50 protein-coding genes, 6 tRNA genes, 1 rRNA gene and 1 pseudogene are annotated in these 57,671 nt (G+C 34.2%); 32 read left to right on the forward strand and 26 right to left on the reverse strand.

Features of this window, described 5'->3' with window-relative positions; translation table 11 throughout:
* From BLP60_RS08035 to BLP60_RS08055, 5 genes are all read right to left on the reverse strand, one after another.
* Positions 1-840, reverse strand: an 840-nt coding sequence (locus tag BLP60_RS08035) for a hypothetical protein (RefSeq protein ID WP_200779124.1), incomplete at its 3' end; no start/stop codon positions are given.
* Positions 841-1,151: 311 nt separating this feature from the next.
* On the reverse strand, positions 1,152-1,925 hold the full coding sequence (locus BLP60_RS08040) for a sugar phosphate isomerase/epimerase family protein (protein WP_092065832.1): 774 nt from the start codon (positions 1,923-1,925) through the stop codon (positions 1,152-1,154).
* 44 nt (positions 1,926-1,969) lie between these two features.
* Positions 1,970-2,635 carry a CBS and ACT domain-containing protein gene (locus tag BLP60_RS08045; RefSeq protein ID WP_092065834.1) on the reverse strand — a complete coding sequence of 222 codons (666 nt, stop codon included), beginning with the start codon at positions 2,633-2,635 and terminating at the stop codon, positions 1,970-1,972.
* Positions 2,636-2,819: 184 nt separating this feature from the next.
* Positions 2,820-4,394 (reverse strand): sodium/solute symporter, encoded by a 1,575-nt coding sequence (locus tag BLP60_RS08050; RefSeq protein WP_092065836.1) that lies wholly within the window; start codon positions 4,392-4,394, stop codon positions 2,820-2,822.
* 2 nt (positions 4,395-4,396) lie between these two features.
* Positions 4,397-4,657 carry a DUF485 domain-containing protein gene (locus tag BLP60_RS08055; RefSeq protein WP_092065838.1) on the reverse strand — a complete coding sequence of 87 codons (261 nt, stop codon included), beginning with the start codon at positions 4,655-4,657 and terminating at the stop codon, positions 4,397-4,399.
* A 185-nt stretch (positions 4,658-4,842) separates the two neighbouring features.
* Between BLP60_RS08055 and BLP60_RS08060 the strand changes: the two genes are divergently transcribed.
* Positions 4,843-5,859 carry a DUF294 nucleotidyltransferase-like domain-containing protein gene (locus BLP60_RS08060; protein ID WP_092065840.1) on the forward strand — a complete coding sequence of 339 codons (1,017 nt, stop codon included), beginning with the start codon at positions 4,843-4,845 and terminating at the stop codon, positions 5,857-5,859.
* Between the two features lie 4 nt (positions 5,860-5,863).
* Here the strand turns inward: BLP60_RS08060 and BLP60_RS08065 are convergent, their stop codons facing one another.
* The 5 genes from BLP60_RS08065 to BLP60_RS08085 all read right to left on the reverse strand — a co-directional run bounded on the left by BLP60_RS08065 (position 5,864) and on the right by BLP60_RS08085 (position 11,521).
* Positions 5,864-7,069 carry a peptidase U32 family protein gene (locus BLP60_RS08065; RefSeq protein WP_092065842.1) on the reverse strand — a complete coding sequence of 402 codons (1,206 nt, stop codon included), beginning with the start codon at positions 7,067-7,069 and terminating at the stop codon, positions 5,864-5,866.
* Positions 7,070-7,073: 4 nt separating this feature from the next.
* On the reverse strand, positions 7,074-7,928 hold the full coding sequence (locus BLP60_RS08070; RefSeq protein WP_092065844.1) for a PHP domain-containing protein: 855 nt from the start codon (positions 7,926-7,928) through the stop codon (positions 7,074-7,076).
* A complete protein-coding gene (gene infA, locus BLP60_RS08075; RefSeq protein WP_092065846.1) occupies positions 7,929-8,147 on the reverse strand; it encodes a translation initiation factor IF-1 in 219 nt (72 codons plus the stop codon).
* A gap of 153 nt (positions 8,148-8,300) precedes the next feature.
* Positions 8,301-11,015 (reverse strand): hybrid sensor histidine kinase/response regulator, encoded by a 2,715-nt coding sequence (locus BLP60_RS08080; RefSeq protein ID WP_159427714.1) that lies wholly within the window; start codon positions 11,013-11,015, stop codon positions 8,301-8,303.
* Between the two features lie 179 nt (positions 11,016-11,194).
* On the reverse strand, positions 11,195-11,521 hold the full coding sequence (locus BLP60_RS08085) for an Hpt domain-containing protein (RefSeq protein WP_092065850.1): 327 nt from the start codon (positions 11,519-11,521) through the stop codon (positions 11,195-11,197).
* A 180-nt stretch (positions 11,522-11,701) separates the two neighbouring features.
* Between BLP60_RS08085 and BLP60_RS08090 the strand changes: the two genes are divergently transcribed.
* Both BLP60_RS08090 and BLP60_RS08095 read left to right on the forward strand, forming a co-directional pair.
* Positions 11,702-11,777, forward strand: a tRNA-His gene (locus tag BLP60_RS08090).
* A 139-nt stretch (positions 11,778-11,916) separates the two neighbouring features.
* The gene (locus BLP60_RS08095; RefSeq protein WP_092065852.1) at positions 11,917-12,396 is read left to right on the forward strand and encodes a MarR family winged helix-turn-helix transcriptional regulator; all 480 of its coding nucleotides are present in this window, start codon (positions 11,917-11,919) and stop codon (positions 12,394-12,396) included.
* 36 nt (positions 12,397-12,432) lie between these two features.
* Here BLP60_RS08095 and BLP60_RS08100 read toward each other — a convergent pair.
* A tRNA-Leu gene (locus BLP60_RS08100) sits at positions 12,433-12,519 on the reverse strand.
* A gap of 115 nt (positions 12,520-12,634) precedes the next feature.
* Positions 12,635-12,710: transfer RNA gene (locus BLP60_RS08105), tRNA-Ala, on the reverse strand.
* Between the two features lie 219 nt (positions 12,711-12,929).
* Here BLP60_RS08105 and BLP60_RS08110 point away from each other — a divergent pair.
* Positions 12,930-15,809 carry an insulinase family protein gene (locus BLP60_RS08110; RefSeq protein WP_092065854.1) on the forward strand — a complete coding sequence of 960 codons (2,880 nt, stop codon included), beginning with the start codon at positions 12,930-12,932 and terminating at the stop codon, positions 15,807-15,809.
* A gap of 79 nt (positions 15,810-15,888) precedes the next feature.
* Here BLP60_RS08110 and BLP60_RS08115 read toward each other — a convergent pair whose 3' ends face one another.
* Complete coding sequence (locus BLP60_RS08115) at positions 15,889-17,193, reverse strand: M23 family metallopeptidase (protein WP_092065856.1); 1,305 nt, start codon at positions 17,191-17,193, stop codon at positions 15,889-15,891.
* Between the two features lie 292 nt (positions 17,194-17,485).
* Between BLP60_RS08115 and hysB the strand changes: the two genes are divergently transcribed.
* From hysB to BLP60_RS08140, 5 genes are all read left to right on the forward strand, one after another.
* Entirely contained in the window at positions 17,486-18,403 is a 918-nt protein-coding gene (gene hysB, locus BLP60_RS08120; protein ID WP_092065858.1) for a NiFeSe hydrogenase small subunit, read from the forward strand.
* Positions 18,404-18,422: 19 nt separating this feature from the next.
* Positions 18,423-19,940 carry a NiFeSe hydrogenase large subunit HysA gene (gene hysA, locus BLP60_RS08125; RefSeq protein WP_092065860.1) on the forward strand — a complete coding sequence of 506 codons (1,518 nt, stop codon included), beginning with the start codon at positions 18,423-18,425 and terminating at the stop codon, positions 19,938-19,940.
* A 182-nt stretch (positions 19,941-20,122) separates the two neighbouring features.
* Positions 20,123-20,593, forward strand: a complete 471-nt coding sequence (gene hysD / locus BLP60_RS08130; protein WP_092065862.1) for a NiFeSe hydrogenase maturation protease — start codon at positions 20,123-20,125, stop codon at positions 20,591-20,593.
* A gap of 2 nt (positions 20,594-20,595) precedes the next feature.
* On the forward strand, positions 20,596-21,141 hold the full coding sequence (locus BLP60_RS08135) for a glycine cleavage system transcriptional repressor (RefSeq protein WP_159427715.1): 546 nt from the start codon (positions 20,596-20,598) through the stop codon (positions 21,139-21,141).
* A gap of 17 nt (positions 21,142-21,158) precedes the next feature.
* Entirely contained in the window at positions 21,159-22,529 is a 1,371-nt protein-coding gene (locus BLP60_RS08140; RefSeq protein ID WP_092065866.1) for a PFL family protein, read from the forward strand.
* 101 nt (positions 22,530-22,630) lie between these two features.
* Here BLP60_RS08140 and BLP60_RS08145 read toward each other — a convergent pair whose 3' ends face one another.
* The 3 genes from BLP60_RS08145 to BLP60_RS08155 are packed head-to-tail and all read right to left on the reverse strand — an operon-like array spanning position 22,631 to position 25,257.
* A complete protein-coding gene (locus tag BLP60_RS08145; protein WP_092065868.1) occupies positions 22,631-23,020 on the reverse strand; it encodes a cereblon family protein in 390 nt (129 codons plus the stop codon).
* 22 nt (positions 23,021-23,042) lie between these two features.
* Positions 23,043-24,809 carry an aldehyde ferredoxin oxidoreductase N-terminal domain-containing protein gene (locus BLP60_RS08150; RefSeq protein ID WP_092065870.1) on the reverse strand — a complete coding sequence of 589 codons (1,767 nt, stop codon included), beginning with the start codon at positions 24,807-24,809 and terminating at the stop codon, positions 23,043-23,045.
* 22 nt (positions 24,810-24,831) lie between these two features.
* Complete coding sequence (locus tag BLP60_RS08155; RefSeq protein ID WP_092065872.1) at positions 24,832-25,257, reverse strand: 4Fe-4S dicluster domain-containing protein; 426 nt, start codon at positions 25,255-25,257, stop codon at positions 24,832-24,834.
* Between the two features lie 221 nt (positions 25,258-25,478).
* Here BLP60_RS08155 and BLP60_RS08160 point away from each other — a divergent pair, with 221 nt between their 5' ends.
* The 6 genes and pseudogenes from BLP60_RS08160 to BLP60_RS08185 all read left to right on the forward strand — a co-directional run.
* Entirely contained in the window at positions 25,479-26,651 is a 1,173-nt protein-coding gene (locus BLP60_RS08160) for a pyridoxal phosphate-dependent aminotransferase (RefSeq protein ID WP_092065874.1), read from the forward strand.
* 49 nt (positions 26,652-26,700) lie between these two features.
* Positions 26,701-28,008: a phosphoglucose isomerase-related protein gene (locus BLP60_RS08165; RefSeq protein ID WP_092065876.1), complete on the forward strand. Its 1,308-nt coding sequence runs from the start codon at positions 26,701-26,703 to the stop codon at positions 28,006-28,008.
* A gap of 111 nt (positions 28,009-28,119) precedes the next feature.
* The gene (locus BLP60_RS08170) at positions 28,120-29,529 is read left to right on the forward strand and encodes a sensor histidine kinase (protein WP_092065878.1); all 1,410 of its coding nucleotides are present in this window, start codon (positions 28,120-28,122) and stop codon (positions 29,527-29,529) included.
* Positions 29,530-29,596: 67 nt separating this feature from the next.
* Entirely contained in the window at positions 29,597-30,967 is a 1,371-nt protein-coding gene (locus tag BLP60_RS08175; protein WP_092065880.1) for a sigma-54-dependent transcriptional regulator, read from the forward strand.
* A 13-nt stretch (positions 30,968-30,980) separates the two neighbouring features.
* A complete protein-coding gene (locus tag BLP60_RS08180) occupies positions 30,981-33,812 on the forward strand; it encodes a DEAD/DEAH box helicase (protein ID WP_234970977.1) in 2,832 nt (943 codons plus the stop codon).
* A gap of 151 nt (positions 33,813-33,963) precedes the next feature.
* A pseudogene (locus tag BLP60_RS08185) lies at positions 33,964-35,148 on the forward strand (ribonuclease J); the annotation flags it as partial.
* Positions 35,149-35,182: 34 nt separating this feature from the next.
* Here the strand turns inward: BLP60_RS08185 and BLP60_RS08190 are convergent.
* The 10 genes from BLP60_RS08190 to BLP60_RS08235 are packed head-to-tail and all read right to left on the reverse strand — an operon-like array spanning position 35,183 to position 42,979.
* On the reverse strand, positions 35,183-35,521 hold the full coding sequence (locus tag BLP60_RS08190) for a nucleotidyltransferase domain-containing protein (protein ID WP_092065886.1): 339 nt from the start codon (positions 35,519-35,521) through the stop codon (positions 35,183-35,185).
* Entirely contained in the window at positions 35,497-35,886 is a 390-nt protein-coding gene (locus BLP60_RS08195) for a HEPN domain-containing protein (RefSeq protein ID WP_092065888.1), read from the reverse strand. Before BLP60_RS08195 ends, BLP60_RS08190 begins: the two co-directional genes overlap by 25 nt.
* Before the next feature lie 15 nt (positions 35,887-35,901).
* Positions 35,902-36,351, reverse strand: a complete 450-nt coding sequence (locus BLP60_RS08200) for a single-stranded DNA-binding protein (protein WP_092065890.1) — start codon at positions 36,349-36,351, stop codon at positions 35,902-35,904.
* Between the two features lie 18 nt (positions 36,352-36,369).
* Positions 36,370-36,723: a hypothetical protein gene (locus tag BLP60_RS08205; protein ID WP_092065892.1), complete on the reverse strand. Its 354-nt coding sequence runs from the start codon at positions 36,721-36,723 to the stop codon at positions 36,370-36,372.
* A complete protein-coding gene (locus BLP60_RS08210; RefSeq protein WP_092065894.1) occupies positions 36,716-37,378 on the reverse strand; it encodes a biotin/lipoyl attachment domain-containing protein in 663 nt (220 codons plus the stop codon). Before BLP60_RS08210 ends, BLP60_RS08205 begins: the two co-directional genes overlap by 8 nt.
* 58 nt (positions 37,379-37,436) lie before the next feature.
* Positions 37,437-39,677, reverse strand: a complete 2,241-nt coding sequence (locus BLP60_RS08215) for a carboxyl transferase domain-containing protein (protein ID WP_092065896.1) — start codon at positions 39,675-39,677, stop codon at positions 37,437-37,439.
* Positions 39,678-39,689: 12 nt separating this feature from the next.
* On the reverse strand, positions 39,690-41,096 hold the full coding sequence (locus BLP60_RS08220) for an ATP-binding protein (RefSeq protein ID WP_092065898.1): 1,407 nt from the start codon (positions 41,094-41,096) through the stop codon (positions 39,690-39,692).
* Positions 41,083-41,490, reverse strand: coding sequence for a PilZ domain-containing protein (locus BLP60_RS08225; RefSeq protein WP_092065900.1), 408 nt, complete (start codon positions 41,488-41,490; stop codon positions 41,083-41,085). The genes BLP60_RS08220 and BLP60_RS08225 overlap by 14 nt, the downstream gene beginning before the upstream one ends.
* A gap of 15 nt (positions 41,491-41,505) precedes the next feature.
* On the reverse strand, positions 41,506-42,234 hold the full coding sequence (locus BLP60_RS08230; RefSeq protein WP_092065902.1) for an OmpA/MotB family protein: 729 nt from the start codon (positions 42,232-42,234) through the stop codon (positions 41,506-41,508).
* Complete coding sequence (locus BLP60_RS08235; RefSeq protein ID WP_092065904.1) at positions 42,221-42,979, reverse strand: motility protein A; 759 nt, start codon at positions 42,977-42,979, stop codon at positions 42,221-42,223. The genes BLP60_RS08230 and BLP60_RS08235 overlap by 14 nt, the downstream gene beginning before the upstream one ends.
* A 72-nt stretch (positions 42,980-43,051) precedes the next feature.
* Here BLP60_RS08235 and BLP60_RS08240 point away from each other — a divergent pair, with 72 nt between their 5' ends.
* The 17 genes from BLP60_RS08240 (at position 43,052) to BLP60_RS08315 (ending at position 57,603) form a co-directional block, all read left to right on the forward strand.
* Positions 43,052-43,873, forward strand: coding sequence for a purine-nucleoside phosphorylase (locus BLP60_RS08240; protein WP_092065906.1), 822 nt, complete (start codon positions 43,052-43,054; stop codon positions 43,871-43,873).
* A gap of 27 nt (positions 43,874-43,900) precedes the next feature.
* Complete coding sequence (locus tag BLP60_RS08245) at positions 43,901-45,514, forward strand: response regulator (protein ID WP_092065908.1); 1,614 nt, start codon at positions 43,901-43,903, stop codon at positions 45,512-45,514.
* A 2-nt stretch (positions 45,515-45,516) separates the two neighbouring features.
* Entirely contained in the window at positions 45,517-47,139 is a 1,623-nt protein-coding gene (locus BLP60_RS08250) for an NAD+ synthase (protein WP_092065910.1), read from the forward strand.
* Positions 47,140-47,216: 77 nt separating this feature from the next.
* A tRNA-Asn gene (locus tag BLP60_RS08255) sits at positions 47,217-47,292 on the forward strand.
* 252 nt (positions 47,293-47,544) lie between these two features.
* Positions 47,545-48,177: an MBL fold metallo-hydrolase gene (locus BLP60_RS08260; protein WP_092065928.1), complete on the forward strand. Its 633-nt coding sequence runs from the start codon at positions 47,545-47,547 to the stop codon at positions 48,175-48,177.
* Positions 48,178-48,180: 3 nt separating this feature from the next.
* Entirely contained in the window at positions 48,181-49,209 is a 1,029-nt protein-coding gene (locus BLP60_RS08265; protein WP_092065912.1) for a glycosyltransferase, read from the forward strand.
* A gap of 67 nt (positions 49,210-49,276) precedes the next feature.
* Positions 49,277-49,450 (forward strand): hypothetical protein, encoded by a 174-nt coding sequence (locus BLP60_RS10610; protein ID WP_159427716.1) that lies wholly within the window; start codon positions 49,277-49,279, stop codon positions 49,448-49,450.
* Positions 49,419-49,982 carry a flavodoxin family protein gene (locus BLP60_RS08270; RefSeq protein ID WP_092065914.1) on the forward strand — a complete coding sequence of 188 codons (564 nt, stop codon included), beginning with the start codon at positions 49,419-49,421 and terminating at the stop codon, positions 49,980-49,982. Before BLP60_RS10610 ends, BLP60_RS08270 begins: the two co-directional genes overlap by 32 nt.
* Positions 49,921-50,658 (forward strand): ComFC family protein, encoded by a 738-nt coding sequence (locus BLP60_RS08275; protein ID WP_143338927.1) that lies wholly within the window; start codon positions 49,921-49,923, stop codon positions 50,656-50,658. The genes BLP60_RS08270 and BLP60_RS08275 overlap by 62 nt, the downstream gene beginning before the upstream one ends.
* Before the next feature lie 99 nt (positions 50,659-50,757).
* A complete protein-coding gene (rplU, locus tag BLP60_RS08280; protein ID WP_092065918.1) occupies positions 50,758-51,069 on the forward strand; it encodes a 50S ribosomal protein L21 in 312 nt (103 codons plus the stop codon).
* A gap of 9 nt (positions 51,070-51,078) precedes the next feature.
* On the forward strand, positions 51,079-51,342 hold the full coding sequence (gene rpmA / locus BLP60_RS08285) for a 50S ribosomal protein L27 (protein ID WP_092065920.1): 264 nt from the start codon (positions 51,079-51,081) through the stop codon (positions 51,340-51,342).
* An 81-nt stretch (positions 51,343-51,423) separates the two neighbouring features.
* Positions 51,424-53,262: a translational GTPase TypA gene (typA, locus tag BLP60_RS08290; protein WP_092065922.1), complete on the forward strand. Its 1,839-nt coding sequence runs from the start codon at positions 51,424-51,426 to the stop codon at positions 53,260-53,262.
* Positions 53,263-53,279: 17 nt separating this feature from the next.
* On the forward strand, positions 53,280-54,272 hold the full coding sequence (obgE, locus tag BLP60_RS08295; protein ID WP_092065924.1) for a GTPase ObgE: 993 nt from the start codon (positions 53,280-53,282) through the stop codon (positions 54,270-54,272).
* Between the two features lie 58 nt (positions 54,273-54,330).
* Entirely contained in the window at positions 54,331-55,482 is a 1,152-nt protein-coding gene (gene proB / locus BLP60_RS08300) for a glutamate 5-kinase (protein WP_092065926.1), read from the forward strand.
* Positions 55,483-55,764: 282 nt separating this feature from the next.
* Positions 55,765-57,330: ribosomal RNA gene (locus tag BLP60_RS08305) — 16S ribosomal RNA — on the forward strand.
* A 97-nt stretch (positions 57,331-57,427) separates the two neighbouring features.
* Positions 57,428-57,506: transfer RNA gene (locus BLP60_RS08310), tRNA-Ile, on the forward strand.
* 21 nt (positions 57,507-57,527) lie between these two features.
* Positions 57,528-57,603: transfer RNA gene (locus BLP60_RS08315), tRNA-Ala, on the forward strand.
* The last annotated feature ends 68 nt before the right edge of the window (positions 57,604-57,671 follow it).

Raw genomic sequence — 57,671 nt, forward strand, 5'->3', positions numbered from 1 at the left:
AGCTTCAGTTCCATCATTATTATTGTTAGCTATGACATAAATGGTGCCTGAGTTAGAGATGTTGTTGTAGTCATAGGCATAAATGCCATAAGCTTCTCCATCATCATTATCATTAGCAGTAGCATTGATAGAACCCGAATTGGTGATGATGTTGGATGCATTGGCAGAAATGCCATAGGCCCTTCCCTCGTTATGATTATTATTGGCATTAGCATCAATAGAACCAGAGTTAGAGATGTTGTTGGAGTCATTTGCATAAATGCCATAAGCGTATCCATTGTCATTACTATTGGCTATAACAGAAATAGAGTCCGAATTAGAGATGGTGTTGTAGTTATTTGCATAAATGCCATAAACTTCTCCATTGCCAATATTAGTATCAGTCATAATACTAATATCCCCAGAGTTGATAATGGTGTTATAATCAGAAGCATGAATACCATAGATCTCTGTAGAAGCGGCGCTATTACTAATAGAAGAAATATTTCCAGCATTATTGATTGTATTATTGTTCTGTACATAAATGCCATATAGGGTTGCAGCGCCAAGCATATTATATGAGAAGATAACATTTCCACCAGTCCGAATGGTTATAGTGTTAGTGTTGTTTCCTGCGATAGCCATATCATAAATGCCTGTATCCAAACCAATACTTGCTCCAGATTCAATAGTAAAAGAATCGTTGTCATTTAAAAAATTAGGTGCTCCTGTTATATCCTTGGCATTGGTTTGGTCAGAGGTTTGGCCAGATTGTAAAATATAATCTGCAGCATAGGCAAAGTTAATAAGAAAACTGAAAAAAATTGTTAGAAACATAAATAGAAAAAAGTATTTTTTCACTTTGTCCTCCTATACAATTTTTGCCCAAACTTTTTGGCAAGATGAGATGTATTTATATTTTTGTAATTTTCTTAAGATAAGAACCTTACAAAAATATTTTTAAGTTTTTTAAATTTTTTAAAGAAAACAACATATTATGTATAGGCGATGTATTGTTTTCTTTAAAAAATTGTTTTGCCTATAAATGTTTAATTTTTATTTGTCAATGGATGTTAAAATATTTAAAATAGATTTTTTTCATTATTGAAATTGATTTGGAGGTAAAAATTTGCAGTATAAAAATGAAATAAGGCGTTTTAGACAAAAAAATATTATGATGAAGAATAAAGGAAGGTGTTTAAAAAGAGTTTTAATTTTGTGACAATGTCTTTTCTTGTTTGAGGCAGACTTGTTGGTCCTACCTCTAACGTAAATAATCCTTTGAATGAAGATTTTTTTAAGTTATCACTAAATTCTTTTAAAGGGAGTTCTCCTTCTCCTGGGAATAGATGTTCTCTAAAACCTTTAATATCAGAAAAGTGAATGTTATTTACTATGTCCCACTCAATTACATCAAAAACTTTAAGAATATTCCCTCCGCTTATTCCCAAATGACAGACATCTAAAGTAAATTTTATGTTTTTGTCCTGACATTGTTTTATGTAGGTAATAAGTATTTTCTTAGTAATAAGATTATATTCTGGACAAGGCATGTTTTCTAAAGAGAGAGGAACATGGCTGTTTAGGTCTTTTGGGAGATTTTTACTTTTGGTAAACCACCAGAAATGTCCCATTTGCCCTAGTCGGAAAATAGGAGGGTGAAAGGTAATATTTTTTACTTGTGTAAGTTTAGCAGCGATATCAATAGTTTTTTCCCATGCTTTTAAATGTCCACCCCATAGACTGTGATTCCTAAAAGGAGCATGTAAACTCAAAATGGGTAATATTTTGTCTAGAGATATTAATAAATCTAATTGATTTATTAATTTAGGCTCATTTAAAATTAGCTCTATGCCTAAAAATCCAGATTCTTTTGCTAAGAAAAATATTTCTTCTAAGGGTAAATGAAAAAGACAACCTGTGGAGAGAATAGGAGTAAAGTGCATAAAATTTTATGAGAGGCCGGGTTATCCCGACCTCATTTTAAGCTTTAAGCTAAATGATCTCTTATCCAGTAAAGTAGACCAAACTTGGACTCTAAATTTTGTTTAAGCTGATTTTCTTCAGCTTTATCCATGTTGTGGATTCTAATATAAACCTGTCTCTTGCCTTGTTCTGGCTTTTCATAAGAACTTAAGGTACTAATAATCCTTGCATTATGTTGCTTGAGAACGTCTAAAACTTCTTTGAGCGTGCCTGGTTTGTTTGCAAGAGTAAATCCCATTTGAATTCCGCCAAGATATACACCTGTAATATCAATTAAGACTTTAAAAATATCAGTATCTGTGATGATCCCCACTACTTGTTCATTTTCATCCACAACAGGCATTCCTTCTATTTTTTTCTTTAACATAGTAATAGCCGCTTTTTCTACAGTGTCGTTTACATTAATAGTGGTGGGATTAGGAGTCATAATGTCTTTAACTTTGATTTCTGAGAGTAAATAATATAGTTCGTGGACATCTAGGGTTGTGGCTTTGGAAGGAGAAGCCTCTTTTATATCTCTATCTGTGATAATTCCTATAAGTTTCCCAGAATCATCTACTACAGGTAACCTTCTAATGTCCTTTTCTTTTAATATTTTTGACGCCTTGAGCATAGATGTGTCGGGAGTAACTGTAATTACATCTTTAGTCATCCAGTCTTTAATTAACATTGCAATCCTCCTTAAAATTTCTTCTAAACTTAAAATAATTAGTGAAAACTTTAAACATTATCTAGCTCTATGGCAATCCTTTATTTGAGTATGTTTGGAAAAATGCTTTTTACTAAATAAAAAAAGTGTCTGAAATGATTATTGATAGCAATGAAACATCATTTCAGACACTTTTGGGAAAAAATTAGTTATGCTCTGCACCGTGTAAGACTGTCATCACTTTATCAACATCATGGGGTATTGCAGCGTCGCCTTTTTGGGCATATTCTAGTTTTGAAAAGATAATGATAGCAGCAAAAGTAAAAATCATTACAAAGCCCCCAGGGTTTTTGAATTGAAGAGCTATCGGAAGATAGTTTTTGCCAAGAATCATTATAAATGAACCTAATATGCCTGTAAGTAATCCTGCAATAGCTCCATTTTTGGTCATTTTAGGCCACCAAATTCCCATTACTAAAACAGGGAAAAAAGTAGAGGCAGCAATAGCAAAGGCAAGTCCTACCAGTACAGCTATTTGCAAATTTTCTGCAGCAAAACCCAAAGGTATGCCCAATAATCCTACTATTATTGAGGAAATACGAGCAATTTTTACCCTGCTTCTTTCAGGCATGTTAGGGTTAAATATATTTACTACTAAGTCGTGTCCAATAGCTCCTGCGCAAGCAATTATAAGTCCTGCTACAGTAGAAAGAATAGCGGCAAAAGCTCCTGCTACTACGATTCCTAATAATATTTGCCCTCCAAAATAAGAGCCTGCAACAGGAACAGCTAAGTTTTTACCATTTTTGGCTAACCACATAGTCAAATGAGAAGGTAAGCCTAATTTTTCAGATTGCATAAAAATGTATCTAATTACATGTCCTACATACGGGGATAAGATATAAAAAGTCCCAATAAGGATGAGAACATAGATAACCGTTCTTCTCGCTGCTTTGCCATCAGGTGCAGTATAGAATCTTACCAAAATATGAGGTAAGCCAGCAGTTCCGAACATAAGAGCTAAAAGTAGAGAAAAAGTATCTTTTAAGTTGGTTAACCAATAACCAGGAGCAGTATAAGACGACCCAACAAATGCCTTTCCTGTTATAGGTTCTGTAGTGTTTAAGGAATGGAGGAAATTTATCACATCTGTATAAGTATAACCTTTTAAAACAAAGGGAATAAAAGCCAATAAAAACATAGCTCCAAATAATATCCAGAATTGTACTAACTGATTAATAGTTGTTCCTTTCATTCCCCCAACAGAAACATAGGTAGTTATTATTAAGGCTATCACAATGATAGCTGTTTTATATTCCATATTTAATAATAAACCCATTACCTTTCCTGCTCCTAACATTTGAGGAGCCATATAGAATAAGGAGATAAAAAGAACTCCAATGACACCAAGTACTCTAGCTGTTTTAGAATGAAAGCGCTCTGATACAAAATCAGGAACTGTATATTTACCAAATTTTCTTAAAGGTGAAGCTAAGAATAAAAGAAGAGCAATATAACCTACAAAGAAGCCAAAGGCAAAAATAATACCATCGAATCCTTTTAAAAAGGCGATACCAGCTACACCTAAAAAGGAAGCAGCACTTAAATAATCACTAGATATTGCAGATGCATTAATAAAGCTATTTACTTTTCGTCCCGCGAGGTAATAATCTGCAGATGTTTTTTGGATTCTAAATATCCAGGTAGTTATTACTGTAAAAGTAAGCATAATTCCTATTAAAAAAAGAGCAGTTATAGGAACTTGATATCCCATTTCCATAATTATCCTCCAATTTTTTTAATTTCATCTTCCATTTGATTGGCTTTTCTTACATAGTATCCAAATATTATCCAAGTTATAGGATATATAAGAACTGCAACTAAAAAGTAATGCAAAGGCAAAGAAAATATTTTTTGTTTTACTATCCAATCTTTCCCAAGATATACTACAAGATACATTAAAATAATAAACAAAATATAAGGGACTCCAAATTTTAATGCAAAGCGGAGTTGTTTTTTCCTAATTTTTTCTGTGGCGTTCATTTTTTTTCCTCCTTAAATAAGTTTTATAAAATAAGTTAACCCTTCCTCATGACAACTTAATATAGAAGAAAACAATATATTGTCTATTTGCTTTCGGTAAGTGGAAGAAAAAACATAGGTTGACCATTTAGGTATGATATGTTCCACTTAAGACTAAATTTTGTCCGTTTGACTGTGAGTTCAAAATGAATTTGAAGAAAAATTTTTTTCAAGATTTAATTAAGCAAGGAAAGTTAAAAGAAATCCGCGAAATACGTTTGGCTGTGGTAAAAAAAATGTTAGATGAAGGAGAAGATGCTGATAAGATTAGTTGTCGTATTTCCCAGTTTAATGAACAATTGATTCAATGTGTATGTTCTTATTTTGCAAATAGTAATTCCTGGCTTTCAACATGCACTTTTTTAGAGTTTGGGTCAGGTGCTAGAGGAGAACAAGTTTTAAGTTCTGATCAAGATAATGGACTTTTGCTAGCAGATCACCTGAGGATAGATGTTCATGAATTAGATGAAGTAACTCAAAGAATAGTGATGACCTTAGATGGAGCTGGGATATATCTTTGTCCTGGTAAGGTGATGCTTTCTGAAGCCAAGTGGAGAGGTACCTGGCAAGAATGGAGAGAAAAAATTATTTTTTGGTTAGAAAATCCCAAGGAAAGAGGATCCTGGCAATCTGGATTAATTTTAGATTTTAAACCATTATGGGGGAAAAAGAATAAAGCTCAGGAGCTGAGGCTAGAAGTTTTGGATACTGTAAAGAAACATCCAGTAATTTTTAGAATGTTGGTAGAAGAAATTTTGCAATATAGAGTTCCTTTAAGTTTTTGGGGGGGATTTATTTTAGAAAAGAAAAATAATTTTTCAGGGATAAATGTTAAAAAGAGTGTATTAGCCCATATTGTTAATGCTGCAAGATTATTGTCCTTAAAATATAGTTTTTTAGAAACAAATACCTTAAAAAGGATAGAGTGGTTAATTAATCAGGGACATATAACTGAAGATATGGGCAACCATTTGATAGCATTATGGAAATGGATGCAGCTTGTTCGTTTAAAAAATAGCTATTTTGAAACTGACCAAGGTTTAGTTAATTATCTAAATCCCTATCTTTTACCAAAAGAAGAAAAAAAACTTTTAAAAAAAAGATTCTCTGTTCTTCAAAAATTTTTAGACTTGGTTTTAACAAGTACAAGCTATGGATTATAAAAAGTTACTCTTGTATTATTAGATAAGGCTTTACCTGAGGTAGGTTTAGACGAAGATAATAGTCAAGCCCAGGATGAGCAATTTTTACTTTTTCGCCAACTTTATTTTCCAACATATATTCTGTTGAGGGTAGGTATATATTTTGTAGCCCTGGAAGTTTTATTTTTATTTTTTTATTTGTTTCCCAACGGTGTTTAACCTTTATTTTCCATTTATCAAAACTTTTTTGTTGTTCTATCCAGGCTAGTGTTTTTTTAGGTTTGGAATAAGGAGTATAAAGGATTTTAGGTTTTCCTAGAAAAAATCCAGTTCCCACTGGACGAGTAAAAGTATTTTGAAGTTCCTTTAGATAAAAATTGTAGTCAAATTTATGAGCTAAAAGGTTGTCAAGTGCTGTTCTATAGACATTTACCACAATGGCTAGATAAGAGATTGTTTTATTTCTTCCTTCTATTTTTAAGGATGCAATATTATTTTTTACAAACCACGCTAGGTATTTAAGAAGACATAAGTCTTCACTTGCTAAAATTTTACTATATTCGTTTGTTTCAAATACTTCAAAAATATTTTCTTTCCGAGTTTGTTCTTTTAGAAAATATTGGTATTCAAATCTACAAGGATGTGTACAAAGTCCTAAGTTGGCAGAGCGTTGATTTAAATAAGAGCTTAAGAAACAACGCCCAGAGATAGCCATACACATAGCTCCATGAACAAAGACTTCTATTTCTAAAGAGTTTTTTATTTTGTTTTGAATTTCTTTAATTTGTTTAAAATTAAGTTCTCTTGCCAAGTTTATTCTTTTAATACCTTGCTTTTGCCAAAATAGAGCACTTAAACTGTTAGATGTATTGGCCTGTGTGCTCAGATGGATAGGTATGTTAGTTGCGTACTTTTGGGCTAAACTAATAACTCCTGGGTCTGCAATAATAAGGGCATCTGGCTTAACTTGGGCTAAAGCTTCTAAATATCTTTGTATTTGAGATAAGTGTTTTTCTTGGGCAAGAATGTTGAGACAAAAATATACTTTTGTTTTGTGTTGATGAGCAAATTTTATAATTTTAGGAAGTTCTTGAAGACTAAACCCTTTGGTTTTTGCCCTCAAACTCAGTTCACTGCCTCCAAGGTAAACTGCATCTGCTCCATAAGTAATAGCTGTAAAAAATTTTTCTTTGTCTCCTGCAGGACAAAGTAGTTCTGGAAACTTTTTCATAAATTTAGACTTCTAGTCCAAGGCGTTGGCGATAGTTTTTTAGCTTTTCTAAGAGAGAGTAAGGTATATCTAAGTTCCCTCTGCCTATTCCCAATTTAATATGAGGTTTGTTTGCTCCATGAAAATCAGAGCCTCCACTTATAAGCAAGCCTAATTTATGGGCTAAATTTCGGTAAAATGCTATTTGTTCTGGCGAATGTTCAGAGTAATAGACTTCTATGCCTTCTAATCCAATGCTTTTTAAATAGCTTATTGCTTCTGTTACTTCTTTTTCTGCTAGACCAAGAGAAAATGGATGGGCTAAAATAATTGTTGCTTGCTCTTCTTTTAAAATAGAAATGGCTTTTTGAGGACTAAATTTTTCTTTTGGCACAAAAGCTTTTCCTTTAGGGCCTAAGAAATTGTTAAATGCTTCTTGTATAGAACCTGCTATCTTTTTTTCCACTAATACTTGAGCAATATGAGGCCGACCAATAGTTCCCTTTGCTTTGGCTTTAACCTCAGCGTAATTGATTTTTATCCCTATTTTATTTAATCGTTCTATGATTTTTTGGTTTCTTTCTTGTCTTTTGTTTCTTAAAAATTCTAAGGCAGAATTTAAAATAGGAGCTTTTGGATCTATCCATAGTCCTAAAATATGAGTGATGCCTTTAAATTGGACACTTAGCTCACACCCACAAATTACTTCTATTCCATATTTTTTGCCAGCTTTAAGTGCTTCTGACAGTCCCTTGGTGGTGTCATGGTCAGTTAGGGCAATGGCTTTTAAACCAATAGTTTTGGCTAATTTTATGAGTTCTGTAGGGGATAAGGTGCCATCTGAGGCAGTAGAGTGAGTGTGTAAATCTATTTCTGGCATTTATTTAAACCTGTAAGTAATTCTTCCTCTAGTTAAATCATAAGGAGATAATTCTACTTTTACCCTATCTCCTGGGAGAATGCGGATGTAATATTTTCTCATTTTGCCTGAAATATGGCTTAATACCACATGTCCATTATCCAATTTTACTCTAAACATTGCATTAGGTAGGGCTTCTTCTACTATGCCTTCTACTTCAATGGCTTCTTCTTTGGCCATAAAAACCTCCTCTTTTAGGGTTTAATTATGAGATGTTAGGTAAGGTTTAAGATAGTGTCAAGAAAGTAAAACAGAGGAATGTGGAGTTGTTTAGATTATATTTGTTGGTTTTTGTAAATTTAGAAAAGATAGACTTAGTTATATTCCTTCAAATTATAACTGACAAATTGTAAGCAATAATTTGTCTAAGCTATATGGCTTACCTAAAAACATTTCTGCCCCAAATAATTTTGGATTTTTGGCAATTTGATGGTTTAAATAACCACTGGTTACAATGATTTTACTTTTTATTTTTTGAGTACGTAATTTTTCTAAAACTTCCTCTCCACTCATCTTAGGTAGACCTAGATCTAAGATAATTAAATCAGGTTGTTTTTTTTGTGCTTGGATGAGCGCTTCTTCTCCATCTTTAGCTGTGAATATTATATATCCTGCTTCTTTTAAAAATGTAGCCATGCTTTCTAAAATAATTGATTCATCGTCTACCACTAAAATGCTTTTTATATTTTTGTTTTTGGGCATGCTTTTTTGGGAGATACAACCTTGACTATTTGGCTTGGCTTGTAGAGGAAAAGTTAAGATAACAGATGTGCCTTCATTTAGCTTAGATTTGATTTTTATTTGTCCTGTATGTTGTTTAACTATTCCATAAACAGAGGCTAAGCCTAGACCAGAGCCTTTGCCGATTTCTTTAGTAGTAAAAAAAGGATCAAAAATTTTATCTTGAAGTTCTTCTGGGATTCCAGGACCATTATCTATTATCTCTAAGTAAATTAGATCTTCTTTAGTAAAAAGGGATATTGTGATTTTACCTTTATTACCCAACGCATCTTGACTGTTCTTTAAAAGATTTAGCACTGCATGTTCAAGAAGTCCTGGATCTCCTAAGATATAAACATCTTGTTCTAGAGTTGACTCTAATTCTATTGTTTGGGGAATTATTTGTTCAAACATATTTATAGTATCTTTTAGTAATGTAGTAAGATTAAAAATTTCGAATTCATGTTTTTCTTCTTGGGCAAAAGATAGAAGCTGTTTTACTAGTGCTTGTCCTCTTAAGCATGTATCTAAAATAGTTTTTATTTGTTGTTTTTGATGATTTGAATTAGAACTAAATGTTCTTAAAGAGCTAGTTATAATTTGGAGGAGGTTGTTGAAATTATGTGCTATACCTGTAGTAAAAGTTGCAATGGATTCTAGCTTTTGTTTTTCAAAAACTCTTTTTTGTAAATCGTTTTTTGATTCTTCTGCTTTTTTTAATTGAGATATATCGACGTGTGTCCCTGCTAATTTAACAGCATTGCCTTCTTGATCTCTTTCTATTACAAGACCTCTTGTTAGTATCCACTTCCATTTTCCCTCTTTAGTGCGTAGACGGACTTCTGTTTCTGTGCAAGGACGTTTTCCTTCAAGATGTTGTTGATCGTTTTTTATCACTCTATCCCTATCTTCAGGATGTAAAATACTAAAAAAAGCGTCGGTAAGGCTTTCAAGTTCTTTTTTGGTGTAACCCAGCATTTTGGCGTAATGGTTATTTATGGTAAGCTTATTGGTATGAAGATCTCTTTCCCAAAGACCTATTTGTCCTCCAAAGATAGCAGTAGAAAGGCGTCGTTTACTAATTCTAAGAGCTTCAAAGGTCTGTTTTCTTTCAATTGCTAAGGCAATATGGTGGGATATTGCTTTTAAAAGTTTAAATTCTCTAACAGTAAAATGATAAGCATCATGGTAATCCTGAACAGCAAGAACACCTAAAATTTTGTCCTCAACCATTAAAGGAAAACCCATCCATACTTTAGAGGGAGTGCCTATTATAGAAAGCTTGTTTTTGCTCTTTAATCTTAGTTTGGCAATTTCTCTTAAGAACAAAGGACGCTTTTTTTTAATAATATGTACAGACAAAGATTTTATCCTAGGATGACTAATATTTTTTATCTCATCAAATACTGGATCAAATTCATCTTTAAAATAAGGAAAGGTCAGGGAATCTCTTTTTTTATCAATAATCCCAATAAAAAAGTTTGGGGCTATGATATGCTCATCTATAACTTTATGGATAAGCTCATAGAATTCTTCAAGAGTTTTGCTTTGGTGGAGAGAAAGAGAAACTTTATATAAAATATCTGCTAAGGTTTCTTTAAATTTTTGTTCAGTTATATCCTGTCTTAAAATTAGAATAGTATTTTTTTCCTCTTTCAACCATATTTCTTTTACCCACCTCCATTCTTTGTTGACGTGAACTTGGTAAGATAATTCTTTACTTTTTGCAGGGCTACATAAAAAGATGTCAATATTATGTTTTACTTCTTTGTAATGGAGAGGACGAATAAGATTTAAAAAGTTTTTAAAATGAATGTGTGAACTATTTAAAGAAAATTTTTTTTGCCATGAAACGTCAAAAAATATTTTATTTGTATTTAAATATAATCTCGCGCTATATATCTTACATAAATCTAATATAGAATGGAGGGTAAAGTTTTTTTGCTTTAACTCTTCTATTAGCTCTACTTTTTCCTTTACTTGTTTTTTTATAATGCTATGTTCTTGTAAATGTCCAAAGTTGAGGCTAACAATTTTTGAGATATTCTCAAGCAAAGTTAGATTTATATGTTGAGCTATATCTGTGTTTTTATAGAATAGATTTATGACTCCTAACGGATAGTAATATACTAAAGGAATAGAAATTATATAAGTTATATTTTCTAGCGAGAGGTATTTTATTGTTGGGATATATAAGTCTTGTAATTCTCTGATGTAAGCTTTTTGAATTTTTTGTGATCGTAGAGCCCTTCCACTAAGACTCCCATCTACAGGAAGACATTTTACAATTTTGGGGGGAGGATTTTTGAATCCGATATAGTAATCCATTAAGAGATTTTTTTTGTCCGTGGATAGAAGAAAAAAAGATGCACAATTAGCGTGAAATATATTTATAAGGCAGTTCAAAGAATATTTTGAAAACTCTCTTATTGTATTTATTTGTGTTAAATTATTTAAGAAAGTATCTAAAAAAGTGTTGCTTATCATTTATTGGATTTTCAATATAATTAGTTTTTGCTTTGAAATATTGATTTGAATTTTTTTTCTATTTCAAGAAGCTTATTATCTATTTCTTCTAAATTTAGATTGTCAAATTTTTTATGTAAGTCTGCGAACATATTTCCTAAATCTTCTATTCTAAGGTTAAGGCTTGTTCCTTTTAATTTATGGATAAGCTCTTTTACTTGAGGTAAATTTTGCTCTTTTAATTTTTGTCTTATTTTTTTTAATTCTTTTTCTGTATTTTCTTTATATAACTGTAAAAAATTATCGACCTTGTCTTTACTGATTTTTAATTCTGCTAAAATTTTTTCTCTAATTTCTTGTAAGTTCATGTTTTACTCCTTTAAAATTATATTTGTTGAATTGATATTGCTAAAATAAAAAAAAATCAAGTAATAGATAGAAATAAAGGGGAAACTTAGAAAGCCTAAATTTTGGGCAAAATAAATTTTTAAGATTTTTCTTGACCTCTAAACAGAGCTTTTTTAAAAGAAATACTTCTTTAAGGCATGGTGAGTGTAGCTCAGGTGGTAGAGCCCCTGGTTGTGGCCCAGGTGGTCGCAGGTTCAAGTCCTGTCACTCACCCCAAAAGAATAAAAAAGGATGTGGTCTGACCACATCCTTTTTTTTGTTTAGAAAATATTTTTTTGTAATTTTAATCTTAAGATAGCTAGGTTCTATTTTAAAAAAAGGTTGACTTTTGGAGCAAAAATAGTTGAGAGGAGATATGGATTCTTGTAAAGATAGGGTGTTAGCTTCTCAAGCTAAGCAACTTAAAGCCTTATTAGAGGCTATTTCTAATTGTTGCCAAAAGCGTCAGGACTATGAGGTCAATAAGTTTTCTTTGCCTTTTGCCGAAGCAAAGTGTTTGTTGGTTTTAAGTAAAAGTTCTAGTCCATCTTTAAAAAATATTGCTAAAAAATTAGATGTAACCAAAAGTAGAGTAACTAGGTTGATTCAACTTTTGGAAGATAAAGGTTTGGTTAAAACTAAGCCCAATCCTAAAGATTCACGGAATAAAATTTGTTCTCTTACATCAAAAGGAAAAAGCAAAATAAGGGAAATAGAAAATTTTAGAAATATGTTGCATTGTAAAGTGTTGAAAAAGCTTAAACCAGAAGAGCGAATTGTAGTTTTGTCTTCATTAGACTTGCTGCAAAGGGCAATGGAAGAGAGTAGAAAAGAGGTAGAGAAAAATAGAAAATAAAAAAAGCCGCTTTAAGCGGCTTTTTTTATTTTCTATTGGTGCCGGGGGCGAGACTCGAACTCGCACGGGCAAAAGCCCACTGGATTTTGAGTCCAGCGCGTCTACCAATTTCACCACCCCGGCAGGTGGAAGAAACTTCATAATCTTTTTGACTTTAAAAAGTCAAGTAAAAAACAAATTAAAAGAAGTATATTTAAACTAAAAACGGGATTGCTTTACGCAATCCCGTTTATTTGCTTGGTGGAGCTGAGGGGACTTGAACCCCTGACCCCTTGAATGCCATTCAAGTGCTCTCCCAACTGAGCTACAGCCCCACAGAAGTAGCAATATCTAATAGGCAAATGTGTTAGAGCTGTCAATATTTTATTTGGTTTTTAGAAAGACTTTGTTTATTTTTTAATTTTTTTGTTTAAGGCGTTTTTTACAATTAAAAATAAATAGTAAATTTTTAAAACCAAGGCAAATAAAGGTTGCTCTTGTAAAAAGAGCAGGATAAAATTTTTTAATAATAGCGACATTAAGGAGATATTAAAATGAATAAATGTGGATTTCAATTGGTTGGGCAAAAAAAACTAGATGATATTGGAGTTATGGCTAATTTGTATAGGCATCAAAAAACAGGAGCTAGGGTTTTATCTTTACATACAGAAGATAAAAATAAAGTGTTTGGGATTACTTTTCGCACTCCACCACAAAATAGTACAGGTGTTGCTCATATATTAGAGCATTCAGTATTGTGTGGTTCAAAGAAATATCCATTAAAAGAGCCTTTTGTTGAACTTTTAAAAAGTTCTTTACAAACTTTTTTAAATGCAATGACTTATCCTGACAAGACTTGTTATCCTGTTGCTAGTACTAATGAAAAGGATTTTTATAATCTTATTGATGTATATTTAGATGCAGTCTTTTACCCTCTTTTGCATCCTTATACTTTTTATCAAGAAGGCTGGCATTATGAATTAGAAAATCCTGAAGGAGAACTTTCTATAAAAGGTGTTGTGTATAATGAAATGAAGGGTGCTTATTCTTCTCCTGACAGTGTTTTATTTGAATTATCTCAGCAAAGTTTATTTCCGAATCATGTATATGGCTTTGATTCAGGCGGACATCCAAAGGAAATTGTAAAATTAACCTATGAAGAATTTTTGTCTTTTCATAAGAATTACTATCATCCTGCTAATAGTTGGATTTATTTTTATGGAAATGATCCAGAAGAAAAGAGATTACAATGTATAGCCAAATATCTTGATAAATTTAGTTCGTTAAAAATTAATTCTAATATTCCTTTACAGCCTAATTTAAATTTGAACTTTAAAGTTATAAAACAATTTTATAGCGCATCATCTTCTGATGATAAGAGCATGTTTACTTTAAACTGGTTGTTTGCAAATGATTTTAGTCCAGAAGAAAAGATTGCTCTTTTTGTTTTAGAGGAATTTCTAATAGGTCTACCAGGGTCGCCTCTTAGAAAAAAATTGATTGAGTCAGGTTTAGGAGAAGATTTGGCAGGGGTTGGTCTTGAGAGTGAACTGCGACAAGCCTATTTTTCTATTGGTTTAAAAGGTATTAAAGAAGAAGATATTTCTAAAGCAGAAGAGATTATTTTATCAACTTTAAAAGATTTAAGCTATTCGATAGATAAAAATCTTTTGGAAGCAGCATTAAATTCTGTGGAGTTTAAATTCAGGGAAAACAATACAGGAGCTTATCCTCAAGGTCTTTCTATTATGTTAAAAAGCCTTACTTTTTGGCTTTATGATAAAGATCCTTTGGCTTTATTTGAGTATGATAAAATATTTCAAAATATTCGTAAAAAACTAAAAGAAGATTATTTTGAGAAATTAATAAATGCACTTTTTTTCCAAAATAGCCATACTACTAAAGTGATTTTAATCCCAAAATTAGGTCTTTTTGAACAACAGAATTTAGAGGAAAAAGAGGAGTTAAGAAAGTTAAAAAATAATTTTACAAAGGAGAAAATTTTAGAAATTGTAAATCTTACTAAGGCATTGCAGTCGTTTCAACAAAGACAAGATGATCCTCAAGATTTGGCTAAAATCCCTACTCTTAAACTTAAGGATTTGGATTCAAATGTAGAAAAGATTCCTTGTGTTTTAAAACAGTTAAATTGCACATCTTGTTTTACTCATCATTTAAATACAGGAAAAATTGTTTATCTAGATTTAGGATTTAATTTACAAGGTCTTAGAGATCGAGAGCTTATATTAGCAGGTATGCTAGGTAAGTTATTGTTAGAAATGGGAACTAAAAAGAGAGATTATGTGGATTTAAATACAGATATTTCTCGTTATACAGGAGGTATTTATCCGCTAGTGTTAGTGGATAAACACATTAATGGTAAACCTTTAGCATATTTTTGGCTGCGGACAAAGGTCTTAGAATCAAATTTAGATAAATTAAGAGACATTTTAACAGAGATTTTAACTGAATATGATTTTGGCTCATCTAAAAGATTAGAAGAAATTTTGCGTGAACAAAAATCTGGTTTTGAGCAAAGCTTTATTCCTTCAGGGCATAGTTTTGTTTTAAGACGTCTTAAAAGTTGTTTTAATTTGAGTGGTGTGATTGAAGAATACTTAAATGGGATAGAACATTATTTTGGAATAAAACATATTTTAACAGAGTTGAAAAATTGTCCTGAAAAAATCTTAGAAGATTTAAAAAAAATAGCTCAAAAAGTTATTTGTACTAATAGATTAGCTGTAAATTTAACTGTAGAAACACAATATGAAGCGCGTGCTTTTGATATAGTTAAACAAATAACCAAAGATTTAAATGTAGGGAATATAACTAAATGGCCTAATTTTAGTTTATTGGAGAATAATCAAGGACTTCAAGTTTCAGCTCAAGTAAATTATGTAGGAAAAGGATATAAACTTGACACAGAATTTTTAGGGAGTTCTTTGGTTATCTCTAGATTGTTGCGTACAGGTTATTTATGGGAAAAGGTAAGGGTTATTGGCGGAGCATATGGAGCTTTTTGTGTTATGGATATTTTTCAGGGTGAGGTATATTTTTGTTCATATAGGGATCCAAACCATATTGCTACTTTAAATATATTTGATAATGTTTCTCAGGAATTAAAATCTCTTGTTTTAACTAATAGTGAATTAGAAAAGCTTATCATTGCTACCATAGGAGAACTGGAAAAACATAAACTACCTGACGCTAAAGGCTTTGAATCTATGCTCTGGGAACTCAAAGGATTGGATATAAAAAGGCGCCAGAAGATAAAAGATCAGATTTTTAATACTTCTTTAAAAGATATTAAGTCCTTTGCTCAAAAATTTGATTTTTTAAAAAATCAGAAAATTGTAGTTTTAGGAGGAGAAAATACCTTGCTTAAATTAAAAGAAGCTTCTTTTATAGAAGAAATTATAAAACTAAATTAGTTTTGTTTAAATTTTAGCCCCCTTAAAAAAGGGGGCTTTAAGTTTATAGTCTATAAGTACAAGAGCTGAGTAAACTTAGCTAAGGGAGACGGTCATAGATATTATTTTTTAGCCAATGTAGATCCAACCATTCCACAGGGTTTACAGGTATTCCAGAAACTAAAACTGCAAAGTGGAGGTGATCTCCTCCAGCAAGCCCCGTGGCTCCTGTACGACCGATAATACTTCCTTTTTTTACTATTTGGCCTACATTTACTTTGATTTCACTTAGATGAGCATACAAGGTTTGAAGACCAAGCCCATGATCCAAAATCACTACTTTTCCATAGATTCCCATTTCATCAGCAAATACTACTTTCCCCGTATTAGAGGCAGGAACCTTGGCTCTTGCAATAGAAGCTAAATCAAGCCCTAAATGAGTTTGACGATCAATTTTTTTCCCTTGATAAAAATAATCTCTTATTTCTCCAAAAGAAGCTTTTCTTGCTGCATTTGGCAATCTTTTAAACTTACCTTTAAAGAGAGCATAAGTAGAAGTGTTTAAACCAATTTTTTTTAGTTCTTCTCGGTTAGCTTGGCGTAAGATTCGGTTTACTTTTAAAAATAGCTGCAAGTTGTCTTTTATTTCAGGGAAGTAGTGCTGAAAATAAGGTATCTTTTTACTTAAAAAATTGTTAGAAATATTAATCTTATCATGGGGAAATTTTTTAGGATTTAAATGATAATAGAATTCTACTTTTGCAATATTTCCTGCAATGTCCTCTGCCAATAAAACTGGGGTGTGATTTTTATTTAAGTTGTAAGGCCAGGCAAAAAGACAATAATATCTATTTTGCTTTTTGTTGTAATAAGCTGGGAAGAAATAATTATTTAATTTTACACCTGCATTTTTTATTGGCTCATTTGCTTTAAAAACTATAAGACCACTTCCGCCTTGGTTTAGATAGTGTGTTCTTGAAAGAAGAGATAATTGTGGGGGAACAGGATCATAAATAAATTCTTTTTTTATAAGAGCAATATTTCCCTGACCAAAATTTTTCAAAGAGGAATCTTGGGCTTCTATAAATAGAATAAATTTCCCTGGACGTAACTTTGTTGTAGGTAGCTTAAATTTTATTTCCGAGTAATTAAGTTTATTGAACTTTTTGTGGAGTAAAGGAATTTCGTTTTTATTTTGTTTTATAAAAATATTTACAGATTTTAAACCTTGTTTTTTGTCTGAGACTTGTAGATTAAACTGGGTTGTTGGATTTATATATTTTATACTCGGTTGAAGAACAATAGAGGGGGGTTCTCCTTCAAAATAGGTAAAGTAAAACAATGCTCCACTAGAAATTAAGAATATAGCTATGATAAAAAAAAGAGTTTTTTTAATATTAAACATTTTAACTCCTTAAAATAAAATTTGGATTAAAAGGTCAATTTACTAAGGCCATTTGAGCTTTGTTAATCTTTAATAGTTAATTGACTTTATGTTAGGCTAAAACTTTTGGCAACTTTTTTAATGAATATTTTTTTGCAAAAAGATAGCAAAAGATAAAACTTAAAAAATAAAATTATTCGTTTAAAAAATTTTTATTGCTACTTATTAAAAAATTTGATTAAAATATTATAAAATAATGTAAATTTTAAATGGTTGGTCATGTGAGTGTCAGCCAAAACCAGAGGAGGAGGGTATGAGTTTAAAAAGGCGTGACTTTGTTAAGCTCTGTGCTGGTACAGTGGCTGGCCTTGGAATCTCTCAGGTGTTTAACCCAAGTTTGGTAATGGCTTTGGAAAAGGCAGCCAAGAAAACACCTGTGATTTGGATTCAAGGTCAGGGCTGTACAGGATGTTCTGTGTCTCTTCTTAATACTGTTCATCCCAGTATTAAAGAAGTTTTGTTAAAGATCATTAGCTTGGAATACCATCCAACTGTGATGGCAGCTGAGGGTGAATTGGCTTTAGAGCATATGTATGAAATTGCCAATAAATACAAGGGCAAATTTTTCTTAGTAGTAGAGGGAGCTATTCCTAAAGCTGCTGATGGAAAGTATTGTATTGTAGGTGAGATGGGTGGTAAAGAGATTACTATGTTAGAGCTTACTGAAGAACTAGGTAAGAAGGCTGCTGCTACTGTTGCAGTGGGAGCTTGTGCTTGTTTTAGTGCAGGTATTCCTGGTGCAGAGGGCAATCTTACTGAGGCTTCTTCAGTAAAGACTATTTTTGATGAGGCAGGCATTAAAACTCCTGTAATTAATATTCCTGGCTGTCCTCCCCATCCTGATTGGATGGTAGGTACTATTGCTCATGTTTTACTCTATGGTATTCCTGAGTTAGATGACAATGCTCGTCCTAAATTGTTTTATGGTCTTAATATTCACGAAAATTGTCCTTATCGAAGTTATTATGAAAGTGGGACAATGGCTCCGGTGTTTACTAAAAAAGAGGGCTGTCGTTATGATTTAGGATGTAAAGGACCTGTTGCTAATGCTGATTGTTGGAAGCGTCATTGGAACAATGGTGTAAACTGGTGTATTGAAAATGCTCTCTGTATCGGTTGTGTAGAACCAGGATTTCCTGATGATATGTCCCCATTTTATGAATCCATGTAAAGGATGAGGAGGTAAAATTATGGCTGGATGTAAACCAAAACAAGCACCTGCAGCCGCTGTGGCTCCAGGTAAAAAAATAAAGGTGGCTGTTGATCCTGTCACCAGGATCGAGGGGCACTTGAAGGTAGAGGTAGAAGTAAAAGATGGCAAAGTAGTAGATGCCCATTGTTTTGGGGGCATGTTTCGTGGTTTTGAGAACATTTTGGTTGGTCGTGATCCTAGAGATGCTTCTCAGTTAACCCAAAGAATTTGTGGTGTATGTCCTACTGCTCATGCAACTGCTTCTGTTAGAGCTTTAGACGATGCGTTTAATGTAAAGTTGACCACTAATGGTAGAATTGCCCGTAATTTGATTTTAGGTGCCAACTATTTACAATCTCATATTTTACACTTTTATCATTTAGCAGCTTTAGATTATGTAAAAGGGCCTGATGTTGCTCCATTTATTCCTAGATATAGTAATCCTGATTTACGTCTTGATCCCAAGACTAATCAGGTTGGAGTTGATCAGTATTTAAAAGCTCTTGAGATTAGAAGAATTTGCCATGAAATGGTAGCCTTGCTTGGAGGTAAAATGCCTCATGTGCAAGGTATGGTTGTTGGTGGAACAACAGAAATTCCAACAGCAGATAAGATAGTTGGTTATTTGTGGCGGTTTAAAAAAGTTAAAGAATTTATTGAAAACGAATACTTGCCTTTAATTTATCAGTTGGCAGGAGCTTATCCTGACTTATTAGAAACAGGTAAGGGCTGGAAAAATGTAATTTCTTACGGTGTATTTCCTCTTAATGATGAAGAGACAGAGTTCTTACTTAAGCCAGGCGTATTTACTGATGGTAAAGATTATAGCCTGGATACTAAGAAGATTAAAGAATATGTTCGCTATTCTTGGTTTGATGATGCAGATACTGGACTTCATCCAAGTCAAGGTAGGACTAATCCAAAACCAGGGAAAAAAGGTGCTTACTCTTTTATTAAAGCTCCTCGTTATAATAATAAGCCCCATGAGGCAGGTCCTCTTGCTAGAATGTGGGTTACCAATCCAGAACTTAGTCCAGTAGCACAAAAAGCTGGATTTAAGAGAATGAGAGATTTGGGAGAAAAAGCATTTTCAATCTTGGGACGTCATGTGGCCAGGGCAGAAGAGGCCTATCGTGTAGCAAAGGCCATTGAAAAATGGCTTACTGAAATAAAGCCTGGAGCAGAGACTTATGTTAAGGCCCCTGTTCCAAAAGAAGGAGAAGGCTTAGGTCTTACCGAAGCTCCTCGTGGTAGCTTGTTGCATTATGTAAAAATTAAAGATTCTGTTATTGAAAATTATCAGGTCGTTGCTGCTACTATTTGGAATGCATCTCCTAGAGATGATATGGGACAAAGAGGTCCTATTGAACAGGCTTTAATTGGTGTGCCTGTACCTGATCCTAAGAATCCAGTAAATGTAGGACGTCTTATTCGTTCTTTTGACCCGTGACTAGGCTGTGCCGTGCACGTTGTGCACGCAGAAACTGGCGAAGAACATGTTGTTAATGTTGAATAACGTTGCCAGTATTTTCTTTTAATTGACCATTTTAAGAAGGGCCGATATATTCGGCCCTTCTTTTTTGGGATAAATTAAATTTGTTTTGAGTATGTAAGTGGTTATTTTTTTAAAAGCGACTAGCTTGAGTGCACAAATAAGTATCTTAATTTTTTGGACATTGTTTATTTGGAGATAATACTATGCAAAAGCGACTTTTGGTGTTGGGAATAGGAAATATTCTTTTAAAGGATGAAGGAGTTGGAGTATTTGCTGTTAAAGAACTGTTAAAGGAATCTTGGCCCAGCAATGTGGATATTATTGATGGGGGAACTTTTACCCAAGATTTATTTCATCTCTTTGAACAATATGATCACATCTTGGTTTTAGATTGTGTCAAAGGAGGAAAAGCTCCAGGAACTATTTATAAGTTAGGAAGAGATGACCTACTTTATAATGAAAAACAGTCTATTTCTTTGCATGATATAGACTTGCTTGATTCTCTTCAAATGGTAGAGTTAATGGGTAAAAAACCTAGTTTAACTGTTTTAGGAGTAGAACCTTACGAACTCTGTTGGCATTTGGGTTTGAGTCCAGAGTTAGAATCTGTGTTCCCAAAATTTTTAGAAGTTGTAAGAACAGAAATTAATACTATTTTAAAGGAGTGGACATAAGAGTGAAGGCCGTTCTTTCTGTTTTAGGACAAGATAGACCAGGAATTGTAGCAAAAATATCTTCTTTATTGGCAGCCCTTGAATGTAATATCGAAGATATTAGCCAGACTATTTTACAAGGTGAATTTGCAGCTATTTTTATTTTTTCTTTACAAGATATAAAATGGGATAACATTGTAAATATTCTTAAAAAAGAACTTAGCCAAGATGGGCTTACTGTTAAAATTAAAGAGTTAGCAAAACCTTGTTTTTGGACAAATAAAAAAACAGAGCAATTTATTATTACTGCAATAGGTTCGGATAGAGTCGGACAAATTGCTAAATTAACGCAAATAATAGCAGATTTTAATTGTAATATTTTTAATTTGAAAGCTAGTTATAAAAGCGATACCTATCCTGATAAAATAGTGATGTTTTATGAAATAGAAATTCCTGAAAATATCAGTTTAAAAAAACTAAAAGAAAGTCTGATAGAAGCAGGAAAATCATTAGGTTTGGAAATAATTTTACAGCATAAAAATATTTTTGAAAATATTCATCGTATTTAGTATTTTAGGGGAGATTTATGTTTTCTGAAAAAGAAGTATTATCTACTTTTGAAATGGTAAAAAATGAACATCTGGATGTTCGTACTGTGACATTAGGTGTTTCTATTTTTGATTGTGCAAGCTCAAGTTTAAGTACTTTTCAAGAAAAACTAAAAAAAAAGATAATAGGATATGCTCGCAACTTAGTGGATATATGTGATCAAGTTGGTGAGAAATATGGCATTTCTGTAGTTAATAAAAGAATTGCTATTAGTCCTATAGCGGTGGCTGGGGCAGGTTTTTCTCCTCAGCAAATGGTTAAAATTGCTTTGACCTTAGATGAGATTGCCCAAACAGTAGGTATTGATTTTATTGGTGGATTTTCCGCTCTTATAGAAAAAGGAATTATCAAAGGAGATAAAGCTTTAATAGACTCCATTCCAGAGGCCTTGAGTACTACTACAAGGGTATGCGCCTCTGTTAATGCTGCTTCTTCTAAAGCAGGCATTAATGTAGATGGAGTATGTTTACTGGCAAAGATTATTAAACAAGCTGCTTTTTTAAGTAAGGATAAAGATGGTCTTGCATGTGCAAAGCTGTGTGTTTTTGCCAATATTCCTCAAGATGTTCCTTTTATGGCTGGAGCCTATTTAGGTGTAGGGGAGCCAGAGGCAGTTATAAATGTGGGTGTAAGTGGTCCTGGCGTGGTGAAGAAGGCTATAGATAGGGCATTAGAAGCTAATCCAAAAGCAGATTTGGGCTATTTAGCAGAAGTTATTAAGCGTACCTCCTTTAAAGTTACAAGGGTAGGTGAGCTTATTGGACGAGAAGTTGCTAATAAGTTGGGGGTTAAATTTGGAATAGTGGATTTATCTCTCGCTCCTACTCCTAATGTGGGAGATAGTGTGGGAGAAATTTTTCAATCTTTGGGATTAAAAGCCATTGGTGTTCCTGGTAGTACTGCTTTATTGGCTATGTTAAATGATGCAGTAAAAAAAGGCGGAGCCTTTGCTAGTTCATATGTAGGTGGTCTTAGCGGAGCATTTATCCCTGTTAGTGAAGATTTGAATATTAATCAGGCTGTAGAAGATGGTTATTTGTCCTTGGCTAAATTGGAAGCCATGACTTCTGTCTGTTCGGTAGGATTAGATATGGTTGCTATTCCTGGAGATACATCTGAACAGACATTAGCAGCCATTATTGCAGATGAGTTGGCTATTGGGGTGATAAATAAAAAAACTACGGCAACAAGAATTATTCCTGTGCCAGGTAAAAAGGCAGGAGAAAAAGCTTATTTTGGCGGTCTTTTAGGAGAAGCAACCATTATAGAGGTAATAGAAGGAGATAGTGGAAATTTTATTGCCAAGGGTGGGCTTATTCCTGCTCCTATCCAAAGTCTCACAAATTAAAATAAAAACAGACTGTTTGGCAAATTTAATTGTTTTAAAGAACATGTTGTTGTCCCACTCAGAAAGTTGAGTAAAAATACTTTTTGATCCGTAGGATATTTTTATAAGGGTATTTCTTTTAGTTGAGATAAGATAAAACCAAAAAATGTATCATGTCCAAAGCTGTATTGCCATCCCAAATGACTGTTGCATATAGAACAGAGAACCACCTGCCATTTATAGGGAGGAAACCAACTAAACTCTGAACTCTTAGGACCAATTGTTACATATCCCCAAGCATTGGAAAAACAGCCTATCTCAAATATGATACCTTGAGGATTAAAAAAGGTATGAGTGTGTTGATTATTTATTTCTATTTTGTATTTGGGATAAGTAATAAGATTAGAACATGTTACGCATAAGATTCCTGGCTCTTTTTGAGTAGAGGTTTTTTGTTTTTCTTTTTTAATGAGAGAAGGTTTAAGTGGTTGTTTTAGAAAATAGTACAACATGTTTGAATGCAGAATATGGAATCTATTTTTTTGTAGGTGTGAAATCTTTATTAGCTAATTGTTTGATATAGTTTGCATACTGTTTTTGTAAATTTTGCAAATAGTTTTTATCTATTTTGCCTTTAAAGGTTTTTACAGAAAGAAATCTTTTGGGAATACGTACAGTTAAGGGATTAAAGCCTGTTTTGATTTTTAAATTCCAGCGTTTAGCAGCGATTTGTTCTCCAAGTTGAAATAATTCGCTTTCTGAGAAATTTAAGTCAACAGAGGAAAGGGCTTTTGCTAGAATTTCCAAAGGATAAGCCTTGCGTGCGAATAAACATCCTACGCAGCTAGTCAAGATTACTCGATAGTTTTCTTCTTTTTGAAAAAATTTGAGTGCCTTTTGTATATCTTTGCATTCAGATTCTTGGTCAAAGCTATAGGCCCCTACATCTAAATGAGAATGCCTAAAACCTAAGGCTTGGGCCACAAAATAGTTTTCTCCTGTTGCATAACCTGCCATTTCTTGCCCAAGAACGCAGGCAAAATCTTCTCCTCCTAAGTTTTGAATAGCGTTTTTAAGTCCTTTGCTGAGTATTTGCCAAAAATTATTAGGTGGCGTTCCGAGGTAATCAATGGCTTTAAGGTAGTTTTTAGGTTGGCCAAATTTTAAATTAACTAAAGTTTGTTTAGAGTGAAATAGCTTTTTTTCTAATCCTTCTGTGACATAAGCTAAAAGTACTCCAGAGGAGATGGCATCTAATCCTACTTTTTCTACTTTATCTAATAGTTTTAGTACTTGCTTTGCTCTTTTTATTCCGAGCATAGAGCCTAAGGCAAATATTGGTTCATAGTCGTAAGATACTTGGCGATAGAGATACTCATGTTCTTTTGCAAATTGTTCTCGTAAGATTCCAATATGAATACAGCCTACAGGGCAGCCAGAACAGGCTGCTTTACGGAGAAGAAGTTTTTGAGCAAAAAGTTCGCCTGATATTCCCTTAATACCAGGATCAGAAGTTTTTTGAAGATTATTCCAAGGGAGACATCTAAGTTCGTTTAATGGGATTAGATTTTGAGCAGTACCAATATCATGATATTTATGAACTGCCTTAGTAGTCGTAATTGTATTGTAGATTTGCTGATATAAGTTATTATATTCTTTTAGATTTGAAAGATTTTGTAAACTATAGGAGGAATTTCCGCCAATAATAATGCCTTTAAGGTTTTTTGCCCCAAAAATAGCCCCGCCACCTAGTCGACCAAAATGACGGTAAGTATCTACATTGACACAAGCAATAGCTATTTGATTTTCACCTGCTGGTCCTATACGTAAAATAGATCTTTTTCCTGGAGGTAAAGTAGAAATTTTTCTTAGAATTTTTCCAGTATTAAAGACATCTTCTTGTTTAAGAAAAGGAGTGGAGAAAAAATTTATTTTTTTATCTCCAACTTCTATTACAGATAATTGAGGACATTTTCCTTGGATAACTATGGCATGATAACCAGAAAATTTTATAGCTAAGGCTAATCGTCCGCCTGCATGACTTTCTGCATATTGTTGATTGTATGGGGATTTAAAAGCCATTACCACTTTGCTCATCATAGGATATAAACCTGTAAGAGGACCAATGCTGAAGATAAGAGGTTGTTTGGGATGTTCTGCTGGTTGATTGAAGAGCCCGTATTGTTCATAAAGCCATGCTGCTAAGCCTGATCCACCAAGTAGAGTCCCCTTAGGAGATATGTATTCGATTTTTATTTTTTGGGTATTTAAATTGATAAATAGAACTTTTATTTTGGTCATGTTTGCCTCTTAAAATCGAGATTTAAGGTTGCTTCTTTGGTTTTTCTTTAACATCTACTAAGCTTAAGCAATGATGAGGACAAAAGTTTACACATTGGCCACAATGAAGGCAAAATATTGGTTTTTGAGACTCAGAATCAAAAGTTATGGCTCCGATAGGACATGCTTTAGCACAGTTCCCGCAACCTATACAGTACTTTGATACCAGCATGATCCCCCCACCTTTTTTAGGTTTTAAGGCTTCAGTTGGGCATGCTTCAGCGCAAGGAGGAGGATCGCAGGCTAAACAATATGTAGCGTCAAATCCTGTAGAGAGACCACCTAGAGAGTGAATTTGGATTCCACTTTTTTGCCAAGAAATACTTTTGTGAACCAAGCGGGCACAGGCTAGGACACAGGAATAACATCCTATACATCTCTTCATATCGATAGCTTTTAATCGTTTCATAAATATATCTCTTTTGTTTGTTTTTATTTTGGGGTTATATTTTATTGTTATACAGCTTTTACTTTTTCTAAGAGTAAACTATTGCTTAGTCAAATAGTTAACTGTTGTTTAATGAATTTAAGATTTATATATTTAGAAAATTTAAGCAAATCTAAGCTTAACAGGCGCAAAAAGTTTGGTTAAGGTACGATAAATAAAATTTATTAAGAAGAGGTGATAAAATGCAACTTGCCCAGAGAATATTAGAGGTTCCACCATCTGCAACCTTAGCAGTTAATGCTAAGGCTCAGGAGTTAAAAAAACAGGGGAAAGATATTATTAGCTTAGCTGTTGGGGAGCCGGATTTCTCTCCTCCTACAGAGGTTAAAAACGCACTTTTAGAAGCAGTAAACGAAGAGTTTTTTCAATATCTTCCTGTTCCTGGTTTAACAGAATTGCGACAAGCTGGGGCCAATTATTTTAAACGATTTTATGGCGCAGAAGCTTCTTTTGAAGAAGTTATGTTTAGTAATGGGGGAAAACAATGTTTGTATAATCTTTTTCAGGTGTTACTAAATCCTGGAGATGAGGTCCTAATTCCTGCTCCTTATTGGGTTAGTTATCCGCCTATGGTTCAGTTGGCAGGAGCTGTTCCTAAAATTATTCCTACTTCGTTAGAAAATGACTTTGAACTGACATTAGAAGAATTAGAAAGATCTATTGGCCCTAAGACTAAGATGCTTATTTTAAACTCTCCTTCTAATCCTACAGGAGTAAATTATTCTGAAAAAAAATTAGTTGCTTTGGCTAAATTGGCTTTGGAAAAGGGCCTTTTTGTGATATCTGACGAGGTATATGACCAGTTGGTTTATGCCCCAAGCATTCCAGTATCTTTGTCAAGATTATGGACAGAATATAAGGATCAATTAGCTATTGTAAATGCTTTGTCCAAAAGTTTTGCCCTTACTGGCTTGAGAGTTGGGTTTGTATTAACCTCGAAAAATATTATTAAGGCTATGACCAAACTTCAGGGGCAAAGTTGTTCCAACATTTGTTCAATTGTGCAACGGGCAGCATTAGTGGCTTTGCAAGGAGATTTTAATTTTTTAGATGAAAAGCGAAAATTATTAAGAGAGAGAAGAAATTTGGCAATAAAACTTCTTAATAATTTGGAGCTTGTCTGTCCTCGGCCAGATGGGGCATTTTATTTGTTTCCTGAAATAAAAAAATATTTTAAGGGAGAGATTAAGGATTCTACCTCCTTATGTAATTATTTATTAGAAGAAGCTGGAGTGGCTTTGGTCCCTGGCATTGCTTTTGGAGATGATAACTGCGTTCGGATCTCTTATGCTGTTAGTCAGGAGGTTTTGGTTCAAGCTCTGGAAAAAGTTTATCATGCTTTAAAAAAGATTTAGGTAAAATAAATTAACATAACGTAATTAAAGGATTTTGGAGGAGGGGAAAATGGCTTTTTTGAATTTAGAAGCAGCCTATAAGCATGGTATTGCCCATAATGTAGAAGAACAAACCATTGTGTCTTTAGAGAAACGTTTGGAACAAGAATATTCTAATTTAGATTTTTTGAATTTTAATTATATGTCAGAATTAGAAAAAAAAATAGAAACTGCTTCTCAAATTCAAGAGCGTTATAAAAACATGCTTGTTTTAGGTATAGGCGGATCTGCTTTAGGAGCCAAAGCATTGCAAAAAGCCTTTTTCCCCTTTCAAGATTTACCTAATTATAAAGAAAAATCTCTTTACATTTTAGACAATATAAATCCTAAATTAATGCAGGCTTATTTAGAAAAATTAAATCCAAAAGATACTGTAGTTGTTGTTATTAGCAAATCTGGCTCTACTATTGAAACTATTTCTCAATATTTTTTGGCAAAAAAATGGCTAAAAGATAATTTGCCAGTAGAATATAAAGAACATATTTGGATTATTACTGACCCTGTAAAGGGATTTTTAAGGAATGAAGTGGAAAAGTATGGTTTTTTTAGTTTTGATGTTCCTCCTAATTTAGGTGGAAGATTTTCTGTTTTATCTGCTGTGGGCTTGGTTCCTTTAAATTTTTTAGGCTTAAATTGGAAAGAGTTGGTTAAAGGGGCAAAGAGTGTTGCAAATTTTGGTTCCTTGGCATCGCATCCTGCTTTTTTATTAGCAAAGTGGGCTTTTAATCTTATGCAAGTAAAAACAGAGTTAATATTTTTTAACTATCTTGTTGGCTGGGATTTTTTGGGAGATTGGTTTGCTCAACTTTGGGCTGAGAGTTTAGGAAAAGATAATAAAGGGTCTATGCCCATTCCCGCAGTGGGAGTGCGAGATCAACATTCTTTACTTCAAATGTTTATGCAAGGTCAGAATAATAAAGGTTGTCTGTTTCTAAAATTTAGGAAAATTAGTTCTAATATAGTTTTAGATTTTGATTTGCCAGAACAGTGGGATTTTTTACAGGGAAAAGGATTGGCAGAAATTTTTCAAGCAGAATGCTTAGGTACTTTAATGGCTTTATCTTCTAGAATGCCTTTAGTTGAGATAGAGTTAGAAGGCCCAACAGAATTAGAAGCAGGGAAAATAATAATGCTCTTAGAATTTGCTACTCTTCTTACTGGTTGGTTGCTTCAGATAAATCCTCTTAATCAGCCAGGAGTAGAAAAATCAAAACGCTTGGCCAAAGCAAAATTAGGAGCCAAAGGATTTGAAAATGAAAATAAAGAATTAGAGAGCTTTCTTTCTAAGAAAAGGTCTGCAAAGATATATGAATTTTAATGCAACCTATTTTATTTTTTATTTAAATTATTTGAATAATTTTAGAGAATACACTTTTTATTTGAGTAATATTTTTAGAGTATTAATTAAGTCAAAAAATAAGGAGATAGAGTGAGACTGTTCCGACCTGATCCTGCCCATCCTTTTCAAATCGCTCGCTTTTTATCCTTTAGTTCTTTTGTGCTTATTTTAGCTACTGCGTTAATTTTGGTAATTTTTATCTCTAATTATGCTAGAGAAATATTTTTTAAGAAAAATACCAACTTTGCCTTGCTTTTGGCAGAGAATTTAAATCATCAAATTTTTCAACGTTTTACTCTGCCAACACTTTTAGGTTTTGGGAAAATAGAATTAAAGGAACCTACTCAATATCAAAGATTGGACCAGGTTATAAAGAGCACGATTCATAGTTTTCATGTGCTGGAGGTTAGAATTTATAATAAAGAAGGAGAGGTTTCATATGCTACTAAAAGTAATTTATTGGGTAAGAAGCTTTTATCTAAACAGGATATTACGAAAACAGTAAAATTTAGAAAACATTTTTTTGTATTGGAAAAGAAGGTTTCAAATATAAAAGCAATGTTTACCTTAAACTTTCCACCCCAATCAGTAATTTTGAAAACAGTTTATCCTTTAAAGGCAGAACGGACTTTTGGCTTAAAACGTGAGCCTATTATGGGGATTTTAGAATTTAAACAAGATATTAGTAAAGATTTTGAAACAATTGTTTATTTCCAATGGCTTATTATAGTTTTGTTTATTTGTTCTTTTTTGGTCTTATATTTACTTTTAAGAGGTATTATAAATAGGGCTGAAGTGCTTTTATTAGAGAGATTGAGAGAAAAGGAAAAATTAGAAACAGCCTTACATAAGACAGAAAAATTAGCAAGTATGGGGCGTATGGTTTCTGCTATTGCTCATGAAATTAGAAATCCTTTAGGTATTATTCAGAGTACAAGTGAATTTTTATATAAAAAATTTGAAAAGGAAAATGACTCTAAAGCCAAATTTTTAAAAGCTATTTTTGAGGAAGCAACAAGGCTTGGAAGAACTGTTAGTGATTTTTTAGATTATGCTCGACCTAAGGATCCTAGACAGGAAGAAGTAGATTTAAAGGAACTCATAAATAAAGTTTTTTCTTTTTTAGAACAAGAACTTAAATCAAAACAAATAGACATATATTTTGAAGGTAGAAGTTTTATTTGCATAGGAGATAATGATCTTTTGTATAGAGTGTTTTATAATCTTATTTTAAATAGCATTCAGGCAATTGGTAAGAAAGGTTGGATTAAGGTTATTTTTAAGTCTTTTGAAAATACAGTGGTGATACAAGATACAGGGCCAGGGTTTGAAGATAAAATGATAGAAAAATATTTGGAACCTTTTTTTACAACTAAAGAACAGGGTACAGGTCTGGGACTAGCAATAGTTCAAAATATCTTAGAAATGCATGGTGCTAAATTTTCTTTGCAGAATCACAGTCAGGGCGGTGAAGTTAGAATACATTTTAAAAGGTGTTAGAAATAGAAAATTTGATTTTGTGTTGGAGAATAACAAATAATTTAGAAGGTTGCGGTGGGAGATAGGCATGAAAGGACATGTATTGGTAATAGATGATGAGAAGAATTATCTTTTGTTACTTGAGGCCTTGTTAAATGAGGAAGGTATAGAAGTTACAGGCCTTAGTGATCCTGAGATGGCATTAGATTTTTTGGAAGAATCAGAAGTTGATGTTGTGGTTACAGATATGAAAATGCCTCGTTTAAGTGGGCAGGATATTTTGGAAAAGGTAAAAAAAGATTTTCCGCATATTCCTGTGATAATTATGACAGCTTTTGGTTCTATTGATGGAGCTGTAGAAGCTATGAGATGTGGAGCTTTTGATTATTTAACTAAACCGTTTTCTAATGAAGAGCTTATTTTAGTAGTAAAAAGAGCGCTTAATTTTGCCCATATGGAGCAGGAAAATGTTTTTTTAAAAGAATCTTTGGTCCAAAAATATGCTAAAAAACATGTTATTGGGAAAAGTAAAAAGATACAAACAGTTTTACATCTTTTAGAAAAGGTAGCTCCTAGCAAATCTACTGTGCTTATTTTAGGAGAGTCTGGCACAGGTAAAGAACTTATTGCGAGGGCTTTACATTATTCCTCTCCTAGATCAAAGGGGCCTTTTGTTGCCATAAACTGTATGGCTTTAAATCCAGCCCTTTTGGAGAGTGAACTTTTTGGCCATGAAAAGGGCTCTTTTACAGGAGCTGTAGCAACTAAAAAGGGAAAATTTGAGCTAGCCAGTGGGGGAACTCTTTTTTTAGATGAGATAGGAGAGCTTTCTCCAGAGATACAAGTAAAACTTCTAAGGGTATTGCAAGAAAGAAAAATTGAAAGAGTGGGGGGAACTAAAAGTATTCCTGTGGATATTCGTCTGGTATGTGCTACGAATAAAAATTTAAAGCAAGAGGTTGAAAAAGGAAATTTTAGGGAAGATTTATATTATAGACTTAATGTGGTAGAGATAGAACTTCCTCCTTTAAGAGAGAGAAAAGAGGATATTCCTTTATTAGTAGCTTATTTTGTAAATAAAATTTGTGAGCAAAATAGCTTGCCATTAAAGCACTTTACTCCAGAAGCTCTTGAATATCTAAGTTTATATGATTGGCCAGGGAATGTTAGGCAACTAGAAAATGTAGTAGAACGATGTGTTGTTCTTTCTTCTTCTGAACAGATAGGGGTAGAAGATTTGCCTTCTGAGGTAAAAGATGAAGAAACTCAGCTTAAAAGTGCAGTAGATTTATTACCTCTTAGATTAAATTTGGCTGAAACCTTAGAAAAAATAGAAGAGGCTTTAATTAAACGGGCATTAGTAAAATCTAATTTTGTTCAAGTTAAGGCAGCAGAAATGCTGGGTATTTCTAAAAGTCTTCTTCAGTATAAAATAAAGAAATATAACATTTCTTTTTAGAGTATTTTGATTGGTGTTAGAAGAAAAAGCAGCGTTATATCGTTTATTAGATTATATTTGTTCTACTAGCGGTGAATGGGAAGTTGTTTTTAAAACTCTTCTAAGATCTCAAAATCCTTGTTTTAAAAAAGATTGTAATTTAAACTTACATCCTCTTATTTCTTCTTTTATCCAACAAAAATTACTTTATTCTCATCAAGCTGAGGCCCTTTATCACTTAGGATTAGGCCATAATATATGTGTAGCCACACCTACAGCAAGTGGAAAGTCGCTTATATATAACCTTGGGGTTTTAAACGCATTTACTTTAGAGCCTAGCACAAAAGCTCTTTATATCTTCCCTTTAAAAGCATTGGCCCAGGATCAAGCTAAAAAACTGCAAAATCTAGCTAAGACTATAGGCCTTAAAATTAAAGTTGAAATTTATGATGGGGATACGTCTTCTTGGAAAAGAAAAAAAATTCGGGAAAATCCTCCTGATATTCTTATTACTAATCCTGAGATGCTTCATTTAGGCATGTTACCACATTTTCATTTATGGGAAAATTTTTTTAAATATTTAAAGTTTATTGTAGTAGATGAAGTACATACCTATAGGGGAATTTTTGGTTCTCATTTAGCATGGGTGTTTAGACGACTTAAAAGGCTTTGTAATTATTTAGGTACAAATTTTCAGTGGATTTTTTGCTCTGCTACAATTGCTAATCCTTTGGAATTAGTGTCTCAGTTAACAGATATATCGCCAGTTTTAATTAAAGAAAGTGGTGCTCCTAAGGGAGAGCTACACTTTCTAGTTTTGCGCGGTTTATTTAATCCTGCTGGAGCGTGTTTAAAAATGCTTCAGCAAACAAAAGAGCTAGGACTTCGAACTATTGTCTTTACTAAATCTCGTAAAATGACAGAATTGATTAGTATGTGGGCATCTAAAAGACAATCTAAAGTTGTCCCATATAGAGCAGGATTTCTACCAATAGAAAGAAGAAAAATAGAAAACAGTTTATTTTCTGGGGAGATAAACACTGTTGTATCTACTAGTGCCTTGGAATTGGGAGTAGATATAGGTAAATTAGATGTCTGTGTGTTAGTTGGATATCCTGGCTCTATTATGTCTTTGTGGCAGAGGATAGGAAGGGTTGGTAGAAGTGGTAGGCCTAGTTTAGTGGTTTATTTAGGGCTTGAAGATTCAATAGATGAGTATTTTTTACAACACCCAAAAGAACTTTTGACTGCTCCCTTGGAAAAGGCAGTATTAAATCCTTTTAATCCATATATATTAAAACAACATCTTATGTGTGTTTTGGCTGAACATACTTTAAGTAGAGAAGAGATAAATAAAAATGGAATTGCTCAAACTTTAGAAGAATTATGGCAAGAAGGCAGGATTTTGCGGACGCAAACAGGAGATTTTGTATCTAAAGAAAAAAATCCTCAAAGAAAAATTAATTTAAGGGGGATAGGAAAACGGTATAATTTATTTGAAAATAATAAATGGATTGGAGATATTGATGGATTTAGAGTTTATAAAGAAACTCATCCAGGAGCAATTTATTTGCACGCAGGAGAGGAATATTTGGTGGAGCAGATTGATGAGGAGCACAAAGTAGTTATTTTAAGAAAAATACGCTCTACCTATTATACTAGAGCAATAGTGGAAAAACAGACTACTATTTTAGAAATCAATAGGCAACAACAGTGGGACAATTTTTATATTTTTCAGGGAAAGTTACAAATAACAGAACAAGTAATAGGATATGAAAAAAGAAAAAAAGGATTAAATTTTTTACTTGGAAAAGTAGACTTAGACTTACCTAAAATTGAATTTGAAACACAAGGCTTTTGGGTTAAAATACCAGAGAATACTAGATGTCTTGTTGAGCAACAAAATTTTCATTTTATGGGTGGTATTCATGGGTTAGAACATCTTTTAATTGGTTTATTGCCGTTAATCCTTTTGGCAGATAGGAATGATTTTGGCGGTATTTCGACTCCATTTCATCTTCAGGTTGAAGACGCAGGCGTGTTTATTTACGATGCTTATCCTGGAGGAGCAGGTTTAAGCGAACAAGCTTTTGAGCAAATTAAATACTTATTAAAAAGAGCATCTAAAATGTTGTTTGCTTGTAAGTGTGAAAATGGGTGTCCTAAATGTATTCAATCGCCTAAGTGTGGTTCTGGGAATAGACCTTTGGATAAAAGAGCTACAAAAGTTATCTTACAAGATTTATTGAAAATAGTCTCCAAAAATATTTTAAAAATTCAAAAAATTGAAAAGGCAAAAGCAAAGAAAGTAAAAGTTAAGGTTAATTTAACTAAAAATTTTGCTGTTTTGGATTTAGAAACAAAACTTTTAGCTCAAGAAGTGGGAGGATGGCACAAAGCCCATAAAATGGGTATAAGTTGTGTAGGAGTATATTTTTCTGAAAAAGATAGTATTATTTTTTTTCAAGATTCTGAATTACAAAAATTATGGGAGCTTTTATTAAAACAGGATTTGATTGTAGGGTTTAATATTCTGGGTTTTGATTTTAAAGTATTACAAGGAAGTTTAAAAAGAAATTGGTATGACCTTCCCACATTAGACCTTTTGTTAGAAATAAAAAAGAAGTTGGGGTATAGGCTTTCTCTAGACCATTTGGCTCAATATACTTTAAATGCTCAAAAAAAGGGGAATGGACTTTTAGCAGTAAAGTGGTGGAGAGAAGGGAAAATTGAGAAAATAATAGAATACTGCAAACACGATGTCTTTTTAACCAAAGAACTGTATCTTTTTGGGAGAAAAAATGGATATCTTTGCTTTAAAAATAAAGCAGGACAAATTGTTCATGTACCTGTGCACTGGAGATAATTTAAGAGCAAGATTGAGTAAGGTAATAACTTACTTGTATTTTGGTAAGAATTCTTCTAAGAAAGAGTAGATAAAGACTTTTACGTTTTTGTTAAAATGGATGATAAGCAAGTAAAACTTATACCTTTAGGCGGATTAGGAGAGATAGGACTTGCACACTGGAGATTTTAAAATAGATTTAAATCCCACCAATAATCAATTTACAGACCTAGATGCTATAAAGAAATTTAGTGATTCTGGCGTAAAATTATTGCTTTCAGATTCTACTAATGTAGAAAGAGAGGGCAGAGCGCTAAGTGAAAAGGAAATATATCAAAGCTTAGAGAATATTTTTGTCCAAGCTTCTGGCCGTATTTTGGTAACATTGTTTTCTAGTCATATCCAGCGGATCCAAGAAGTTTTTGATTTGGCAGAAGAATTTGATCGTAAAGTTGTAGTGAGTGGAAAGAGTCTTTTTGTTAATATAGATTTAGCTAGAGAACTTGGTTTTTTAAAATTTAAAGAAGATACTTATTTATCCATAGAAGATGCTAAGGACTTACCAGCTAATAAGGTAGTTTTACTTCTTACAGGGTCTCAAGGAGAACCTTTGTCTGCCTTAGCTAGGCTGGCGCGGCAAGAGCATAGGCAATTAGAGATTCTTCCAGGAGATTTAGTGATTATGTCCTCTAGGTTTATTCCTGGCAATACTCGGGCTATTACTAGAGTTATCAATGATTTGTATCGACTGGGAGCAGAAGTAATTTATGAAAAAGTAGGAGCAATTCATGCTTCTGGGCATGCTCATAAAGAAGAACTTAAAGAAATGATATATACAGTGTGCCCTGAATATTTTATTCCTATTCATGGGGAGTATCGTCATCTGGTAAAACATGCTCAATTAGCTGTAGAGTGTGGAATTGACAAAGATAAGGTGTTTGTTTTGGAAGATGGTCAAAGTGTGATATTAGAGTCTTTAGGCTTGAAGTTAGAAGAAAGGATTACCTTAGAACCTGTATATGTAGATGGAAAGGGAGTAGGAGATGTAGGGCATTCTGTTTTACGGGATCGTCAGATTTTAGCAGGCGAAGGATTGGTTATTTGTTTGTTGATTTTAGAGAGAGAAACAGGAGAGCTTCTTTATGGCCCAGAGATTATTTCTAAGGGTTTTGTTTTTGAACAACAGTTCAGCCATATTTTAGAAGATGCCAAATGTATTATTTTAGATGTATACGAAAATACCCCTCCTTTTGAGACCAAAAAACTAGAAGATAAAATTAGATCTGTTCTACGAAAGTTTTTTCGTCGTATTTTAGGACGAGATCCTGTTACAATACCAATTGTTTTATCCCTTTAGATTATAAAATAGGCTTTTTAAACAAGAATTAGCTTTATTGAAATGTAGTGTTGGAAGGTGTAATTTTTAGTCCTTTTTTGGTTATTTCTTTAATAAAAGGGTTCTTTTTTTGAAATTCTTTTCGCGAACAAGGAATAATTTCTAGATAAGAGCTAATTTTTAGAATATATTTTCTAATTTTTTTCTTATCTTCTATTATATCGCCTTGAAATATTGGAGATACTATTAATAAGTCTATATCAGATTCTGGGGTATAATTCCCTTTTGCATAGCTACCAAATAAAAATATTTCATCTATGGGTATATTATTTTTTTCTAATTCATTAATAAACTCAAAAATAATATTTTTTATTTTATTTGGGATAGTAGCCATTTATAAAAATCCTTAATTTTTTCGAAATAATAATTTGTAAAGTCTTCAGTGCATTTTTTATAAAATGAAAATTTATAGTCAGGATAACGAATTGCAAGATTAAAATCATTTACCTCATCCAAAAATAATTTTTGTTCTTCTGTAAGCTCAAGGTCAACCATTTCTGCTAATCTTAGTAAATTATGTAACTTAGGAGGCAATTTATTATATTGTTTAACAAAATATGCTTTTAAAATTTTTTCTAATACTAAATGGGCAATAAAAAGACACCAGTCATATTTTTTGTTTTGAAAAAGGGTATCAGCTACTTCTAAATCATGTTCTGCACTTTTTATCCAATAATTGATATGTTGTCTTTTTTTCATTTTAAAATTTATTAATTAAAATGGCGCATCATCCATACCTGCTACTTCAGAGGGAAAAGTAGGACCAAGGTCTTCCTCTTCTGTTTGTTCTGGAGCAGGGGCGGTAGCATTAGGAGAAGTCGTGCTAGTACCTTTTGGGTCAAGAGCTTGGATTCTGGAAGCAATAATCTCTGTAGTATAACGAGTTTGTCCTTGTTGGTCTTGCCATTCTCTGGTTTGGAGTCTTCCTTCTACAAAAATAAGTCTGCCTTTACTTAGATAATTGGCACAAAATTCTGCTTGTTTGTTAAAAACCACAATTCTATGCCATTCTGTTTTATCCACTCGCTTCCCATTTTTATCAGTATAACCTTCATCAGTGGCCAAAGAGAAATTTACCACTGGCATCCCCGATGTTGTATAAGCTAGTTTTGGATCTTGTCCTAGCCTGCCAATTAAAAATACTTTATTTAAGCTAGCTGCCATTTTTGCCTCCTTGATATTTTAAGGATACCCTATCTCTTTTACTGCTTCTTCTGCATTGTCAAGGACATCTTCTATTTGATAGGATATTTCATTTGCATTTTTAGATTTCCAATTGGATAGTGCATCCTCCAATTGAGTGCAAAGTATATTTAATTTATCTATATAAGGTGTTAGGATATTCTTTAATTTACTATTGAGATCCTCAGAAAATAATACTTTTTCTTTTACTTTCTGAATCAACTCAAGTAGTCCAAATTCTTTTTTATTATAAGCATCATCTGTTGCTATTTTATAAAGAGTTGGCCAATTTTGGTTTATTTCCTTGGGATCAAAAGTATAAGCAATGACCCTTATTTGTAGAACTTTACCCAATATTATTTTCCTCCCACTCGCTTTGTACTTTTATTACAACTTCTTTAATTTTTTCTAAATCTTCTTTTGGACATATGCCAAAAAGGATATCTCCACTATTTAAACTTTGCCCTTGTTTAAAATATACAATGTAAATAAGCCCTCTTGGGCCTTCATAAGAGATATATGTCTCTCGTTTCATTCTGCTTAAAATTAATACTTCTTCTCCTGGAGATAGCAATACATTTTGACAACCTTTGGTTTTTATTTTTTTATCAATTTCAGGCAAAAAATAATATTTTCCTTTTTCTGGTGCTCTAAATAGAAACAATGTTTGTTGTAAAATAAGTTCTATGACTTCTTTTTTAGTGAGATAATGTTTTATTTTTAAAAGAGGGGTTCCTGCTTGAACAAAGTCTCCATCTTTTAATTCTGCTAATTCGCTTATTTCTCCTTTTTCAGGGGCAAAAATGGGTTTTTTGTTATTTTCTCTAGTTAAGTAGGCTAATAAAGTCCCTGGTTTTTCTTTATATTTTCCACTAGGGCCATTTACAGCACTGCCTGTTTTTTTTAGAACAAATTCTATGTTTCCTGAATGAGGAGCTGTAATTATAATTTCTCTATAAGGATTTTCTCTTATTTTTTGTAATAGCTCTGATATATTTTGTTTTTCCAAAATCCACTCTCCTTAATAATTTTTTGAATTTTTGAATTCAATGAACAATCTTATATTTTTATTGATAATATAGACGCCTTCCCCCCATGGTTAGCAAGGCCTGATAGAGGTTATCTCGCATTTGGCGTCTATCCCAAATGCCTTGAATATGTCCTCTGCTTAAAGCGTGATAAGCTTTGTGATAGTCTGGCGGGATTTCTATTCCAGTAGTTTCTTTAATGACTCCTGGTCCTGCAAAGCCAAGGTTAGAAGAGCGAATAGCAAATTGATAAGGAGAACATCCCAAAAAACTGGCCACAGGACCTGCATATGAATTAGTATCATATACTACTATATATAACCCACCTTCTTCCAAGTATCTTCGGATAGCCATAGTACATCTTGGCATTTGGATAACACCATTTGTGCCTTCCTGAATACGAATGCCTGCTGTGCCGTGTACATAAGCAATGAAAGGTCTATATTTTAGGTTAGCTCGTTCTACTGCGCGTATAAATTTTTCCCCTTCAGCAGCTCCTACTGTACCACCTCTAAACTTGGCCATAAGTACAGCGACTACTACTTCTACTCCTTGAATAGATGCTTCAAAAGTGAGACAAGCACTTTTATGTCCTGTTTTTTGCTTTGCTTGTTTAAGTTTGTGGGAAAACCCTTCAAAATCTAGAGGATTGCCAGCCTCAATATGGCTATTAAATTCATGAATAGAATTGGCATCAAAGACATTGTATAAGTACCATTCGTGTTCCATAGGAAAATGATGTCCACAATAGGCACATACTCCTGCTAGGTCACCAAATAAATCTGGCGCCCATTGATCCAGACATCCCTCTTTTTCTGCGTTTGGACAGGTAATAGCTTTATCTATTTTTGCTTGAGGACTTGTATAGGTTTGAGTTGGTTTTTTTTCTTCTTTCCATTCAGAAAGGCTTACCAATTCACAAACATTATTTTTTCTTTTTCGATACCAAGGGATTTTACAAAGAGTATAAGTTAACTTTTTTTGTAATCTACCAACCAAGGCAAATGCTTCTCCCTTTATATCTTCTGCTAATTGGGATATTTTTTGTTGATGGCGTTTAAAAAAGTCATAGCGTAATAAGCCATATACAGTCCATAATAATGCTTTAGTTTCTTCTTGAAGTCTGTCAAACCAGCCACTATTGTCAATATAAGCATGTTTGCTCATATTTCTAAATTTTTTGTATCTTGTTTCTAATAATCTTTGTTTAGCCTTAGAGCTTAAATTCCAGCGGACATAAATATCTGGGTTTTTAAGTTTTCTTAAGGCTAAAGATCGAAAAAGACTAATTCCTCTTACTTTTAAGACTACTTCATCAGTGGCTTTTATTACTTCATTCCTAAGAGTTTTAAAAAAATCAAAATGTTCTGGTCTTGCACCTAAAGGAGGTTCTTTAATTATTCTATCTATATATCCCATTACTAGATTATCATCTGCAGTAATTTTTAATTGAGCTGCACATTTTTCAATAAGTTCTAAAGAGGCTTTGTTATTTCCTCGAATTTTTCCTTCAATAGCAGCGGCTCCTTCTGGGGAGATTACAGAATAATAACCATGAGACAACATGAGACGCATATCTGCCAGAGCAATAGCTTCTGCTCCTCCTGATCCACCTTCAGAAAAAACAGCAACAATAGGTACCTTTATCCCTGCCATTTCATACAGATTACGGGCAATTTGTTGAGCAGCTCCAGGATAGTCTTCTATAGGGTATGCCCCTGGAGTAAATACATAAGTATGAATAGGAATATTTTCTCGTTCAGCTACTTTCATATATTGCAAAGCTTTAGCATTACCCCAGGGTTTTACAGAGCCTCCATTTCTAAATTCTTCTCCATGACCTTTTTCTTGTCCGATAACCATAACAGGTTGATGATAGACCTTATTTCCTACTTTTCTAGTAATATATGCCCTAGCTATGAGCATAGAGGGATCTATACTATATTCATCTTGTCCCCCTATTTCAGTATAGTTGTCGTACACATTTTCAAGAATATCTTTGAGACATATCCTCTGGGGATGACGAACTATACGGACTTTGTCCATAGGTGTTAGTTGTCTGTCTAATTTATTTTCTAAAAAGGAGAAAAGATCTTTTAAAGAAGAGAGTTTTTGCCTGCATTCATTAAGAGTAAGCTTTTTATAGGAAGAAATAAAATCATTTAATTTAGCTTGTAAAAGTAAAATATTTTCATTTTCTTTATGTGCAAAAATATCCTGAATATAATTTAATTTTTCCTCTAAGAGTTGGATTTCTTTTTCTATATCGAGTAATATCATTTTCCCTCTCTCTTAAAATACTAAGATATTTTCTGTTTTTTGTTTAAGAAAATTTAGATTTGATTTAAGATTTTCCTGCTTGTTATTTTTACCTTCCAACACCACTTCATTTAAAAATTTAAGTCCGTTTTGTTTAGCTTCTTCTAGATTTTCTCCCCAGACAATGGCCAAGGCAAGATTGGGATCATAGTCTGTGGGAATTTCATAAGGTCTATCTTGGGGCACATGAGAAAATACTTTAAGCCAGGGATAGTTGGGCCAAGAAAATTTTTCAATTGTCCCCACCCACGGAGCAAAATTATCTTCTGGAGATTCTGCAATTATACGATATTCTATGCCGACACCTGTAAAGGAGATGTCTTTTTGAGAATAGCCCAACTTTTCTCCCAATCCAAGGCGGATCTGCTCGGCAATAATATCTACTTCTTTCCCTCTTACTCTAGAAATTACAGCAGAAACTCCATTTTCCACTTGTATTCTTGTATTAACTTCCATTAGAAATGGTTGACCAGTAGGGCTGACAATCCATTCCCAAGTCCCTACGTTGTCATACCGTACATGTTTGGCCATGCGGACGGAGTATTTGACAATATCTCTTAGGACTTTGGCTGCATCAAAGGCATAAGAGATAGTTTTAGGATAAAAACCAGGAGCAACTTCTATTCGCTTTTGCCTACCTGTGGATTGGATAGTGCAATTGCGTGTTCCAAAATGGACCACATTGCCATATCTATCAGCTACTATTTGTACCTCTAGATGGTTAAAATCAAAAACTCTTTGTTCAATAAGTACACCATCATTGCCAAATTGTCTTTGGGCATAATTCCTAAGACGCCTCAGCACGCTTCTAAATCTATCTAAATCACCTACTTCTTCAATTCCCATTCCACCGCCGCCAGCAGAAGCCTTAACTAGAATAACAGGATATTCAATACCTTGTTCTTTTTGGAAATTAAACAGGTTTCTTGCTAACTCCTCTGCTTCTAAATCATCATAAATGGGTCTATCTGAACCTGGGACAGTAGGCACATCTAATTTTCTTGCTAGACGTTTTGTGTTAATCTTATCTCCAAGTTCTTTGATAATTTGCCAATTAGGGCCAATAAAGATTAGAGGGCGTGTGCGCTGAACAGCACGTCTGGCAAAGCGATAATTTTCTGCAAAAAAACCATATCCTGGATGAATTGCAGTGGCTTTACTATGATCGGCTACTGCAAAGATTTCATTGGCGTCTTGGTACGAGCTTATTCTGTATAAACTTTTTTCTCCGCCATATTTTATGGCTAATTCGCAGTGGAGAGAGTCTTTGTCTTCGGCTGTATAAACGCATACAAACTCATGTCCTAAACGTCGACAAGCCTCCATTACGCGAATGGCAATTTCCCCGCGATTAGCAATCAAAACTTTATGTGTTCTCATTATTTTCCTCTGACTCCTTTGCCTTTTGTTTTATTTCTGAGATTCTTCTTTTTTGTTCTTCTAATACCAATTTATCTAAGAGCATTTCTTGTTTTTTTGTTAGGTTTAGAAACTCACAGGCAATATAATCAGTTTTTTTCCTAACAATCCTGACTTCTCCTTCAAGAATATCTTTATTTTCTGTGAATAACGTAAAAGAGATTATTTGATTTTCTTGTAAGGTTATATTTTGCCCAGAGGGAAGCCAAAAAGAGAGACCCACGCTGCTAAGATCTCTTACTGTATAAATTTTATTGTCTATTTTTATTTTTAAATCCTCAGCTTTAACTCTAAATGCCCTTCGTTTGGAATGATAAGTAAATTTAACCTCAAAATCGTCTAAAAAATCGCTCATGGTTTTCTCCTTGAGTTAGGGAGCAATCATTTTTTCTAAGACAAACTCTACTCTACGATTTTTAGCTCTGTTTTCTGGAGTATTATTAGGATAAACAGGATTTAAATCTGCAAAGCCTGTGGCAGTTAGTCTTTGGGGTTCAATGCCTAAAGAGAGTAAAAAACGTAAAACATTAATTGCTCTTAAGGCAGAAATTTCCCAATTATCTTTAAATCTTCCTCCTGGTTTAGGGGGAATGTTATCTGTATAACCTACGATATTTATCTTTTGATCTGGGTGTTTGATAAAGAAATCTTTTAATTCTATCAATGTTTTTTTGCCTTGTTCTGTAAGTTCTACTTGGCCTGGTGCAAATAAAACTTGCGCAGGCAAACGTAAAATGATTTTGCCTGATTCTAGATAAGCTCCTACAATTCCTTCTAATCCCTTTTCTGTATAAAAATATTGAAGGTCTGAGAAAACTTTTTTTTGTCCCTCTATAATTTCTCTGTATTGACGAATTTCATCTACAGACACTCCTGCCCCTTCTGCTCCTAGTGGTATTTTTAAAGTGCCTTTTTCTCCTTTTCCTAATGCTTGACGTACAGATAAAATAGTTTCCTTAAACACTTTTTGATTTAGGGTAGACATAGAAAACAATAAAATAAAAAACACTAACAATAACATAGATAGATCTGCAAATGTTGTTAGCCATGGTTGAGGCTCTTCATTGTCTTCTTTTAAAAATAAATCATCTTCGATCATATTTTCTTTCTCCTGGTGCTACAAAAGAAGATAACTTTTCGTAGACAAAAGTTGGATTGTTATTTTCCAAAATACTTTTAGCTCCTTCAAAAATAATGTTGAGGTGAAGTATTTCTTCTAAGGTTCTACTTTTTAATTTTCCTGCAATAGGAAGAAATAATAAATTCGCCATGATTGCACCATAAAAAGTAGTTAAAATGGCTACTGCCATTGCAGGTCCAATAGCAGCTGGATCTTCCAATTTAGTTAGCATTTGGACAAGACCAATTAACGTTCCAATCATTCCAAACGCAGGAGCATAATTCCCCATTTTTTTAAACACATCTTGAATAATAGAATGACGATTTTTTAAAGAGGCGATTTCTATTTTTAATGTTTCTGTAATAAGATTAGCATCTGCATTGTCTGCAATAAGTTGGCAGGCCTTTTTTAATACTTTATTGTCTGTTTCTACGTGTTCTAAAGCCAAAAGGCCTTCTCTTCTACTGATTTCTGCAATTCGGACCATTGAATTAACTACTTGATTAGGAGTAACTTTTTTACGCGTAAATATATGAAATCCTGCTTTAAGTGCCTTAAGAATATCAGAAATAGGAAAATTAACGCATGTAGAGGCAAAAGTCCCACCTAAAACAATCATCATTCCAGGGATATTAATAAATATATCAACTGCTCCCCCTAGAAAAATAGCCCCAATTACCAAAGAAAAGCCTATAAAAATGCCGAAAAAAGTTGCAATGTCCATAATTTACCTTTAAAAATATTGGTTTAAGTTATATAAAAACATACAAAAATCTATACCATGGTGGGAGTTATTATGCAAAAAGAAAAAATATTCAAGTCTTATAAGTGGTTACTTAAAAAAATATCTATTTCTCCAGAAGTGGCAATAGTTTTAGGAAGCGGTTTAGGAGAATTTACAGATAAGTTGGATATTGAAAAAGTTTTTGATTATTCTGAAATTCCAGAATTTCCTATTTCTACTGCTCCAGGACATGCTGGCAAATTGTTTGTTGCTAAATTAGGAGGTAAAAATGTTTTGGTATTTTCAGGGAGATTTCATCTTTATGAAGGCTATTCTCCTTTTGATATTGTGTATGGATTGCGTGTTGCTAAGCTTTTGGGAGTCAGTAAGTTAGTTTTGACTAATGCTGCAGGAGCGTTAAATCCTCTTTTTGAGGCGGGTGAGATAATGCTTATTACAGATCATATTAATTTTACAGGAGAAAATCCTTTAGTAGGAAGGAATTTAGAAGAGTTTGGTCCTAGGTTCCCTGATATGAGTAGAGTGTACTCTAGGCGACTTCAAAATTTGTCTTTGGAAATAGCATTAGAAATGAAGGTTGTTTTGCAAAAAGGAGTTTATATTCAGGTAAAGGGTCCAAGTTTGGAAACACCTGCAGAAACAAGAGCTTTTAGAAGATTGGGAGCTGATGCTATTGGGATGTCAACAGTTTTGGAAGCCATAGCAGCCAAACATATGGGTATGGAGATAATTGGATTTTCTTGTTTAACTAACAAAAACTTGCCGGATTGCATGCAAGAAACAAGTGAAGAGGAGATATTGGAAATGGCAAGAAAAACAAATAAAAGACTAGGAGAGTTTTTACTTTCTTTAGTTGGTGATGTAAGATTTTAATTTTATAATATCAAAAGGAGGTTATAAATGGACTTTGATCCAAAACACCTTATTCAGGAAATTGAATATAATGTTAGTAAAAGAGATAAAATAAAGGCAGGGATCGTTTTATCTTATTTTTTTGACTTGGATAAAGAATATCGAGCTCAAGTTTTAAGAATTTTAGCAACAGGAGATCCTAGTTTTAGTTTGCCCTATTTTTTAGAGTTTTTACAAAAGGAACCTAATTTAATTGAAGATTCAGATTTTGAAACAGCTTTTTTGGAGGTTATTTTTGCAGACCCGCATCTTTTTGGAGATATGTTAACTTCAGGAGCAGAACCAAGGACATTGTTAATTAAATTTGCAGGCGAGACAAAGCTACCAGATTTTGTTCCTTATCTTACAGAAATTTTAACTAGTACAAATGAAGAGGATATTTTAGAAGCTACTATTCTTGCCTTGGGGCAGATTGGCGATCCTCAGGCAACCACTCCTGTGAGTGAATTTTTATATTCTAACAATAGAACATTAATGTTGGCAGCAATTAAGGCGTTGGGGCAGATAGGATCTCCTACTGCTATTAAAAGGCTGTCTGAAAAAATGGGGCAAGATCCTAATATAGATTTACTTATTTTAGATATTTTTGGGAAAATTCAAGATAGCTTGAGTCTTACTAAATTAAATGAAACTCTAAGCTCTCATTATGCTCATCTTAGAAATTATGCTAAAAATAAATTAGTTAAAATAGGTAGTAAAGTTGTTCCTTTTTTAATAGAAAATTTGAATTATGATGATCCAGACCTTCTAATTCATACCTTAAATGTTTTAGGAGAAATTGGCGATCCAGCCGCAGTTATGCCTATTAGAAAACTTTTAAATTCTCATCCCCAAAATTCTAATGTACGTTTTGCTGCTTATGAAGCTTTGGGTATGTTGCCTATAGACAAGGGGGCCTATACTCTTGCTGCAGGATTAATGGATGAAGATGAACAAGTGAGAGTAGCTGCTGCCTCTGCTATAGAAAAAAATCTTAACCCTGTGTTGGTCGCAGGCATTAGAAACATGGTAAAGGAGAAAAATAAAGAAACTTTTAATTTAGTTAAAGCTGTTATTACGGCTCAAGCCAAAGATCTGTTCTTAAATTTACTTGCTGAGGATAGTTTTAAAGAAGTAGCTTTGGATTATCTTAAAACCAAAACCCCAGAAGATGTTAGAAATTTTTACTTTGAGTTGCTGCGTAAGTATGGCTATGCTGAATTAATAGATAAGCCTAAGTCAAAGAAAAAAGAGCCCAAAAAGAAAATCGCTGTAGCTGTTGATGATTCAAAGATGATTTTATCCCTATATAAATCTAATTTATTTGAGCTTGGATTTGAACCAGTTTTATTTGCTAACCCTAAAGAAGCGGTTGAATGGTTAAAGAAAAATAAACCTGTGATTGTATTTACAGATTTAAATATGCCTCAAATGACAGGGATACAGCTTACGGCAGAGACCAGAAAGATATATTCAAAAAAACAACTGCCAATTATTATGGTAACAACCCAAAATGAGGCTACAGATAATGAAGCGGCCTTAGAAGCTGGAGTAAGTGATATTTTGTATAAGCCTTTTACTAAAGAAAGTTTAGAAGAAAAAGTAAAAGAATATATAGGCTAATTATGAAGATAGGAATCTTGCAGTTAAATCCATGGATAAATGATATAGAAGGAAATGCTTTAAAAATAGAACAAGGGGCAAAAGAAGCTTTTGCTAAAGGTGCGCAAATAGTAATTACTTCAGAACTGGCGTTGCTTGGTTATCCTCCACGTGATTTATTGTTGAGAAAGCAAGTGTTAAATAGATGTGTTAAGTCAGCGAGGCGATTGGCAGAGAATCTACGCTTATTAGGCCCTGTAATACTTGGATGCCCATGGGTTGAAAATTTAAAAGTTTTTAATGCAGCTCTTTTTTTAGAAGATGGCCAAATAAAAACTTGGATTGGCAAAACATTGTTGCCTAATTACGATGTGTTTGATGAGCAACGTTATTTTACTGCTTTTACAAAAGATAAAGTTGTAGAAAATAAGTGGGGAAAATTAGGGATCACTATTTGTGAAGATATTTGGAATGATAAAGAGTTTTGGCAAAGAGCTTTTTACCCAGAAGATCCAGTGGCAGGATTGGCAAACGCACAGGTAAATGTTTTAATAAATCTTTCTGCATCTCCTTTTACAGTAGGAAAACAGGAAGTTAGGCAAAAAATGCTTGCTTATTTAAGTAAGAAATATTCTTTTCCTGTTGTATATGTAAATCAGGTAGGGGCAAATGATGATTTAATTTTTCCAGGTAGGAGTATGGTTTTTAATGCAAATGGTGAGATGATTTATAGAGCTTCTTCATTTAAAGAAGAAATAGCAGTTATAGATATTTATACTAAAACTGATTTTCCTGAAAAGGGAAAGATTCCTAGAGAGGAAGATATTTTTAGAGCTTTAGTCTTGGGAGTTTCTGATTATGTGAGAAAGTGCGGCTTTAACAAGGTGGTGATAGGTTTGTCAGGTGGTATAGATTCTTCTCTAACTGCAGTAATAGCAGTGGAAGCTTTAGGGCCTAAAAATGTGTTAGGTGTTTTGATGCCGTCTTGTTTTACAAGTAAGGAAAGTAATGAAGATGCTTTACAATTAGCTAAGACCTTGGGAATTAATACATATGTTTTGCCCATAGAAGATATTCGACAGAGCTTTGTTAATACTTTGCATCCTATTTTTAGAGGGTTGCCTGAAGATGTGACTGAAGAAAATATCCAATCTAGGATTAGGGGAAATTTACTTATGGCTATTAGCAATAAATTAGGTGCTCTTTTATTAACCACAGGGAACAAATCAGAGTTAGCAGTAGGCTATTGCACTATTTATGGTGATATGTCTGGTGGACTGGCTGTAATTGCGGATGTTCCAAAGACAATGGTTTATAAGGTTTGTAAGTGGTTAAATAGAGAAGTAGAAATTATTCCTTCTAGAGTATTAGTTAAACCCCCTTCAGCAGAGCTTAGGCCTAATCAAAAAGATGAAGATAATTTGCCTCCTTATGAAATATTAGATAAAATTTTAGAGTTTATTGTAGAAAAGAATATGGAACCAGAAGAGATAATAAAGTTGGGATATGAAGAAGCAGTAGTGCAAAAAATTTATAGGATGGTGAGGATTGCAGAATTTAAGCGTAAGCAAGCTCCTCCTGGCCTTAAAGTAACAGATAGAGCTTTTGGGACAGGCTGGAGAATGCCAATAGCTGCAAAAATATAAAATAAAAAAAATCTTGACGATAAGTTAAAAGTTGCTTAAAAGCACTTCTCACCGCTTAAGGGGTGAGTTTTTAATTTTCCCCGGTAGCTCAATCGGCAGAGCGGGTGGCTGTTAACCACTAGGTTGGCGGTTCGAGTCCGTCCCGGGGAGCCAGTAAACAAGGCCTGGTATTAACCAGGCCTTTTTTATTTTAAGAATAAAGATTTTATTGCCTTACGATTCTTACATTTTCATTAATTTCCAGCCATGTCCATTATTTGGTAAACCGAAAGATGCTTAAAGAATAAAAGAGATTTTTTGTTTTAACACAGAAGATTCTTTGCTTGCTGTTGATTCCTAATTATTTTAGTAAATAAAAAGTAAATGAAAAAGAGATATAAAAGAAAATAAGGAGTTTTTATGAGCTTGAGTGTTAAAACTTTTAATCTTGGGGTATTGGCAACAAACTGTTATCTTATTTTTAATAAAGAGGAAGCTATAGTTATAGATCCTGGAGGAGAACCAACGGAGATTATAAAGTTCTTAGAGAAGAATAATCTTACTTTAACTCTCATTTTAAATACCCATTTGCACTTTGATCATATTCAGGGCAATGCTAAATTGAGTAAACTCACTGGCGCTCCTATTTTTGCGAGTCAGAAAGATGCTTATTTGTTAGAATCAGAGCTTGGTTTAGGAGGGTTTATGGATTTTCCTTCAACAGAACTTTTTGAATTTAAAGATTTAAGGCCAGGAGAAGTAGAGGTTTTAAATACCAAATGTAAGGTTTTAGCTACACCTGGTCATTCTCCTGGCAGTTTGTCTTTTTATTTTCCAGAGCTAAAGGCAGTATTTGTTGGGGACTTAATTTTTTTCCGTTCAGTTGGCCGAACAGATTTCCCTGGCGGAGACTTAGAGATTTTAAAAAAGTCAGTAGAAGAAAGTATTTTTACTTTGCCTTCAGATACTATAATCTACCCAGGTCATGGAGAGCCTACTGTTGTAAAAGAGGAAAAGATACATAATCCTTTTTTTATTGGGTATAATTATCTTAGTTAAAAGATGGAAGTTTGTTTTTATTCTACTTTAAAAGACAAGGGAGGAGCGGCTAGAGTAGTCAATTTATTGTCTAAGTTTCTCTCTAAAAAAGGGCACATAATTAGACATTTTTCTGAAGAAGAGAATAATATCTCTTTTGAACATAAGAGTGCCATTTGGCATTTTCATACTTTGCTTAATTGGTCTAATATTTTAGCTTCTCTCCCTAAAAAAGATAAGATTGTGATTACTGCTCATGATTTTAGAGTATTTAGTGGTGGCTGTGTGTTCCCTGTTAATTGTGTTCAGTGGGAGCAAAAGTGTGAAAATTGTCCACAGCAGATTTTTAATGCTACAAAAATTTTTGAGTTTCAAAAGAAAATACTTTTTTCTATAAAACCTTTAATTATAGTGCCTTCTAATTGGTTAAAAAAGATATTAAAAAAGATAATGCCTTGGTTAAAAGTGAAAGTAATTCCAAATGGAGTGGAAGTAGAGTATATTCATCCTCAGTTCGACCTTTTAAGATATAAACAGAAATTGGTATTATTTGTAGCTCATGGTGGACTCAAGGCAGGTTTTAAAGGTGGTGGTTCATGGTTATCTATTTGGAATAGAATAAAAGTAGAACATCCAGATGCTAAGGGGATTGTTATTGGCGATGTTGAGAAAAAACAAGTTCAAGATGTATTAATTTTACCGTACCTTTCTAGTGCAGCTGTTTGGAAGGTAATGGAGAGAGCTTCTCTGTTTTTATATCCCACTTTAGCTGACAATTATCCTTTAGTTATTCTAGAGGCAATGGCTGCGGGACTTCCTGTGCTTGCTTATGGGGTGGGTGGTATAAATGAGCAAATTGATTCTAATAAAACAGGTTTTTTAATAGAACCGTTTTCCCAAGAAGACTTGATAAAACAAGCCATTTTGCTATTACAACATGCTTCAAAATTAAAAGAAGTAGGACAACTCGCCCGAGAAAAAGCTACAAAGTATTTTTCTTGGCAAAAAATGGGGTATCGTTATTTAAAAGAATATGAAAAATTAGATGGGTAACATGCAAAAAAAAGAAATAATTTTAGACTTTAGAAATACGTGCTGAAAAGTTTTTCAGGAGATACAGTTGTATCTTAAAGAAAAACAACCTATGGTTTTAGTAGTATTAGTTTCTGATAAATTAGAACGAGCCTTAAGCAAGGTATTGAAAAAAGAACCCAACTATATTTTAACAATAGAAAAATATCCTAGCTATATTAAAGGAATTTATGTCCGAAAAGATTCTTCTAATAAGTGGTAGCCCAAATAAAAATGGAACCACAGAGACCTTAGCCCTAAAAGCCAAAGTTTTTTTAGAGGCTAGAGGATATTCTGTAAGATTGTTTTCCTTAGCTAGAGAGCAATTCTATGCTTGCCAAGGTTGTCAGAAGTGTATGCAGGATTCCTTTTTAGGAAGATGCATTTTTGAGAGTAAGGATAATATTTATAGTTTATTTCAAGAGATGTTAATTTTAAGAAAAGTGTTCTTTTTTGCTCCAATATATTTTTATCATCTTCCAGGGAGGTGTAAGGGGTTTATTGATAGAGCTCAGAGTTTTTATGCCTTGCAACAGCGAAACAAATTAAATGCCTTGCCAGGCATTTTAAAGGCAGTTCTTGTAGCTGGTAGACCTAAAGGGAATAAACTTTTTATAGGTACAGAGCTGACTTTAACTTATTTTGCCTCCATTTTTTGTTTATCTGTGAAAGTGTGTGGTCTAAGAGGGCTAGATGCGCCTAAACATATTTCTCAACAGGTGGAAGAAAAGGTATTTTCCTTTCTTTCCATCTAGTTTTTTTTCTTTAAGACGTTGTCTTTTGTGTGGTTCTCCAGAGGTAGAGATTTATTTTTGCCTGAAGTGTTTACAAAATATAATCCCTAAACAGGGAGGATATTGTTCCTTGTGTGGAGAGAAGTATGTATTAGATACATCTCATGTGTGTAGTAGTTGTTTGAAACATCCTCCTCCTTGGACCAAATTTGGTTTTGGAGTGTTTCTCACAGATATTTATCAAAAAATTATTTATGATTTTAAATTTCAAAAAAAAATGGAAATGCTGAATTTTTTAGTTGATATTTTAGAAAATGCATTTTTTGAATTTAGTTTTTTAAAACCAGATATAGTAATGTGCATTCCTATGTCTAAAAATGAGCTAAGAGCTAGAGGTTTTAATCAAAGTTTAGAACTAGCAAAAGGTTTGTGTAAGCGTTTGCATTTTACACTGAAACGAAATTTATTATTAAAAATTAAAGACACTTTGCCGCAGAGAGAGTTAGACAGAAAAGAAAGAAAGCTAAATGTAAAAGGTTGTTTTGCCGTAAAGCAAGATTTGCAAGGGAAAAGTGTTTTACTCATAGATGACATTTATACTACAGGAGCTACTTGTTTTGAAGCGAGCAAGGTTTTAAAGCAAAAAGGGGCTAGAACTATTCAGGTTTTAGTTTTAGCCAGAACCCTTAAGAAATAGGTAAAATGGGATTGGATTTTTATTTTATGTAAAAAAGTCTTGACTAACCTAAAAAAAATAGTCTATTTGTGCTGTTTCACTTTTCTGGAGGTTAAAACTATGTTTGCGATAGTGGAAACAGGTGGAAAACAGTATCGTGTCCAAGAAGGGCTTGAGATTAAGGTCGAAAAATTAGATGTGGAGCCAGCAAAAGAGATCGTTTTAGATAAGGTGCTGGTGGTAGGTGAGGGTGCTGAGGTTAAGATTGGCACTCCTTATGTGGATGGTGCAAAGGTAGTATGTGAAGTTTTAGGGCATGGAAGAGGTAAGAAGATTATTGTTTTTAAGAAGAAGAGAAGAAAGGGTTACCGCAAGAAACAAGGTCATAGACAATGGTTTACTGCTTTGCGGATAAAAGAAATCCAGGCCTAGGAGGAGATTATGGCTCATAAAAAAGCAGGTGGAAGTACCCGTAATGGTAGAGATAGCATTGGTAAAAGAAGAGGGGTAAAGAGATTTGCTGGCCAGCAGGTAAGAGCAGGTAATATATTGGTGCGTCAGCTTGGAACAAAAATTCATCCAGGTAAAAATGTTGGTGTAGGAAAAGACTATACACTGTTTGCTCTTGTGGATGGAGTGGTAAAGTTTGAAAAATATAAAAGGAAAAATAGAGTTAAGACAAGAGTTAGTGTTGTGCCTGCTTAATTAACTGGTGGTTTTATTTTTTATGTTGTTTTAAAGCCCCTTTTAAAAGGGGCTTTTTGTTTTTTAAAAGGAGAATTTTGAATGAAGTCTGTAGGGGTAAATAAAAAAATAAGAAATATTGCTATAATAGCACATGTTGACCATGGAAAAACTACACTAGTAGATAGCATGCTTAAGCTGAGCGGTATTTTTAGGCAATCTGAAGATGTGGAAAGGGTAATGGATTCTTTGGAGTTGGAAAGAGAAAGAGGTATTACTATTGCGGCAAAAAATTGTGCTCTTACTTATAAAGGAGTAAAGATTAATATCTTGGATACTCCAGGCCATGCTGACTTTGGAGGAGAAGTAGAGAGAGCTCTTTCCATGGTTGATGGAGCTATTTTATTGGTAGATGCTTCTGAAGGACCACTCCCTCAAACAAGGTTTGTATTGCAAAAGGCTTTGCAATCGAACTTAGCTTTAATTCTTTGTATTAATAAGATTGATCGTAAGGATGCTAGACCAAATGAGGTTTTAGATGAAGTGTATGATTTACTTATAGAATTGGATGCGTCTGAACAACAATTGGATTGTCCTGTGCTTTATACCATTGGAAAGACAGGAGTATGTAAAAAAAGTTTATCTGAAGAAGATCAAGATTTAACCTTGCTTTTTGATGCAATATTAGAACATATTCCTGCTCCTAGTTTTGATCCAAGCGCACCTTTTCAAATGTTGGTTTCTGATTTGGGTTATTCTGATTATTTGGGTAGATTGGCAATTGGTAAAGTGTTTAATGGAAGAGTTAAAGCCAATGAGACCCTAGTTTGTATTGGGGAGGAGAAAACAGTAACCCTAAAGGTATCTAAGCTACAGGTTTATGAGGGAATGGAAGTCAACGAAGTAAAAGAAGTGGAAGCTGGAGATATTGTGGTTCTTTCTGGAATAGAAGAAGTAAAGATTGGAGATACTATTGCCACAAAAGCAAATCCCAAGGCTTTGCCCAGAATTCAAGTTGATGAGCCAACTGTATCTATGCTTTTTTCCATTAATACTTCGCCTTTTGCAGGTAGGGAAGGGAAATATGTCCAGTCTCGTAAAATTAGAGAACGTCTGTTAAAAGAAACATTGCTCAATGTGGCTATTAGAATTGAAGAGACAGAGGATAAAGATGCTTTTATTGTAAAAGGTAGAGGAGAGTTCCAACTAGCAGTATTAGTGGAAACAATGCGTAGGGAAGGATTTGAACTTTGTGTTGGCCGTCCAAAGGTTATCTTTAAAAAAGAAGGCGATATGCTATTAGAGCCTATGGAGCGAGTGTTTATTGATTGCGAAGAGATGTTTATGGGAGTAGTTACAGAGAAACTTTCCTTGCGTAAAGGAAGAATGCAAAATTTGGTAAACAATGGCAAAGGACGCGTGAGATTGGAATTTTTGATCCCTTCACGGGGGCTTATTGGTTATAGAGATGAGTTTCTTACGGACACAAAGGGAACAGGTATTATGCACTCTTTGTATGTGGGTTATGGTGAATATACAGGAGAAATCCCTTCCAGGTTTACTGGTGCTTTGGTTGCGGATAGAGAGGGAGTTGCTGTAGCTTATGCTTTATTTAATCTTGAGCCCAGAGGACAGCTCTTTGTTCGTCCTGGAGATATGGTTTATGAAGGTATGATTATAGGAGAACACAATAGGGCCAATGATTTAGATGTAAATCCTTGTAAAGCCAAGAAGCTTACAAATCTTCGTGCTGCAGGAAAAGATGATGCAGTAATTTTGACCCCTGTTTTACCTATGACTGTAGAAAGGGCCTTGCACTTTATTAGAGATGATGAGATGGTGGAAGTAACTCCAAAAAGTATTAGATTGCGTAAGGTGGTGCTTTCAGCCCAAAAAAGACATGCTTTAGCTTCTAAAGCTAAAAAGCAAATTTTAAATTAGAAAAAAGATTAAAAACAATGCGTTTTATTGATGAAGCAAAAATTTTAGTTAAAGCTGGTAAAGGTGGAAGAGGATGTGTTTCCTTTAGGCGAGAAAAATTTGTTCCTAAAGGGGGACCTGATGGTGGCTCTGGCGGTAAGGGAGGAGATGTCTATTTTCTAGCAAGTAATAAACTTCTTACTTTGTATGATTTTAGATTAAAGAGGGTGTATCAAGCAGAGAATGGACAACCCGGTATGGGAAGTCAGAAAGATGGTAGAGCTGGTAAAGATTTGGTAATTGAAGTCCCTGTAGGTACTTTGATCTATGAAATTAAAGATGAGGAACAAGGAAAAGAAGTTTTATTGGCAGATTTAGCTAAAAATGGAGAAAAATTTTTGATAGCAAGAGGTGGCAGAGGTGGCAAAGGTAATATGTACTTTAAAACACCTACTAATCAGGCCCCTCGTTATGCTCAGCCAGGTCTCCCTGGAGAGGAAAAAAGGCTCAGACTAGAGCTTAAACTAATTGCAGATGTTGGTTTGTTGGGATTGCCCAATGCAGGTAAGTCTACTTTTCTTTCAGCTATTTCTGCAGCAAGACCTAAAATTGCTCCTTACCCTTTTACTACTTTGGTGCCTAATTTGGGCGTTATTGCGGATGATTTGGGACGCAAGATGGTTATAGCTGATATCCCAGGACTTATTGAAGGGGCTCATTTAGGCCAGGGATTGGGGCATCGTTTTTTAAAACATGTGGAAAGAACAAGATTTTTGGTTCATATTTTAAGTATAGAAGATGTGGACTTAGATAATATTGCCCAAGGTTTTGATTTAATTAATAAAGAGCTTGAAAAATTTGATCCTGTATTAGCTAAAAAGCAGCAGATAAAAGTTATTAATAAGATTGATTTACTTTCAAAAGAAGATTTGAGTATATTAAAAAATAAGTATCCAGAGCTGTTTTTTATTTCTGCTTTGCATGGAGATGGAATTGAGGAACTTTTGTCTGCTATGTGGAAAAAATTGTAAATATAGGATTATTTGTTTAATATCAGATTTTAGCCTATTGTATTAAAGAGGAGAGCCTGTGAAACCTCAAGACTTTCAATTTTATAAACAACAAGTTCTACAGAGCGTAAAAAAAATAGTAGTAAAAGTTGGTAGTGCTGTTTTAACAACTGAAAATGATTTGGATTTAAAAGTTATTACTAGATTGGCTGATGACTTATCATTGGTTCATAATAAAGGAATTGATATTGTGGTAGTTAGTTCAGGAGCTGTTGCTGCAGGTTGTAAAGTTGTTTCTAAGTGTAAAATAAAGTCTAACTTAGTTTATAAACAGGCAGCTTCTGCAATTGGGCAAAGCAGGCTTATGCATATTTATGATGAGGCTTTTGCTCGATTTTCCAAAATAACTGCTCAGATTTTGCTAACCAGAGAGGACTTAAAAAGTAGAGAAAGATTTTTAAATGCTAGAAATACTTTTTCCCAACTTTTTGAATGGCGAACTATACCCATAGTTAATGAAAATGATACTGTAGCTGTCCAAGAACTTAAATTTGGAGATAATGATCAACTGGCAGTGTTGATTTTAAATTTAGTAGAAGCAGATTTATTAATAAACCTTACCTCTGCTCAAGGAGTATTTGAAAAAAATCCATCTCTTTATCCCAAGGCAAAAAAAATAGACTATATTGAAAATATTTTTTCTTTGGATCTAAATAAGCTTTGTGAAGGTAAAAGTGAACAAGGCTCTGGAGGAATGTATAGTAAACTTCTTTCTGCTAAAAGAGCAGCACAACTTGGAGTGCCTACTGTTATTTTGCCTGGTAAAGAGAGGTTTATTCTTGAAAAGTTATTTTCTGGACAAAACATTGGTTCGTGGATTTTGCCAGAAGGAAAGAAGATTTCAAGACGAAAATTTTGGTTTGCTTATAATTTAGATCCAGAAGGTCAGATAATAGTAGATCAAGGAGCTATACTGGCTTTAAAAAAGGGTAAAAGCTTGCTTCCTGTGGGAATAGTAGGAATCAAAGGTGAATTTAGTAAAGGTTCTCTTGTACAAGTTTTGAGTAAACAAGGAACACCGATTGGTGTTGGTTTAAGCAATTATGCTTCATCTGACATTGCCTTGATAAAAGGAAAAAAAAGCTCTGAGTTGACTTCAATTTTAGGTGAAAACATATATTCTGAAGTTATTCATGCAGATAATTTGCTTTTAGATGTTTTTTTAGGATAAGGTTAATATATTTAGGTACTTAAAATTTTTTTAAAGAAAAAAATAAAAAAAGCTTGACTTTTTGGCCAACATAGCTAAAAAAGCTCCTTCGCCACGAGGGGATGGAGTTGGGTTGGAGAGAGTTGTTTTGGAGTTGGAGTGGTGATTGGGGTTGTGGAAAAAAAGTTATTGACAAGTTAAGGTGGAGTGAGTTAGAAGGGAAAGCTCCATGATTTTTGACAATTGAATAGCGAGTTAGGGTAGAGTAGAGAGCTAGTAAGGTTTTTTTTTGAGAAGGAATTTAATCTGGAGGGTTTGATTCTGGCTCAGAATGAACGCTGGCGGCGTGCCTAACACATGCAAGTCGAGCGAGAAAGCCACCTTCGGGTGGTGAGTAAAGCGGCGCACGGGTGAGTAACGCGTGGGTGATCTACCCCTGGGACTGGGATAACCTTGCGAAAGCGGGGCTAATACCGGATGAATTAGCTAATGATTAAGGGGTTAGCTAAGAAAGGGTGGCCTCTCGAAGAAGCTACCGCCTGGGGATGAGCCTGCGTCCCATTAGCTAGTTGGTGGGGTAAAGGCCTACCAAGGCGACGATGGGTAGCCGGCCTGAGAGGGTGGACGGCCACACTGGGACTGGAACACGGCCCAGACTCCTACGGGAGGCAGCAGTGGGGAATATTGGGCAATGGGGGCAACCCTGACCCAGCGACGCCGCGTGAGGGAAGAAGGCCTTCGGGTCGTAAACCTCTGTCAGGAGGGAAGAAGGGCTGATAGTCGAATAGGCTATTAGTTTGACGGTACCTCCAGAGGAAGCACCGGCTAACTCCGTGCCAGCAGCCGCGGTAATACGGAGGGTGCGAGCGTTATTCGGAATCACTGGGCGTAAAGCGCGCGTAGGCGGCTTGGCAAGTCAGGTGTGAAAGTCCAGGGCTTAACCTTGGGATAGCACTTGAGACTGCTGAGCTAGAGTTCGGTAGAGGGTAGCGGAATTCCCGGTGTAGGGGTGAAATCCGTAGATATCGGGAGGAACACCAGAGGCGAAGGCGGCTACCTGGGCCGAAACTGACGCTGAGGTGCGAAAGCGTGGGGAGCAAACAGGATTAGATACCCTGGTAGTCCACGCTGTAAACGATGGACACTAGACGTTTGGCGGTTAGACCCGCTGGGTGTCGAAGCAAACGCGATAAGTGTCCCGCCTGGGGAGTACGTCCGCAAGGATGAAACTCAAAGAAATTGACGGGGGCCCGCACAAGCGGTGGAGTATGTGGTTTAATTCGATGCAACGCGAAGAACCTTACCTGGGCTTGACATCCCGGGAATCTGCCAGAGATGGCGGAGTGCCCTTCGGGGAACCCGGAGACAGGTGCTGCATGGCTGTCGTCAGCTCGTGCCGTGAGGTGTTGGGTTAAGTCCCGCAACGAGCGCAACCCTTGCCCTTAGTTGCCATCGGGTAAAGCCGGGCACTCTAGGGGGACTGCCGAGGTCAACTCGGAGGAAGGTGGGGACGACGTCAAGTCATCATGGCCCTTACGCCCAGGGCTACACACGTACTACAATGGTGGGTACAAAGGGTTGCGAGACCGCGAGGTGGAGCTAATCCCAAAAAACCCATCGTAGTTCGGATTGCAGTCTGCAACTCGACTGCATGAAGGCGGAATCGCTAGTAATCCCGGATCAGCATGCCGGGGTGAATACGTTCCCGGGCCTTGTACACACCGCCCGTCACACCACGAAAGCTGGTTCTACCCGAAGTCAGTGAGCCAACCCCGTAAGGGGAGGCAGCTGCCGACGGTAGGGCTGGTGATTGGGGTGAAGTCGTAACAAGGTATCCGTACCGGAAGGTGCGGATGGATCACCTCCTTTATAGAGGATAAGCTTTCTACTCTACCTGTATAAGCTCGCTATTTAATTGTTAGAAGTGATGGTAGTTGATTGAAAGTAGATAGAATAGGGTTTAGATGGGCCTATAGCTCAGTTTCGGTTAGAGCGCACGCCTGATAAGCGTGAGGTCGATGGTTCAAGTCCATCTAGGCCCACCAAGTAAGAAGGGTGGAGAGTGTGGGGGTGTAGCTCAGCTGGGAGAGCGCCTGCCTTGCACGCAGGAGGTCATCGGTTCGACTCCGTTCACCTCCACCAGGCTAAAGGTTTTAGTTGTAGCACTCTTAGGAATTGAGGGTGTTACATAGGAATCTTTAGAGAGTTAA

Source organism: Desulfonauticus submarinus, assembly GCF_900104045.1.
Taxonomy (GTDB): Bacteria; Desulfobacterota; Desulfovibrionia; order Desulfovibrionales; family Desulfonatronovibrionaceae; genus Desulfonauticus; species Desulfonauticus submarinus.

Coding starts and splice junctions, on each gene's coding strand:
- BLP60_RS08230 (WP_092065902.1), bottom strand. CDS start 42,234: ATGATCGAAGATGATTTATTTTTAAAAGAAGACAATGAAGAGCCTCAA.
- BLP60_RS08070 (WP_092065844.1), bottom strand. CDS start 7,928: ATGCCAGAAATAGATTTACACACTCACTCTACTGCCTCAGATGGCACC.
- BLP60_RS08115 (WP_092065856.1), bottom strand. CDS start 17,193: ATGTTTAATATTAAAAAAACTCTTTTTTTTATCATAGCTATATTCTTA.
- BLP60_RS08150 (WP_092065870.1), bottom strand. CDS start 24,809: ATGACCAAAATAAAAGTTCTATTTATCAATTTAAATACCCAAAAAATA.
- BLP60_RS08215 (WP_092065896.1), bottom strand. CDS start 39,677: ATGATATTACTCGATATAGAAAAAGAAATCCAACTCTTAGAGGAAAAA.
- BLP60_RS08155 (WP_092065872.1), bottom strand. CDS start 25,257: ATGAAACGATTAAAAGCTATCGATATGAAGAGATGTATAGGATGTTAT.
- hysB (WP_092065858.1), top strand. CDS start 17,486: ATGAGTTTAAAAAGGCGTGACTTTGTTAAGCTCTGTGCTGGTACAGTG.
- rpmA (WP_092065920.1), top strand. CDS start 51,079: ATGGCTCATAAAAAAGCAGGTGGAAGTACCCGTAATGGTAGAGATAGC.
- BLP60_RS08190 (WP_092065886.1), bottom strand. CDS start 35,521: ATGGCTACTATCCCAAATAAAATAAAAAATATTATTTTTGAGTTTATT.
- BLP60_RS08065 (WP_092065842.1), bottom strand. CDS start 7,069: ATGAAAAAGTTTCCAGAACTACTTTGTCCTGCAGGAGACAAAGAAAAA.
- infA (WP_092065846.1), bottom strand. CDS start 8,147: ATGGCCAAAGAAGAAGCCATTGAAGTAGAAGGCATAGTAGAAGAAGCC.
- BLP60_RS08235 (WP_092065904.1), bottom strand. CDS start 42,979: ATGGACATTGCAACTTTTTTCGGCATTTTTATAGGCTTTTCTTTGGTA.
- BLP60_RS08175 (WP_092065880.1), top strand. CDS start 29,597: ATGAAAGGACATGTATTGGTAATAGATGATGAGAAGAATTATCTTTTG.
- BLP60_RS08220 (WP_092065898.1), bottom strand. CDS start 41,096: ATGAGAACACATAAAGTTTTGATTGCTAATCGCGGGGAAATTGCCATT.
- BLP60_RS08225 (WP_092065900.1), bottom strand. CDS start 41,490: ATGAGCGATTTTTTAGACGATTTTGAGGTTAAATTTACTTATCATTCC.
- BLP60_RS08275 (WP_143338927.1), top strand. CDS start 49,921: ATGCGCCTAAACATATTTCTCAACAGGTGGAAGAAAAGGTATTTTCCT.
- BLP60_RS08250 (WP_092065910.1), top strand. CDS start 45,517: ATGAAGATAGGAATCTTGCAGTTAAATCCATGGATAAATGATATAGAA.
- BLP60_RS08165 (WP_092065876.1), top strand. CDS start 26,701: ATGGCTTTTTTGAATTTAGAAGCAGCCTATAAGCATGGTATTGCCCAT.
- BLP60_RS08265 (WP_092065912.1), top strand. CDS start 48,181: ATGGAAGTTTGTTTTTATTCTACTTTAAAAGACAAGGGAGGAGCGGCT.
- BLP60_RS08200 (WP_092065890.1), bottom strand. CDS start 36,351: ATGGCAGCTAGCTTAAATAAAGTATTTTTAATTGGCAGGCTAGGACAA.
- BLP60_RS08195 (WP_092065888.1), bottom strand. CDS start 35,886: ATGAAAAAAAGACAACATATCAATTATTGGATAAAAAGTGCAGAACAT.
- BLP60_RS08270 (WP_092065914.1), top strand. CDS start 49,419: ATGTCCGAAAAGATTCTTCTAATAAGTGGTAGCCCAAATAAAAATGGA.
- BLP60_RS08080 (WP_159427714.1), bottom strand. CDS start 11,015: ATGGATTACTATATCGGATTCAAAAATCCTCCCCCCAAAATTGTAAAA.
- obgE (WP_092065924.1), top strand. CDS start 53,280: ATGCGTTTTATTGATGAAGCAAAAATTTTAGTTAAAGCTGGTAAAGGT.
- BLP60_RS08160 (WP_092065874.1), top strand. CDS start 25,479: ATGCAACTTGCCCAGAGAATATTAGAGGTTCCACCATCTGCAACCTTA.
- BLP60_RS08045 (WP_092065834.1), bottom strand. CDS start 2,635: ATGTTAATTAAAGACTGGATGACTAAAGATGTAATTACAGTTACTCCC.
- BLP60_RS08095 (WP_092065852.1), top strand. CDS start 11,917: ATGGATTCTTGTAAAGATAGGGTGTTAGCTTCTCAAGCTAAGCAACTT.
- hysD (WP_092065862.1), top strand. CDS start 20,123: ATGCAAAAGCGACTTTTGGTGTTGGGAATAGGAAATATTCTTTTAAAG.
- BLP60_RS08240 (WP_092065906.1), top strand. CDS start 43,052: ATGCAAAAAGAAAAAATATTCAAGTCTTATAAGTGGTTACTTAAAAAA.
- BLP60_RS08140 (WP_092065866.1), top strand. CDS start 21,159: ATGTTTTCTGAAAAAGAAGTATTATCTACTTTTGAAATGGTAAAAAAT.
- BLP60_RS08145 (WP_092065868.1), bottom strand. CDS start 23,020: ATGTTGTACTATTTTCTAAAACAACCACTTAAACCTTCTCTCATTAAA.
- BLP60_RS08050 (WP_092065836.1), bottom strand. CDS start 4,394: ATGGAAATGGGATATCAAGTTCCTATAACTGCTCTTTTTTTAATAGGA.
- BLP60_RS08110 (WP_092065854.1), top strand. CDS start 12,930: ATGAATAAATGTGGATTTCAATTGGTTGGGCAAAAAAAACTAGATGAT.
- typA (WP_092065922.1), top strand. CDS start 51,424: ATGAAGTCTGTAGGGGTAAATAAAAAAATAAGAAATATTGCTATAATA.
- BLP60_RS08040 (WP_092065832.1), bottom strand. CDS start 1,925: ATGCACTTTACTCCTATTCTCTCCACAGGTTGTCTTTTTCATTTACCC.
- BLP60_RS08055 (WP_092065838.1), bottom strand. CDS start 4,657: ATGAACGCCACAGAAAAAATTAGGAAAAAACAACTCCGCTTTGCATTA.
- BLP60_RS08245 (WP_092065908.1), top strand. CDS start 43,901: ATGGACTTTGATCCAAAACACCTTATTCAGGAAATTGAATATAATGTT.
- rplU (WP_092065918.1), top strand. CDS start 50,758: ATGTTTGCGATAGTGGAAACAGGTGGAAAACAGTATCGTGTCCAAGAA.
- BLP60_RS08085 (WP_092065850.1), bottom strand. CDS start 11,521: ATGAACTTACAAGAAATTAGAGAAAAAATTTTAGCAGAATTAAAAATC.
- BLP60_RS08060 (WP_092065840.1), top strand. CDS start 4,843: ATGAATTTGAAGAAAAATTTTTTTCAAGATTTAATTAAGCAAGGAAAG.